Source organism: Burkholderia sp. SCN-KJ (genome assembly GCF_024656005.1).
In the GTDB taxonomy this organism is placed as follows: domain Bacteria; phylum Pseudomonadota; class Gammaproteobacteria; order Burkholderiales; family Burkholderiaceae; genus Burkholderia.
Genome location: NZ_JANKOG010000038.1, coordinates 1 through 45,150 on the forward strand (window position 1 = coordinate 1; position 45,150 = coordinate 45,150).

Consider the following 45,150-nt stretch of genomic DNA (forward strand, 5'->3'; position numbering starts at 1 on the left):
AACCGGCCAGGACGTGCCGAACGGGCAAGGCGGGATTCTCGTCGTCAAGCGTCCGTGGCCGGCGATGATCCGCACGATCTGGGGCGACCCGGAGCGCTTCAGGAAGAGTTACTACCCGGAAGAACTCGGCGGCACGCTCTATCTCGCCGGCGACGGCACGGTGCGCGACAAGGACACCGGCTACTTCACGATCATGGGCCGCATCGACGACGTGCTGAACGTGTCGGGCCACCGGCTCGGCACGATGGAGATCGAGTCGGCGCTGGTCTCGCACGAGCTGGTTGCGGAAGCGGCGGTGGTCGGCCGCCCGGACGACACGACCGGCGAGGCGGTGGTCGCGTTCGTGGTGCTGAAGCGTTCGCGTCCGGAAGGCGAGGAAGCGGCGGCACTCGCGAAGGCGCTGCGCGACTGGGTCGGCAAGCAGATCGGGCCGATCGCGAAACCGAAGGACATCCGCTTCGGCGACAACCTGCCGAAGACGCGCTCGGGCAAGATCATGCGGCGTCTCCTGCGCTCGCTCGCGAAGGGCGAGGCGATCACGCAGGACACGTCCACGCTCGAGAATCCGGCGATCCTCGAGCAGCTCGCCGAAGTGCGCTGATCGCGCCTGTTGCGCACGTTGCGCGTACGGGCCCCTGCGCGGCAATCCCGATTGCCCGCGCAGGGGCTTTTTGCTAAATAACGGCATGACCGTTCCGCACCGTCCGGCGCCTGTCGCGCCGCCGCCCGTTCCCGAGCCGCTCGCGCGTGCCCATGCGCGCTATTGGCGCTTCAACGTCGCATTGATCCTGGTGCTGATGGCGATCGGCTTCACGGTGTCGTTCGTCGTGCCGTTTTTCGCGCCCGCACTCGCGGGCATTCGCTTCGCCGGTTTCAGCCTGCCGTTTTATGTCGGCGCGCAGGGCGCGATTCTCGTGTATCTCGTGCTGATCGTCGTCTACATCGGCTTGATGCAACGCGCGGACCGCATGTTGCGGCGCGCGTACGACGAACATGCCGCGCACGCGGGCAATGCGCATCATGCTCGCTGATCCATGCTGACGCATCGATTGATTCGCGCGTACGCGCTTTACACACTCGGCTTCCTCGGGTTCGTGCTGCTGCTGTGGCGGATCGAGCGCGCGACCGGTTCCGGCGTGTGGATCGGCTATGTGTTCCTGTTCGTGCCGATTGCCGTGTATGCGGTGATCGGGCTGCTGTCGCGCACGTCCGATCTCGTCGAATACTACGTGGCCGGGCGGCGCGTGCCATCCGCGTTCAACGGGATGGCGACGGCGGCCGACTGGCTGTCGGCGGCGTCGTTCATCGGCCTTGCCGGCTCGCTCTACGCAACCGGCTACGATGCGCTCGCGTACGTGATGGGGTGGACCGGCGGGTTCTGCCTCGTTGCGTTCCTGCTTGCGCCGTACGTGCGCAAGCTCGCGCGCTACACGATTCCCGATTTCCTCGGCACGCGTTTTTCGAGCACCGCCGTGCGCGCGCTCGCGGCCGGCGCGGCGATCCTCTGCTCGTTCGTCTATCTGGTCGCGCAGATCCAGGGGATCGGGCTGATCGCGACGCGCTTCATCGGCGTCGATTTCGCGATCGGGATCTTCTGCGGGCTCGCGGGCATTCTCGTGTGTTCGTTTCTCGGCGGAATGCGCGCGGTCACGTGGACGCAGGTCGCGCAGTACATCATCCTGATCAGCGCGATCCTGATTCCCGTGTCGCTGATCGCGATGAAGAACGGGATCGGGCCGGTGCCGCAGTTCAATTACGGCAAGCTGATGGAACGTGTTGCGGCGCGCGAGGCGCAGCTGCGCGACGCGGCCGAGGAGCAGCAGGTGCGCGATGCGTATCGCCGGCAGGCGGCGGCCGTGCAGGCGCAGCTCGATCGCTTGCCCGCATCGTATGCGGACGCACGCCGGCAACTCGTCGACCAGCTCGCGGACCTGCGGCGCCACAACGGGCCGCTGCGCGAGATCAACCAGCGCGAGCGCGAGCTGGCGGACTTTCCGCGCGACCCGACGGCGGCGCGCGTGACCTGGACCCAGGCGCGCGACGACCTGCTGGCACGCGCCGAGCCGCCCGTGCCGATGCACGAGCCGTTTCCCGCGGCGAACGACGACGACCGCAAGCCGCGCGAGCGGAATTTCCTTGCGCTGTTGCTGTGCCTGTCGCTCGGCACCGCGAGCCTGCCGCACATCCTCACGCGCTACAACACGACGACGTCGGTCGCATCCGCGCGGCGCTCGGTCGGCTGGACGCTGTTCTTCATCGCGCTGTTCTACCTGAGCGTGCCGGTGCTCGCGGTGATGATCAAGTACGAGATCCTGACCAACCTCGTCGGGCGGCCGACTGCTGAATTGCCCGCGTGGGTCACGCAGTGGCATCACTTCGAGCCGGACCTGATCAGCGTCGTCGAGGTGGTTCGCGACGGCATCGTGCACTGGTCCGAGATCCAGATGCAGCCGGACATGGTCGTGCTCGCCGCGCCGGAGATCGCGGGGCTGCCGTATGTCGTGTCGGGGTTGATCGCGGCCGGTGCGCTGGCTGCTGCGCTGTCGACCGCGGACGGGTTGCTGCTGACGATCGCGAATGCGCTGTCGCACGACGTCTATTACTGCATGGTCGCGCCGGATGCGTCGAGCCAGCGGCGCGTGACGATCTCGAAGGTCTTGCTGCTCGGTGTCGCGCTGTTCGCGTCGTATGTCGCGTCGCTCAATACCGGGAAGATCCTGTTTCTGGTCGGGGCGGCGTTTTCGCTCGCTGCGTCGAGTTTCTTTCCGGTGCTCGTGCTTGGGGTGTTCTGGAAGCGGACGACGACGCGCGGTGCGATCGCCGGGATGGTGACGGGGCTCGCGGTGTGCGTGTACTACATCGTGTCGACTTATCCGTACTTCACGCAGCTCACCGGATTCGCCGGGCAGACATGGTTCGGGATCGAGCCGATCAGTTCAGGCGTGTTCGGCGTGCCGGCGGGGTTCGCGGTGGCGATCGCGGTCAGCCTGCTCGATCGGCAGCCGGATGAGTATACGCGGGCGTTGGTAGATTACATTCGGCATCCGTGAGGGGGGCATCTCGGTGCACCGACAGCGAAGGCGCTTGATTTCCTGGGCATTCAAGCGGCGTCATGTTTTTGCCTGCGATCGAAGACAAGCAACGCAGAGATCCAGCGATGATCGCTTCACGTCGTGCGAACAACACTTGTGGAGCCGGTCACGTGAGACTCGAAATCAGGTGACAGCCGCACGTCGCGCGATGGCCGTGCCGCGCGATCGGGGTGCCTCCGTCCATCATCGATGAATCGCCTTCCTCAATGATGTTGGGCGAGACGTCGGGATGCTGCGGGCACGATACGCGGTCGCCCTTGCGGGCGACGTAGCGGCCAGCGAAACGCATGGTCGTGGAGCCCGTTTCGACTTTGCCGCCGTGGTCGGTGTCGTCGCCGATGCGAATCAGATTCATCATGGTCGAAGGGGGGGGCGCCAAAAGGTCATCAGTAGTGCCTCGACTTGCCATGGGATTTTGATGGCATATATTTTCCCTTTTTAAATGAGTAAAGGGTGCTCTTCGGTTCTCCGCCGATTTCAGAATTCACGTCAATATCCCGGAATCCATTCCTGGTGCGCCGGCGAACTTCTATGGCATAACCTCCGGTGCTCAGGATTACCTTCCCGTGCGATTCATCCACAATCCAAATCGGACCAACGGCTGCTCCCCAGCCGCAAGCGTTGGATGTTGTTAGAAAGTATGTGCGGATCGGGAGTGAGGTTAGCGAAATCTCTTTCCCGGTAAGCTTGCAGCCCAAGTTTTTGAATGGTGAAAACGATGTGTCTTTTGAAACGGCTGAAACTGCTTTCCCGCGAACGTCGCTCAGTCCCTTGTCTTCAATGGTGAAATCGACACCCTTGGAAAAAGCGTTGGCACTGCAAGCCAAGAAGATCGGGATAATAAATCTCAAGAAGCGCATGGCACTTCGGCCGTCGAAAAGCATCGTGTTTGAGCCGGTTTCGACCTTGCCGCCGTGATCGGTGTTGTCACCGATGCGGATGAGATCCATCATTTGGTGGTTTCGCTAACAGCCGGTTGCAGCCGGTCAGTGTCAAGGCTGCTGGATCGCAGTCGGCTACTTCTTACCCAGCCGCGAACGGGGCTGGTCTTCTTCGAGTTTTGGTAAGCGACAAACGTGAATCCATGATAACTAGTGTACGCGTCGACGGATTCTCCAGTCAAAATAAAAACTCCTGGCGTTTTGCACGCGTAATCTGGTGCTGAATAGAACTGAAGGCGACCGCTTCCAATGACTGCCATCCCGCTTTTCGATTGAGGTATGTCAACAGCAAGCTTCGAGGCTTGATTATTGAATTCGTTGCAGATCGAAGCTGCCTTCGATGGCTTGCGGATACAATCTGAAATGAATTTTCGGTACTTTTCCGCATTAACCTTCAGTGTGTCTGGATGCTCGGGGTCTCGTGTCACATCCAACGCCTTCATCGAATTTGTATCCAAATTGATCCAGCCAATGGACACTTGCTTGTCGAGATTGTCGGGGCTGTCCGCAGCGACATATAGTCGGACGCTATAGACTCCATCGGACACATCCTCAATATCAGCTTGGATGTCCTTCTTGTTCATCGCAACGTGCTCAAGTGGAGGTACGACCAGCTCTCTTAATTCGCTTCTGCAGATATCAGCTGAGGCACGGCCGCCACATGAAATAATCAGGAGGAGAGTGAGTGTTACGATTTTGTCAACGATTCTCATGCTGGGTCATTGAAATGAATTTACGATTCGCGGTGTTATGGATTCGAGTGTTTTTCTGTAAATCGATTGTGCATTTGCGTCGGTTGAAAACCATCGTGCGTAATTTCCATTATAGTGCACGATGTACTTGGCCTTGAATTCCATGCCGACGCGCACTGACGAAACTGCGACGAACACTTTCTTTTTATTCGTAACTTGCGCATTTCCGCCTACGCCGCTGAGGCCGGCACCTTCAAAGGCTGCCCATGTTCCAATTGGCGGTTCGCTGTAAAAATCGGGAGTCCATCCGTAGTACGGTGCTGGGCCATGCACTTCCATGCCGCCTGTTCCGCATCGGCGATATTGGCTCGATTGGAAGTGCCTCGTTTCCGTCCGATACATACGCTCAACCGTCTCGGCGATAGTACGTCCATACTTGTCGAAAATGTATTTTAGTGCGTCCCTAGCGTCTTCTTCCGTGAAGTGATTTTCGCCAGTGACAGGCTTGGCGATGAAATTGCCGACAATCCCGATCGGATGGAAGTGCCACGGAATGGGCTCCTTCGGGAACCCCTCCACACCGGTGACCTGCTCCCACCATTGCAATTTTCCGATCCGCTCGATTTCGGTCTTCCACAGCCAGAGCAGCTTCTTCATCAGCGGAGACAACGCCTCCCACTTGCCCAGGCCGCCGCCCCATTCGCTCTCGCCCCGTACGACGAGGTGGGAGAGGGCTTCCGCCGTCCACGGGGTTTCCTGCGCGTGCTTCAGTTCCTGGGCGGTTACTTTCCCGTCGTGGTTCGCGTCGATCGCCTTTTCGAGTTTCGCGATGAGCGGGCTGCTGTTGACCGTCGCTGCGCTCGTCTCGAATTCGCTCTTGTCTTCGTCGACCAGGAACTGCTCGGCGACGTAGATGTAACGCTTGAGCATGTCGAGCGGCGTGATGCTGCTGTTGTCGATCAGCGCGAAGCCCGGCCAGTCCCACGGCCCGCACATGCGCACGAGCGGATGATCTTGTTCGCACACCCATCCGTCACGCGTGCCGCCGTCCCTGGTGCCGATCGTCACGTAATACCAGCGACGCCCTTGGTCGTCCTGCGCGATGTTCTTGTCCAGATCGACGGTGCGAAACACGGCGCGGAAATCCGCTCCCGGGCCTTTCGCACTCGAAAAGCTCAGCGGGAAGTCCTTCCAGGCGGGCACGATCGTGGTGAGGGTCGTATTGGCGAGGCTTCCGTCGACCCATACAGGCGTACCGGTGTCGTAGAAAACCGGCTTCGTGCGACGATTGCCGTGTCCAGGGGCGGCCGTCTTCGGTTGTACCTTCACCCACTTTCCCTTTGCGTCGGCGGCGACCGGTACGAGCTTGGTGCCCGGTTGCAGCTTGTGAGCGGGTTCCGGCAAATGGGTAACCAGCTGCGCTCCGGGCGAGATTTCCAGGAACGCTTTGGACGCCGGCAGATGCTTTGCGCGATCACGGCTCTTCTGGATGAACGATTCGAGCTCGGGGCCTGCGAATACTTCGAGGTGCAGCAGCGACCGGTTCGGTTTCGGCGGCAGCAGCTTCGCATCCGGGTAGCGCAGATAGTGGCCGAGCCGGCCGATCACGTCGCCGCCCTTCACCCTGTACGGTTGCTTCAGCACGACGACCGCGTCTAGCGGCTTCGGGTCGACGATCGGATCGAGTTCCCCGAGGAAGACGTATCCGTACGGCGCGTGCGGCGACGCCGGCGCGCCGACGACCGCCGCGGCTGGCGTGCCCGACTTGATGGACTTGATTTTCGCCCAGCCTGGTTTCGCTTGTGCCCGTTCGTCGGTGTCCGATATGGTCAACTCCGACCCCCGCGGCAGAATGCCGATGATCTTGCCGTTCGGCAGATCGCGGATGCGGATGCCCGTGATCGGGGGCGGGAGCGGCGTCGCATCCTTGTCGCTTTCTTCCGGTTCCGGCAGTTTCTTGAAATCGCTCTGGATGAATTCCCCGAGCACGTCGCGGTTGATCGTCTTGCGCAGTGACGATACCGGCACTTTCGGCCGCGGAGCGTTCTGCTTGTCGTTTGCCTTGTTGCCGACGACATAGTAGCGATCGCCCTCCCAATACCGCATCGGTCCGATGTTCGGCCCGGACCGGCCTACAGGTGCGACTTTCGCCTGTTCAGCCTCAGACTGGTATGTGTTCCAGTCCATCGTATGCATGTACAGGCTGAAGAACGTCAGCGTTTCGTCCGGTGCCGGCTTGCTCGCAGTCGCGTTCTTGGTCGCCGACGGAGCGGGCGGCGTGGGCGTGGTCGATGATGTCGCCGTCTGCATTGAGGAATCCTTTGCCGCGTTCGCCTTCGGCGGTGGGGGCACAGGTGGCAACTGCAATCGATGACGGATCAACACGAAACCCGTCGAGTACAACGCGTGTCGGCCGTCCTGATAGCGCTGCTCCGGATACTTGCTGTCCAGCCGGTACGCGACGACGTCACCGTCGGCGATCGCGCGGATCCCGTCGCCTTGCTTCAATCGCGCCGCCGTGTTCTGGTCGAAGTGGATGCCGCCGTGCCACATGCCGTTCGCGCCCAACGGATAGAACCCGTCCTCGGCGGCTGCCAATGCCTTCATATAGGTCATCGGGTTGGCCGGGTCATCCTTGCCGACCGGCGTGAACGGAAAAGCCCAGTTCAGCGGTGTGCTCGGAGGAGACGCCGGCTGGGCTGGCGCGATGGGCTTCGGGGTAGGGTGGCTATTGCTCATGATTCCCGGAATCTCTCGGTTCTCGTTTTTCTTGCTGCTCGGGTGGTGGCCGGTGCGGCGTTAGCCGGAGAAGAGCGAGCCGCGGCCGCCATCGGTCGACACCGGCGTTGTCTGCAACGGATCGCGAAGCGTTCTGCTCGCACCCCCCGGTTTGTCCCAGCTTCCGCATTTTTCGAGGATCTGCCCGGTCGTCACGTTCTCGATCAGCCCGCCCTTGATGCGGATATACGAGCCACCCGCGCCGATCCACACTTCCTCCGCGGCCGTCAGAATCAGACGTCCGTCCGCGCTTTCGATCTTCACGTCCTGCAGGCCGACCAGCGAAACGGCGCCGCTCTGTGCCTGAATGTCTACCGGCCCCTTTGCGGCGAAAATCTTGATGCCGAGGTTCTGCGCGAACAGGCTGATCTTGTCCAGCACACTGGCCAGCAACGCCTTGCCGGCCGCCAGGTTGATGTTCCTGCCTGCCACGACGTTCGCGTGCTGGTTTGCCGTGACATGCACCGATTGCTGCGTCGACGCGGCGATCCCTTCAGGACTGGATAGCAGCATCACCGGCTTCGCAAAACCATTCGCGTTGCCGGTGCCGCCGCCAGCCGTGCGGCCACCGCCGGTCGCGCCAGCGACCGTGCGCTGCGTCGCGTCTGTGAACGACTTCAGCGCGGCCTGGCCGTCCTGCAGGCTTTCGGCGCGGTTCGTTTCGCTGGCCCTCGACGCGGTTTCGAACACGGCTTCCGCGCCGGCGAGCGGCTCGGTTGCGGCCGTTACGTTCAGCGGCTGCGCGGTGGCCGGCTGCGTCGACACATACAGGCCTTGCTCGGCGCGCACCGCGCCGTACGCGCCGGATTTCAGGTCGAACCCGTTGCCGAGGAACGTGCCGCGCGTGTTGTCGCTCTGCTCGATCAGATAGCCCAAATGCAGATGAGAGCTGTAGCTCGACGAGTAAAGGTGGACCCGGTTCTGACCGCTCGCGTCATCCATGACGAGCTGGTTGAATCCGTCGCCACCATATTCGCGGGAGCGGAAGCCGGACAGCAGGCCGTGGGTATGCCATACCGGCATCGTTGCGCCACCATGCAATCGCGAGATGATGACCGGCCGGTCGCAATCGCCGTTCACGAAGCCCAGGAGCACCTGATCATCCTTGCGCAACGGAAAATAACCGCCGCGCCTTGCGCCTGCGTCCGGCATCGCCGCCCGAATCCACGACGTCGACTTCGTATTGCGATCGTTCCGGCTGTTCGATGTCCGCACCCGCACACGGTTGCCGTCGTCCGTGACGATTTCCTCGTTGCTGTCGGTTACGACGATCGCCGTCTGCAAGTGCATCTCCGGCTTCTGATGCTCGAACGGGCTGCGAAAGGGTGTCTTGCGGCGCTGCGCTTCGATCTCGACGTGAAAGAATCCGACGCCGCCATCGCGGTGGCTCACGGTCGTACCGGCTCCGGCGGACTGGGCCTGTTCGATTTCGCTGCGCAGGCTGCGCGGGAATCGCGTGAGCGCATCCATTCCCGGCACGTTGTTCTGAATCAGCCAGTCGCTCGCGATGATCGACAACTCGCGCTCGTCCGCTGGCAGCGCATCGAACAGAGGATGCCCGGATACCCTGAACCAGTAGCCGGGCAGCGCGTAGCGCGGACTGCCGATCGCGAAATAGCGCTTCGCACGCGAAGCCCATTCTTCGGTTCGAATGCGGGCCTGTTGTTGTCCGACATCGGATTTGGCCCAGGCCTGCGAGCCCGTATACAGATAGTCTTCGCCTTGACCGGGCAAATCATCCAGATCCGCCGCCGGCGTGCTGACCTGTTTGTCGAGGTCCGGCCGCTTGTAGTCGGCCGTTCCGAGCGTGAGTGTTGCGCTCTGGACGTCCTGCTGTTCGCTCAACTGGGTGAGCCCGTCGAAATCCTCGTCGGTGCCCGCATGGCTGAACTTCATCTCCGCATTCGGCAGCGAAGGCCCGAAATACAGGTCGTCCATCATGATGACCTCGTGCGACTTGCCGTCCTGCGCGAAATCGAAGCGCGGAAACACACCGACCTCCTCCAGGCTCCGATGCACGAAATTCCAGTCGGTTTCCCACTGCACGCGGTGCGAATACGAGCGCATCGCCGTGCGCAGTTCGTGACCATAGTTGCCGGAAGCTTGCGGATGCTTGCCGAATACGTCGGTGAGAATCTGCCAGCCGCTGGCTTCCTGCCAGTCGCGCCGATCGCTGCCGAGTTTCAAAAAGCTCAACCAGGAGGAGAACTGGAGCTGGAAATACGAGACGGCCCCGTCGTTTCCGACGCGACGGGCGCGTTGCACGTAGCCGTGGATCGGCAGATAGCGGCCGCCCGTCTGGCGGATCCAGAGCGTGACAGGTTGCAGCATCAGGGCGTTGAGCTTGATTTTGTCGCCCGCGACGGACGATGCGTCGACGGTTACCTCGAAATTGCGGCCGAGCCGCGCGTTGATCTTGACGTACAGCGGCACGAGCCAGTCGTCGCCGAGCGGCGTGTCAAGTTTGATGATGCGATCGAACTGCGCGTAGCCGCCGCGCAGCACCTTCAGCAAGACTTCCCGGCCCATTCGTCACCCCGGTTCATGGAAAACGCGCCCGACCATCACCGAATATCGGAACATCGGAGCTGCGTAATTGCGGTAACTTTATCTTTTGGAATAAACGGCGATATATTCGAGTGTTCTATTTAAATTGGTGTCGCACCATGGAAAATGGGAGGTGACGATCCCCGCGCTTGATTGCACAAAAAATCATACCGAAGTCAGTTCGATGCGGTAACTGTGTGGCAACGATCCTTAAAGATTTTCTCAATGCTGCTTCCGGCATCTTTTTGAGAAGATTCGATGCTTATCGAGATGCGTCTGGCTTCAATAAGAAAACTACGACTGTACGAAACCTCGGATCAGCGTTTTTCGGCGCGTGCACTATGTTTTGCGGATTTGGTTAGTACACGTCTGCTAGCTTCATCGACTGTCAGCGATCCCGTGATAAGTGAATACTCTGAATCAACGAAGTTCACAAATCGTTACGGAAAGTTGGGCGGCGATTGAGATTCTGGCAACCCATCGTGGTTATGCGCGAGCTGTTGCTTTCGATTGGGACGAAATTGAAGGGGGCAGTGAAATTTGCAGGACCGTACGTCCATTGGTTTGATAGAGCGACGCCATTTTGTTTCGTGCAATACATACGCGCATATATGGCGAATCTATCGGACGGCTAGACGAATAAGGAGAATGCTGTCGAACCCGATGGATACCGACAGCACGTCTTCGAAGCGACGGGCGATCGGCAACCACACGCTGTCGGTCTGGTACGCCGTGACGAAAACGTCGATGTCGGGTCGACGCTCTAACGCCTCCAGGGGGCGCGCCGGCGTGACAGGGGCACGGAACAACCGCGCGGCGACTGGCCCGTTGCCAGGATCGGTCGCGGAAGCAGGGAAGAGGGCGGCCAACGCGATTTGATTCCACGTCGCATGTCGCAAAAAAGCCCCGCAAAATCGATCGATCTTGCGGGGCCTTTTCATTGATTCTGGCGGAGAGAGGGGGATTCGAACCCCCGATAGGCGATTAACCTATACACGCTTTCCAGGCGTGCGACTTAAACCACTCATCCATCTCTCCGGAAGAACGAGAGTATAGCAAACTCTGGCGGCCTCCCGCCACTCCGTTCGACGATCGGCCGGAACCGGCCCCAAAACCTTCCAGCGACGCTCGCACGACGTGCATTCGGTGCGGGTGTGGAGGGCGGCCGGGGAGACGTGGCTGAACCGGGTCAGCGGGTCGTTGCTGCCGATGCTCGCGGGGTATGTCTCGTTGTTTCGAAAAAGCGCGAACTGACGCGATCGCGTATCGAGCCGTGCCGCCAGTCGCGCCGGTGCCCGCACGCACGGCGGCGCGACTCTGCTATCTTCCCGGGCATCTCACCGCTTTCCCGCCTCTCCATGACCGACCGCATCGTCGCCGCATTCGATTTCGACGGCACCATCACGACCACCGACAGCTTCCGTCATTTCGTCCGCTACGCGGTCGGCACGCCGCGTTTCGCATGGGCCGGGCTGCGCGCGCTGCCGTGGATCGTCGCGATGAAGGCGGGCCTCCTGTCGCGCGGCGACGCGAAGGCGAAGTTCGCATGGTTTGCGTTCGGGCCGATCCGCGAGGACGCGCTCGACGCGCTCGCGCGCCGCTTCGTCGATGGTTATCTGCCGAACCTCGTGCGTCCGGACATGCTGGAACGGGTGCGCGAGCATCAGGCGCGCGGGCATGAAGTCGTGCTGGTCAGCGCGTCTCCGTCGCTGTATCTGGAGAAGTGGGCGAAGACGGTCGGCATCGGCACGGTGCTCGCGACGCGCCTCGCGTTCGAGCGCGGCACGTTTACCGGGCGGCTGAACGGCGAGAACTGCTGGGGGCCGCAGAAGGTCGTGCGCTTGCGCGGCTGGTGGGGAAATCAGCCGCCCGCGAAGCTGTTCGCGTACGGCGACAGCCGCGGCGACAAGGAAATGGCCGAACTCGCGAACCGGGCATGGATCCGCGGGCAGGGACCGATGCCGGCGATCGGCGCTGAAGGACTGACCAGCTGACCGACTGACGGGACCCGCGCCGCGAGCCGCGCCGCCTGCCCGCCGTTACGCGTCGGCCCGCTGCACGCCGCGCGCACCGCGAATCGGACGATACGCGCCCCAGCGATTGGCGCGCCTGAACGTGCCGACATCGTTGAACCGCACGCCGACTTCACGCAGCGCCGCATGCGCGGTGCGCGCGGTCAACTGCCGGATGTAGAACGGATCGCGCACCACGAAGTGATGGATCGCGTGTGTGCTGCCGAAGTTGAAGCAGAACAGCTGGAACGGCAGCATCCACCACGGGTTCAGCACCTGGGTCTGCTGGATCACGTTGCGCGAATCGATGTCGCCGAAGTAATGCATGTTCGAGCTGACGAAGTTGATGCAGAAGCTGCGCACGAAGTTCGGCCCGAGCCACACGACCGCGAGGAAATCGACGACGCTCATCACGCGCTCGACGACGGCCGGCACGGTCACCGCATGGCCGAACGCATGCAGCGCGAACAGGCCGGCGTGATACACGATGAACGCGTGCCACAGCGCGTAGTACGCGTGACCGACCGGCATGTAGGACGATACCTGCTCGACGCGCAATTGCGCGCGCTCGGCCGCATCCTGCACCGGCTGCGCGGCCACGTACTGCTTGACCTTGCGGCGCATCGCATCCGGCCGCAGCACGACGGCGAGCATGCCGTCCGCGATCATCAGCAGCCGCTTCACGCCCCAGCGTTCGCCGTTGGTGATGCCGAATTCCTCGAGATCCGATTCGCCGCCCGATACCTTGTGGTGATGCAGGTGCATGCGCCGGCGCGTCCACGGGTTGATCGTGCCCGGCCGCGTGAGCCAGCACAGCGCCATCATCAGGTGATAGGCCCATGGCGTCTTCTTGAAGTACATCAGGTGGATCAGGTCGTGCTCGAGTTCGTGGATCAGCGACGTGACGAACGCGGCGAGCGGCAACGCGACGTACCACGCGATCGCGCCGCGCGCATACAGCCACGCAATCGCGAGCATCGCGCCCACCGACACGGCCATCACGGTCGCGCCGACGAGGTTCTGGTTGTCGAGCAGCGGAAAGCGCGCGCGGATCGCGTCGCTCGCGGCGTTGACCTCGCGGCGGACATACGCGACCTTGTCGGCGTCGTGGCGAAAGACGGTTCGTGCGGGTTGGCTCATCGACCGGAATCCGTGCGGAAAGAGTGGGGCGCAATGCCGATGTGACAAGCATAGGCGCGCCCCGGAGCACACGCGAGGGCCGCCGGTGCCAATGATGGTGTCATTTCGGGTCACGGTGGCCGGTGCACGGGCGTGCGATGCCGCATCGGGCGGCTAGAATGCCGCTGCGGTGTCATTACGGGCCAGCAGCGCTACAATCCGCCGAAATCGCTCCGGAGTCCGCCGCATGGCCCTGTCCGCCCCGGATGCCGCGCGCCAGCTGAACAAGGCGACGGTATCGTCCGCGTATGCGCTGTTCATGCTGATGCTCGCCGAGGAGCGCGGCATCGATGGCGGCCGGATTCTCGCCGGCTCGGGCGTCGAGCGCGAGCGGCTCGCGCAGCCCGACGCGCGCATCACGCCGCTGCAGCAGGCGGCGATCGTGTTCAACCTGCTCGAGGCGACGGACGATCCGTCGATCGCGATCGAGATCGGCCTGCGCAGCAGCCTCACGAAATCCGGGCTGATCGGCTTCGGGCTGATGAGTTGCGCAACGCTCGGCGAGGCGATCGCGCTCGGCATCCGCTACCTGCCGACGCGCGTGCCGTTCTTTTCGGTGCGGCTCGCTGAGCTCGACGGGATCGTCGACATCGACGTGCTCGAGGCGTTTCCGCTCGGCCGGTTGCGCCAGTTCGCGGTGGAAAACTTCCTGGTCGAGACGGCGATCCTGTTCAACTCGCTGCTCGATCCCGCGCCGGGGCGCACGCTGCAGTCGCGCGCGGAGCTGCATTTCGAGTGGCCCGAGCCGCCGTGGTTCGAGCGCTATCGCGCGCGGCTGCCGCGCTGTCATTTCGACGCGAGCGCGAACCGCATCCGCTGCGACGCCGCGCTGCTCGACGAGCCGATCGGCACCGCGAACGCGCAGACCGCGCAGATGATCGTCCAGCAATGCGAGGCCGAACTCGCGCGGCTCGGCTATGCGGAAAGCATCGTCGAGCGCGTGCGCAACCTGCTGATCTGCGGCGAGACCGGTTATCCGTCGGTGGACGAAATCGCACGCGAACTGCATGTGTCGGCGCGCACGCTCAAACGCAAGCTCGCGGAATTCGGTGCGACCTATTCGGCGCTGCTCGACGAGATCCGGCTGCGCGATGCGCTCCGGTTGCTCGAGGGCACGCGCCTGCCGGTCGACGAGATCGCGGCGCGGGTCGGCTATACCGACCGCGCGAATTTCACGCGTGCGTTCAAGCGCTGGACCGGCGTCGCGCCGAGCGAGCGGCGCTGACGGCGCGCCGGGCGGCGCGGGCCGGTGCCGGTCGTGCGCCCGGCGTCGATCAAGCAATCATTCGATCCATCGGTCGATGGACCCGTCAGACAATCGCCACCCAGTTCGCCCCGCGGCCGCCCGGCACGCGGGCGTGCAACGCCAGCGTGCCGTCGTCCGGCGCGATCGCGTACACCGACACGTATTCCGACTGCTCGCCGCACGCGACGAGCCAGCGTCCCGACGGATCGATCGCGAAGCCGCGCGGCTGCGTTTCGGTGGCCGTCGCGTGTACGGGGTCGAAGGCGCCGTCCGCATCGCGGCGATAGCAGAGCAACTGGCTCGACGTGCGTTCGCTCACATACGCGAAGCGCTCGTCGGGCGTCAGGTGGAGATCGGCAGCCCACACGGCGGGCCCGGTCGGCGCGGGCGGGCGCGCATGGCCTTGCGCGAGGCCGGCGACGGCCGGGTGGCGCGCGCTGACCCGTGCGTCGCCGAGGCGGCCGCTGTCGGCGTCGCGTGCGAAGGTCGCGAGCGTGGCCTGGAATTCGCTGACCGCGACCAGCATCCGGCCGTCGCGCGCGAAGCGCAGGTGGCGCGGCCCGAAGCCGCCCGGCACACGCGTTTCGCCGTGCTCGACCATACGCAGGCCGCCGGCATCCTCGATCAGCGCGAACGTGAAGATCCGGTCCGAGCCGAGCGAGCTCACGTACGCGAAGCGGTTGTCCGGCGACACGACGACCGCATGCGCGTTCGCGATACCGTGCGCGACCTGCAGCGGCGCGCCGTCGCCGTCGCGCACGCGCGCGGCGTCGTAGAGGCTCAGCGAATGGCCGCCGTACGACGCGCCGAGCAGCCAGCGGCCGCTGCGGTCGAGCGACAGGTAGGCGAGGCTCGCGTCGATCGCGGTCGCGCCGATGCGGGCGAGCGCGCCGGTCGCCGCCGCGACGCGGAACGCGACGATCGTCGGCTGCTCGCCGCGCGTCGCGACGTACAGCCGCGCGCGGTCGGGCTGCACGGCGACCGGCATCGCGAGGTCGCCGGCCGGGTAGCGGGCGAGCGGCGCGAGCGTGCCGTCGGACGTGAGCGAGAACGTGGCGAGGTCGCCGTCGACGGCATTCGAGACGACGACGGTCAGGCGGTCAGTGTTCGGCATGGCGGAGCATTGCGGTGTGCGTGAAGGACTCGTTGGCCGGCTGGCCGCGCGGCGGATCGCTGCGCCGGTGCGTACGCGCGAACGGCGCGGCGACCGTGGCGACTAGGAACGCGATCGCGAGCGCATCCCGGCCGCCCGCGATCGAACCCGTATGTTGCTTCAGATAGCCGAAGGCCGTCGGCAGCGGTCGATATCGTTCGCGATGAACATGATCGGCACGAGCGGCAGCACGTGCCATTTCACTTTCGAGACGGCGGATGCGAGCGGGTAGCGGCCGGGCAGGGCGGGCGAGGTCAAGGGAGTCTCCGGGCGGGCGGCGAACGGGGCAGCGGCCTGCGTTCGCTTCGGGTGGGGATCTAAGTAGTATGTTGTCATATGACATATTACGCCTGAGATCCGGATATGACGTCGCGAGTTTACCCGGAATATAGTCAAATATTGGGAAATGTCAGGAGGTTGTCGCCGTGCACAATCACGTCTGATGACGGATGATATGAACGGACAGAGGCTCGGCGTGCCGCTCGGATCTGCCCTGCGGCGCACTTCTCCCCGGCAATCTGCCGGCTTCGTGCGCGGCCCGCTATGCCATCGACACGACGCTGTTCAGCAGCATCTTCACGAGCACGGCCTGCCGTGTCGCCCCCGTCTTCGCGAAGATTCCGCGCAGATGCGCACGGGCGGTGTTCTTCGTGATGCCGGTCGCGGCGGCCGCTTCGTCGAGCGTCAGGCCGTCGACGAGCAGCAGCGCGATCTCGGTTTCCATCGGCGTGAGGCGAAACAGCCGGTGCAGCATGTCGCGCGAGGTCTGCGGCGACGACGCCGGATCGCGGACGAACACCGCGACGGCCGGCCGGTGCTGGCGATCCTCCGCGCCGTGAAAGGGCGCGAGCGGGCGCAGCAGCACGTTCAACGGCATCGCGCCGCCGGGGCGCGACAGCGTGGTGGCCTCGATGCGTGCGAGCGCGCCCGCACGGAAATGCTCGAGCGCGGCCTGCAGCGCCTTCTGCAGCCGGCGCTCGTCGAGCGGGCACGACGCATGGAGCCGCTCCTGGCGCAGGCACAGGCCGTCCTGCTGCTCGAACAGCCGCTCGGCGATGCGGTTGTGCTTGATCACGCGGCCGTCCTCGTCGAGGATCGCGGTGCCGACGTCGAGCCGGTCGACCGTGCCCGCGTATAGCGCGCGTTCGGCGTCGAGCACGTCGAGCGCCGCGTGCAGCTCGACCGCGCGCTGCAGGTGCGGCAGCAGCGTCGCGACCTGCGCGCGTTCGGCTGCGTCGAAGTCGCGCGCATGATGCGGGCGGCTCACGAAGAATGCGCACTGGACGCCGCGCTCGCCGCGCAGGTTCGCGCCGAGGATGAAGCGCAGGTCGAGCGGCTGCAGGTATTGCCGGTAGAAATCGTGCGCGCACCAGCGCGTCGCGCCGAACAGCGTGTCGGCCGTGAATACCTGGCCGGGCGGGTGGTCGAGAAACGGGCACAGCGCGTAGAACTCTTCGCTGTACGACGGTTCGCCGGGCAGCAGCGGGCCGTGGGTCGATGCGTTGATGATGAGCCCGCGCCGCGTGCCGCGCGGGCTGCGCAGCACGAGCGTCGTGAAGCTCGCGTCGAGCCGCACGCGCATCGCTTCGAGAAAGCCCGCCCAAGGCGTCGTCTCGGACGGGCCCTGATAGACGAGCCCGAGCCACGCGCTGAGTTCGCGGGCCGTCCATGCCGCGTCGTCGAAGCTGTCGTGTGCGGCCGTGTCGCCGGGCGCCAGCGCGATCCGCATGCTCGTGTTCTCCTGGGTCGGGGTGAATGCTCCCGAGCCAGCATACCGACCGGCCAGCCGCCCGCGTCATCCGAACGGAGTAGACGACGCGGGCCGTGCCGGTGCGACGCAGCATGCGTCGCCCCGGCGCCGCTTACGCGGTTCGCTCGCGCAGCAGGTACGCGACGATCCGTTCCGCCGCGGCCTCCGGCGACTCGGCCACCGTATCGATGCGCAGTTCCGGCTGCGCCGGCGGCTCGTACGGCGAGTCGATGCCCGTGAAGTGCTTCAGTTCGCCCTTGCGCGCCTTCTTGTACAGACCCTTCGGATCGCGTTCCTCGGCGACCGCGAGCGGCGTATCGACGAACACTTCGACGAACTCGTCGGGACGAACCAGCGCGCGCGCCATGTCGCGTTCCGCGCGGAACGGCGAGATGAACGACACGAGCGTGATGAGCCCGGCATCGAGCATCAGCCGCGCGACTTCGGCCACGCGCCGGATGTTCTCCACGCGATCGGCCTCGGTGAAGCCGAGATCGCGGTTCAGGCCGTGCCGCACGTTGTCGCCGTCGAGCAGGTACGTGTGCTTGCCGAGCGCATGCAGGCGCCGCTCGACGAGGTTCGCGATCGTCGACTTGCCCGCGCCCGACAGCCCGGTCAGCCATACGATGCGCGGCGTCTGCGCTTTCTGCACCGCGCGCGCGTCGCGGTCGACGTCGACGGCCTGCCAGTGCACGTTGTGCGCGCGGCGCAGCGCGAAGTGCAGCATCCCGGCGCCGACCGTGTCGTTGGTGAAGCGGTCGATCACGATGAAGCCGCCGGTGTGGCGATTCAGGTCGTACGGATCGAACGCGACGGGCCGGTCGAAGCTCAGGTTGCACACGCCGATCTCGTTCAGCGCGAGCGTGCGCGCGGCGAGATGCTCGCGCGTGTTCACGTCGATCTTGTACTTCGGCGTCGCGCAGGTCGCGCCGACCGTCTGCGTGCCGAGCTTCACGAGATACGGCCGGCCCGGCAGCAGCGGCTCGTCGTGCATCCACACGAGCGTCGCCTCGAACTGGTCGGCGACTTCCGGCGGCGCGTCGGCGCGCGCGAGCATGTCGCCGCGGCTCACGTCGATCTCGTCGGCGAGCGTGAGCGTCACCGCTTCGCCGGCGCGCGCGACATCGACTTCGCCGGCCGGCGTGATCACCGACGCAACGCGGCTCTCCTTGCCGGACGGCAGCACGCGCACGCGTTCGCCGACGCGCACTTCGCCCGACGCGATACTGCCGGCATAACCGCGGAAGTTCAGGTGCGGACGGTTGACCCATTGCACGGGCAGCCGGAACGGTTCGTCGCGCGTCACGCGCTCGACGAGCGGCAGCGTGTCGAGATGCCGCATCAGCGGCGGGCCCGCGTACCATGGCATCCGCGCGCTCGATGCGATCACGTTGTCGCCGCGCAGCGCGGACATCGGAATGCTGACGATCTTCTCGAAGCCGAGTTCGGCCGCGAACGCGCGATAGTCGGCATCGATACGCTCGAACACGGCGCGATCGTAGTCGACCAGGTCCATCTTGTTGATCGCGAGCACGACGCGCTTGATGCCGATCAGCGCGACGAGATGGCTGTGGCGGCGTGTTTGCGTGAGCACGCCCTTGCGCGCATCGATCAGGATCACCGCGAGATCGGCGGTCGACGCGCCGGTGATCATGTTGCGCGTGTACTGCTCGTGGCCTGGGGTGTCGGCGACGATGAACTTGCGTCGCGCGGTCGCGAAGAAGCGGTATGCGACGTCGATCGTGATGCCCTGTTCGCGCTCGGCCGACAGGCCGTCGACGAGCAGCGCGAAATCGAGGTCGCCGCCTTGCGTGCCGACCTTCTTCGAATCGGCTTCGAGCTGGGTCAACTGGTCGTCGAACAGCATGTTCGATTCGTAGAGCAGGCGGCCGATCAGCGTGCTCTTGCCGTCGTCGACGCTGCCGCACGTGATGAAGCGCAGCAGGTCCTTCGTTTGCGCATCGTCGGCGTGGATGTCGGGCGTCGTGTGCGCAAGTGCCCCGGGCGCGGTGAGTACGTGTGCCATCAGAAATATCCCTCCTGTTTCTTCTTTTCCATCGAACCGGCCGAATCGCTGTCGATCAGCCGTCCCTGGCGCTCGGACGTGCGCGTGTCGCGCATCTCCTGCAGGATGGCGTCGAGCGAGCTCGCGTCGCTGTCGATCGCGCCCGTCAGCGGATAGCAGCCGAGCGTGCGAAAGCGCACCTTGCGCATCTGCGGCACTTCGCCGTCGCGCAGCGGCAGGCGTTCGTCGTCGACCATGATCAGCGCGCCGTCGCGCTCGACCACCGGCCGCTCCTTCGCGTAGTAGAGCGGCACGATCGGAATGTCGTGCAGCCGGATGTACTGCCAGATGTCGAGCTCGGTCCAGTTGGAAATCGGGAACACGCGCAGGCTTTCGCCGCGGCGCTTGCGCGCGTTGTACAGCGACCAGAGCTCGGGGCGCTGGCGCTTCGGATCCCAGCGGTGCTGCTCCGAACGCAGCGACACGATGCGCTCCTTCGCGCGCGATTTCTCCTCGTCGCGGCGCGCGCCGCCGAACGCGGCGTCGAAACCGTAGTGGTCGAGCGCCTGCTTGAGCCCCTGCGTCTTCCACACGTCGGTGTGCACGGCCGAGCCGTGCGTGAACGGATTGATGTCGTTCGCGACGCCGTCGGGGTTCACGTGCACGCGCAGGTCGAGGCCGAGGCGCGCGGCCGTCTCGTCGCGAAACGCGATCATCTCGCGGAACTTCCACGTCGTATCGACGTGCAGCAGCGGAAAGGGCGGCTTCGCCGGGTAGAAGGCCTTCATCGCGAGATGCAGCATGACCGAGCTGTCCTTGCCGATCGAATAGAGCATCACCGGGTTTTCGCTTTCCGCGACCACCTCGCGCATGATGTGGATGCTTTCGGCCTCCAGTCGCTCCAAGTGGGTCAACATCGTTCGTCTCCTTGTTGCATGCCGGCGCCGCGCGACATGTGCGGCGTTTCGTGCATGACGCCAACGGTATCGAGCGAGGGCGGTGCCGTTCTTCGTCCGGGTGGACTAACACGCGGCGCGGCGGGCAGCGGATCTTTCCTTAGTCCACCCGGACGAAGTGGCACGCGAGGCGCTCGCTTAAGGTGAGCGCTCGACCATCGGCGGAGACGACACATGACGGACGACACACGCGCCACGCAATTGCTTTCGGGCCAGACCTGGGCCGATTTCTGCGACACCCTGAAACGCAGCGGCGAGCAGATCCTGCGCGCCGAGGCGCCGGACGATCCGCTCACGCGTGCGGAAGGGTTCCGCTACCTGAGCCGGCTGATGCGCATCGCGCTCGAAATGCACGTCGAGTTCGCGGACGGCGCGTGGCCCGGCTTCTTCTCGCCGTCGCACGAGACCGCGAAGATCGGCGCCGACAATCCGGACAACCTGTACCAGTACGCGCGCCTCGACGGCCGCTGCGAATATCGTGTGACGGGGCGGCGCGGCACGGTCGCATACCTGAGCTTCGGCACGCAGAAGGGCGGCTACGAGACGGACGGCAAGATGCTGCAGACCGGGTTTCTCGACGCGAAGCAGCTCGAGCTCGCGCCGGACGGCAGCTTCGAGATCGTGCTGAGCGAAACGCCGCGCGCGGGCAACTGGGTGCGCATGGAGCCGGGCACGAACGCGCTGCTGGTGCGCCAGACCTTCCTCGACCGGCGCGCGGAGACGGCCGCGCAACTGAAGATCGAACGCATCGGCGCGCACGATCGCCCGGCGCCGCTCGATCCGCTCGTGCTGCAGGGCGGCCTCACGCGCGCCGCGCAGTTCGTCGAGCAGACGGCGAAGCTGTTCGCCGACTGGGCCGCGAGCTACGGCTCGCACGTGAACGCGCTGCCGCCTGCGGACCAGGCGCTGTGCCAGTCGGTCGGCGGCGATCCGAACATCTACTACTACCACTCGTGCTGGTCGCTCGCCGACGACGAGGCGCTCGTGATCGATGTCGACACGGTGCCCGACTGCGATTTCTGGAACGTGCAGCTCAACAACTACTGGATGGAGTCGCTCGACTACCGGCACTTCGACATCTGCGTGAACAAGCACAGCGCGCGGCTCAATGCCGACGGCGGCGTGACGGTGGTGGTCGCCGCGTCGCGGCCGGGCGGCGCGAACTGGCTCGATACGGCCGGGCATCGCACCGGCACGATCTGCTGGCGCTGGGTCGGCGCCGCGCAGCCGGTGCATCCGCGCACGCGCGTCGTCAAGCTCGCCGCGCTGAAGGAGGCCGCATGAACGCGCCGCTCGACCCGATCCGCACCCAGCTCGACGCCGACGCGCTGATCGCCGAGGCCGTGTCGCGCACGGGCGGCCTCACCGCGTTCGGCGACGGCCCGTATCGCGAGGCGCTCGACGTGATGTGCGCGTCGCTGATCGACGAAGCGAAGCTGTCGGCGCGCGGCGTGGCGATGATGCGCGAGAAGCTCGTCGGCCAGCTCGTGAACCGGCTCGTTATCGAGGATTACTTCGGCCGTCATCCGGAGATCGCCGACATCGAGATCGACGATCCGCTCGTGATCGTCGGGCTGCCGCGCACCGGCACGACGCTGCTGCAGCGGCTGCTCGCGGTCGATCCGCGCTTTTATTCGGCCGCGTGGTGGGAAACGCGCTATCCGGCGCCGCTCGCCGGCGAGACGCTCGACGCGCCCAGCGTGCGCATCGCGCGCGCGCAGGCCGAGGTCGCGACGATGATCGACTGCATTCCGCAGATCCTCGCGATCCATCCGCTCGACGCGATGCTCGCCGACGAGGAGTTCATGCTGATGGAGCATTCGTTCGTGTGCGCGATGGATTCGTACGCGAACGTGCCGGGCTATACGGCGTGGCTCGCGAAGCAGGACCTGACGCCGGTCTATACGTACCTGAAGCGGATGCTGCAGTTCCTGCAGTGGCAGAAGGCGCAACGCGGCGTCGCAGCGGCCGCGCGCTGGCTGCTGAAGACGCCGCAGCATCTGCATGCGCTCGACGTGCTGTGCCGCGTGTTTCCGCGGGCACAGGTCGTGCTCACGCATCGCGACCCGGCGCAGACGATTCCGTCGATGGCGAGCATGGCGCACACGCTGTGGCAGATGTATGCGGACGATCCGGATCCGCGCACGGTCGGCGCGCAGTGGAACGCCGGCATGGCGCGCGCGATCGGCGCGGCGATGGCGGCGCGCGACGCGCTGCCGGCCGAGCGGTTTCTCGACGTGCGGTTCGAGGACACGGTGTCGGATCCGCTCGGCGTGGCCGAAGCCGTGTACCGCTTCGCGGGGATGTCGCTGGACGAGCCGCAGCGCGCGGCGATGACGGCCTGGATGGCGCGCAACGGCCGCGACAAGCGCGCCGCGCACGATTACTCGATCGCGCGCTTCGGCTTCACCGATGCGCAACTGGCGCATGACTTCGCCGCGTATCGCGCGCGGCACCTGCGGGCGGCCGGCTGACGGCGCGCCCGCGAGACGAACCATAACCAGGAGACAACCCATGTTGCTGAAGGACAAGATCGTCGTGATTTCAGGGATCGGGCCGGGGCTCGGTGTGAAGCTCGCCGTCGAGGCGGCACGCGAGGGTGCGCGCGGCGTGGTCGTCGCGGCACGCACGATGGAAAAGCTCGACGACGCGGAAGCACGGATCCGCGCACTCGGCGTCGCGTGCGACGTGCTGAAGGTACGCACCGACATCGCGGAGCGCGCGCAGTGCCGGCAGCTCGCGACGCAGGCGGTCGAGCGCTTCGGCCGGATCGACGCGCTCGTGAACAGCGCGTTCGCGCACGGCACGTTCCCGGAGCCGGTCGAGGAAGCCGATCTCGACGGCTGGCGCGCGGTGTTCGACACCAACGTGTTCGGCACGATGACGCTCACGCAGGAAATCGTCCCGCACATGAAGCGGCAGAAGCGCGGCGCGATCGTGATGATCAACTCGCAGGCGACCCGCAAGCCGTTTGCAGGAGAATCGGGCTACGCTGTATCGAAGGGCGCGCTCGCGGTTGCGGCAAAATACCTGGCGCGCGAGCTCGGCGTGCACGGGATCCGCGCGAACAGCATCCACATGGGCTGGATGTGGGGCGTGCCGACGCAGACGTATTTCCGGCAGGCGGCCGCCGAGTACGGCACGACGGAGGAGGCGATCATCGCGCCGATCGCATCGAACATCGCGCTCGCGAAGCTGCCGACCGACGACGACTGCGCGCGCGCGGCGCTGTTCCTCGCGTCGGATTACGCGAACGCGGTGACCGGCGCGACGCTCGACGCGAACGGCGGCGATTTCATGCCCTGAGGACGGAGCAACGGATCATGCAGGAACGACAACAGGAACAGGGGCGCCACTTCTTCGCGTTCAACGGCGACGCGGATGGCCTGTGCGCGCTGCAGCAACTGCGGCTCGCGGAGGGCGAACGCGGCACGCTCGTGACCGGCGTGAAGCGCGACATCAGGCTGCTCGAGCGCATCGACGCGCGGGCCGGCGACCGCGTGACCGTGCTCGACGTGTCGCACGACCAGAACCGCGACGCATGCGCGCGGCTGCTGCGCGACGGCGCCGCGGTTCGCTACTTCGACCATCACTTCGCGGGCGAGCTGCCCGGCGATCCGCGTTTCGACGCGTATATCGACACGGCCGCCGACGTCTGCACGAGCGCGCTCGTGAACCGCCATCTCGGCGGCCGGCATGTGCGCTGGGCGATCGTCGCGGCGTTCGGCGACGAACTGCCGGCGCTCGGCGACGCGCTCGCGCGCGAATACGGGATCGACGCAGCCGAACGCGGCACGCTGGCCGAACTCGGGCTCTACCTGAACTACAACGCCTACGGCGAATGCGTCGGCGACCTGCATTTCGATCCGGCCGTGCTGGCCGACGCGATGCTGCCATGCGTCGATCCGCTCGACTTCGTGCGCGACACGCCGGTGTTCGCCGCGCTGCGCGACGGCTATCGCGACGACATGGCGCTCGCGGGCGCACTCGCGCCGCTGCGCGACGTGCCGGGCGCGACACTGATCAGGATGCCGGATCATCCGTGGGCGCGGCGCGCGACGGGGATGCTCGCAAACGAGCGGATGCGCAATGCGCCGCATGCGGCGCTCGCGGTGCTGTCGCCGCGCGCACAGGGCGGGTTCGTGGTCAGCGTGCGCGTGCCCGACGGCCGGGCGCTCGGCGCGGACGAATTCTGCCGCGGCTTCCCGACCGGCGGCGGGCGCAAGCGCGCAGGCGGCATCAACCATCTGCCGGAAACCGAGTTCGACGCGTTCGCCGCGCGCTTCGAAGCGGCGTTCCGTCTCGACTGACCCGAGGGCCTGCGACACGCGCGCCGTGCAACGATGCCACGGCGCGCGCGTCGTGCGACGTGTCGGTGTTCAGCCGGTCGCGTTCGCAAGCATGGCCGGCACGTTGTGGCCGTAGCAGCGTTCCTCGACGCGCTCGGCGATGCGCCAGCCTTGCGCGGTGCGCACGAACCGGTCGACGTACCACAGCCCGAGAAACATCACCTGCGTGCCGCCGTCCGGCAGCGCGACTTCCATCGGATTGAAACAGATCGTGCGGCCGCGCGCGGTGTCGCCGTCGAGCGTGATCGACAGGTTGCCGACCAGGTGCTGGTACTGCGGGAACTGCGGCAGTACGGTGCGCAGCCACGCCTTGACGTCCGGATACGTGCCGGCGATGCCGCCCATCGCGCGATAGTCGATCGTCGCGTCGGGCGTGAACACCGCATCGAGCGCGTCGAAGTCGCGCGCGTCGATCGCGCTCGAATATGCGACGATCAGTTCGCGGATGTCGTGATGATCTGAGAGGGTCTGCAGGTCGGGCATCGGTTGCGCTCCGTCACGCGCTTTTGCGTCGGCGGGCCGCATGCAGCGCTTCCGCGCGCTGCTTCACGTCGCGCGCGCACTGGTCGAACCCCTGTTTCACCCAGCCGCCGTGCTCGCGCATGATCGTTTCCGCGTTGAGGCCGAGGAACTGGTCGGTCGTGAAGTAGCGGCAGCGTTCGGCGCCGTCGGCTTCGACGTACTGGTCGCGGCGCGCGGCGTCCTTGTTGGCGTCGGTCGGGCGCTGCTCCCACGACAGCAGGCGCTCGGGCTCGCAAGCGACGAGGATTTCGTTGACGGGAATCACCGTCTCCGTGCCGGGAATGCGCACCTGCATATGCACGAAGTCGCCGATCCGGCCGGTCGTCTCGAGGCCGACGCAGAACGTGTTCCATTCGCCGTAGCGCGGGAAGTCGGTCAGCACTTCCCAGACGACGGCAGCGGGGGCGTCGATCGCGACGGTGATCGAGGTGACGAGATTGGCTGGTTTGGTCATGGCGGGTATCGAAGGAGAGTGAGGGAGCGGAGGGGATCGCGGCTGCGCCCGCACGGGCCGGCACGCGCCGCGACAGCCGGAACGGGCCGCGCCGGCGCCGGCGGGCATGGCGGACGCGCCGTGCAATGCATGGGGCCGACCGGCGGCCGGCGCGCGTCGCACATCGCGGCGAACCCGACATCGAGCGTAGGCCGGTGCGTACGGCGAAGAATCGTCGGAACGGACTAAGGCGTTTCACCGGGCCGGCGATCCGGTATCGGCGTCGGTACGCGACGCACGCGCGGGGTACGCCGTGGGGTTCGAACGTCGACATCGCGCGAACCTGCCGCGACAATACCGGTCACGCTTCAGTTTCCTGCCCGAGGTGCCCGTGCCAGCGAAGTCGTCCATTGCTCCTGCCATCGTGTGGTTCCGCGACGATCTGCGCGTGACCGACCAGCCCGCGCTGACGCGCGCAGTCGCGTCGGGCCGGCCGCTCGTATGCGTGTACGTCGACGACACGGGCGAAGGCGCGGGGCGCGCGCTCGGCGGGGCGGCGCGCTGGTGGCTGCATGGGTCGCTCGCCGGACTCGATGCGGCGCTCGCGCGTCATGGTGGCCGCCTGCTGCTGTTGCGCGGCGATGCGCCGCGCGAGATCGAACGCGTCGCGCAGGACACGGGCGCGGCAGCGGTGTACTGGAACCGCCGCTACGCGCAGCCGCAGCGCGATGCCGATGCGGCGTTGAAGGCGTCGCTGAAGGCGCGCGGCCTCGAGGTCGAGAGCAGCAACGGCAGCCTGCTGAACGAACCGTGGGACGTGCTGACGGGCGCCGGCACGCCGTTCCAGGTGTTCACTGCGTACTGGCGTGCGGTGCGGCGCGATCGCACGGTGGCGGCGCCGCTGCCGGAGCCTGAGCGGATCGCGTTTCATCCGTGGCCGGCCGGCGTGCGCGAACGCGCGCTGACGCTCGACGCGCTCGCGTTGCGTCCGCACGCGCCGGACTGGGCGGGCGGCCTGCGCGACGCGTGGCCGGCACCCGACGAAGCCGGCGCGCAGGCGCGGCTCGACGCGTTTTCCGTCGAGTCGCTGGCCGGCTATGCCGATACGCGCGACCGGCCCGACCGGTCGGCGACGAGCCGGCTGTCACCGTGCCTGCGCTTCGGCAACGTGTCGCCGCGGCAGGTGTGGCATGCGGTGCAGGGCGCGGCACAGGCGGGCGGTGCGGCCTGCGCGGCCGGCGCCGAGAAGTTCCTGAGCGAACTCGGCTGGCGCGAATTCAGCCACGTGCTGCTGTATGACTTCCCGGCGCTCGCGACCGACAACTTCCGCGCGCAGTTCGACGCGATGCCGTGGCGCGACGATCCTGCCGCGCTGCGCGCGTGGCAGCGCGGGCTGACCGGCTATCCGCTCGTCGATGCGGGGATGCGCGAGCTGTGGACGACAGGCTGGATGCACAACCGCGTGCGGATGGTCGTTGCGTCGTTTCTCGTCAAGCATCTGCTGATCGACTGGCGGGCCGGCGAGCGCTGGTTCCACGACACGCTCGTCGACGCGGATGCCGCGAACAACCCGGCGAACTGGCAATGGGTGGCCGGCTGCGGCGCCGACGCCGCGCCATATTTCCGCATCTTCAACCCGGTGACGCAGGGCCGGAGATTCGACCCGCAAGGGGCGTACGTGCGCCGCTGGGTGCCGGAACTCGCGGGCCTCGACGCGGTGACGATCCACGCGCCGTGGGAGGCGTCCCCGATGGAGCTTGCGGCGGCCGGCGTGCGGCTCGACGTCGACTATCCGGCGCCGATCGTCGATCACGACGGCGCGCGCCGTCGTGCGCTCGATGCGCTGGCCTCGTTGCCGAAGCGTCGCCAGGCGTGACCGGCCGTCGCTGCGCGCGGCACGGTTCGCCGCGTCAGTCGCAGAACGCCGCGTGCTCGAGCAGCGCGAGCGCGACGCCCGCATCGAAGTAGGCCGCGCCGCACCACGCGACGAACGCGAGCGCGCCGGCGGCCAGCGCGGCACGCATCACGCCCATGCGGCTTTGCCCGGAACCGGCCGCGCGATGCGCGCGTCGTCGATCGGCAGGTGCAGCAGCGCGGCCAGCACGCCGAGCGCGATCGAGCCGATCCACAGCGGCAGGTACGAATGCGTCGCGTCGTACACGAGCGCGCCGAGCCAGACGCCGAAGAAGCTGCCGAGCTGGTGCCCGAAGAACACGAAGCCGAACAGCGTCGCGATGTAGCGCACGCCGAACACCTGCGAGACCACGCCGTTGGTCAGCGGCACCGTGCCGAGCCACGTGAAGCCCATCACGGCCGCGAACACGTAGACGCTCGCGGGCGACAACGGCGCTGCAACGAACGCGGCCATTGCCAGCGCGCGCACGAGGTACAGCACGGACAGCACGTACTTGCGCCGCAGCAGGCCGCCGAGATGGCCGCATGCGTAGGTGCCGGCCACGTTGGTCAGCGCGATCAGCGCGAGCGCGACGCTCGCGTGGCGCGCCGGCAGGCCGTGATCGAGCAGGTAGGCGGGCAGGTGGGTCGCGATGAACGCGAGCTGGAACCCGCACGCGAAGAATCCCGCGTTCAGCAGCCAGAAGCCGCGATGCGCGAACGCTTCGCGCACCGCCGCGCCGATCGACTGGTCGGGGTCGTCCGCGCGGCTCGCGGCCTGCGCGGGCCGGTCGCGCACCAGCACGGCGAGCGGCGCGAGCAGCGCGGCGACGACGGCGAGCGCGACGAAGGCATGCTGCCAGCCGATGCCGCCGATCAGCACCTGCGCGACCGGCACCATGCAGAACTGGCCGAGCCCGCCGATCGCGCCGGCGACGCCGAGCGCCCAGCCGCGCCGGTCGGGCGGAAACAGGCGGCTCAGCGCGCCGTAGATCGACGCGAAGGCCGACCCCGACAGCGCGACGCCGATCACGAACCCCGCGCCGGCCGTGAACACACCGGCCGACGCGGCGAACGCCATCGTGACGAGCCCGGCCGCGTACAGCAGCATGCCGGCGACGATCACGCGCACCGACCCGAAGCGGTCGGCGATCATGCCGGTGAACGGTTGCGCGATGCCCCAGATCAGGTTCTGCAGCGCGAGCGCGAGGCCGAACGCTTCGCGCGACCAGCCGTGGTCGAGCGTGACGGGGGCGAGGAACAGTCCCTGCACGTGGCGGATGCCGAGCGCGGCGCCCATGATCAGGCCGCCCGCGAGCACCGGCAGCCAGCGGCGCCGGGCGTCTTGTTCGATCGGGGTCATGCGTGTCTCCGGATGGATGCGTGCGGCGCGGCAGCCGCGTTCGATCCGATTAGACGATCCGGTGCCGGGGCGCTCAAGCGATCATTCGGTCGCGTTCGCATGCGTGCGGGGAATGCGATGCGGTTCGGACACGATGTCGGCGACGCGGGCTGTACACGCCGGATGCGTGAAGCCGCTGCGCCGCATGCAGCCGGCGTGACAGGCGGCCGATAGCGGGGGCGGGGCGTCAGTGCAGCGCTCATGTACGTGCGCAAGGCCGCGCCGGCGCCGGCTCGATGCGGGATTTCGCTCGCGGCTCGCGGCTACCGCTGCGCCACGTCGTACGCCCGCATCGCGGCGTCGCACTCGGCCGCTTCCGCGAGGATCCAGTCGCGCACGTCGGCGACTTCGCGTCGCGGCGCCGGATCGTGCCGGAACAGCCAGTAGCCGTACGCATCCGACAACGCCTGCGAGTGCGGGCCGAGCACCGCGAGCCGGCCATCGGCGAGCATCGGGGCGACGAGCGCGAGCCTGCCGAGCGCGACGCCCTGGCCCGCGATCGCGGCGTGGATGACCTGGTCGTACTGGTTGAAGCGCAGCACGCCTTTCGGGCGCGCGTCGCCGAGCCCGGCCGCGTGCAGGTGCGCACGCCACTGCAGCCGGGTTTGCGGCGGCCCGTCGAATTCGAGCAGCACGTGCTCGGCGATCGCCGCCGCGTCGGTGACGGGCCGGGCGGCCAGCGCGGGGTGCGCGACCGGCACGACGATCTCGTCGAACAGGTGCAGCGCGCCGGCCGGCGCGCGCTCGCGCGGGCAGTAGCGGATCCCGAGGTCGATGCCTTCCGCGCGCAAATCGAGTACCTTGTCGTTCGCGGCCACGCGCAAGTCGATGTCGGGCAGGCGCGCCTGCAGGCGCCCGAGTCTGGGCAGCAGCCACAGCGCGGTGACGCCGATGCTCGCGGTGATCGTGACGGGTTGCCGCTCGCGTGCGGCGGCGAGCGACGCGACGGTGTCCTGCAGGCTGAGCAGCGCCGCATCGGCGGCGCGGAACAGCCGCTCGCCTTCCGGCGTGAACGCGATCTTGCGATAGCCGCGCTGCAGTAGCGCGACGCCGAGATGCGCCTCGAGCGCGTGCACCTGGCGGCTGACCGCCGACTGCGTGACGCACAGGTCCTGCGCGGCGAGCGTGATGCTCATGCGGCGGCCGACGGCGACGAAGCCGCGCACGAGGTCCAGCGACGGGAGACGGACGAGCGGCGTTGACATGCGTAGGGCTCATGCGAACGGAGCAGCAAGATTGGTTGAGAACGTCCGGCGCGTCAAGTTCAATGGAGGCTGGCCGATCGGGCGGGCGCCGGGCAGGCGGCGCCGCACAGGAGACACGATGACGATTTCGAACGAAGCAGGCGGGGCTGCGTGCGCGGCGGATCAGGCAGCGGGGCGCCCGGCGGGTGCGTTGCCGCCGGAGGCCGTGACGCTGACCGCGGCCGACGGTTACGTGCTGCGCGGTTACGTGTGGCGCCACCGCGGCGGCACCGTGCGGCCGGTGACGGTCGTCAATTGCGCGACGTCGGTGCGCTGCGACTACTACTTCCGTTTCGCGGCCTGGCTGTTCGCGCAGGGGCGCGACGTGCTCGTGTACGACTATCGCGGCATCGGCGGCTCGCGCCCCGCGCGGCTCGCGAAGCTGCGCGCGAACTGGCTCGACTGGGGGCGGCTCGATTGCGAGGCCGCCTTGCAGTACGCGCGCGACGCTTTTCCGGGCCAGCCGCTCGACGTCGTCGCGCACAGCATCGGCGGCTGCGTGCTCGGGCTCGCGGCGTCGAACGCGTACGTGCGTCACGTGGTGACGGTGGGCGCGCAGTATGCGTACTGGCGCGACTATCGGCCGGAAGAGCGGCGGCGCATGTGGTGGAAATGGCACGTCGCGATGCCGGCGCTCGCGGCTGTGTTCGGCTACGTGCCCGCGAAGCGGCTCGGCTGGATGGAAGACACGCCGCGCGGCGTCGCGCTGTCGTGGGTGCGCGCGCAACCGCGCTTCGAGGACGCCTTCACGCACGGCCTGCTCGCCGAACCCGCGGCGAGCCGCGCCGCGCTGCCGGCCCGCTTCGCGCGGCTGCCGGCGTCGATGCTCGCGATCGGCCTCGACGACGACGGGTTCGGCACGGTCGACGCGATCGAACGGCTGGTCGGCTACTACACGGGCAGCGACGTCACGCACCTGCGGATCGCGCCGCGCGACATCGGCGTCGACGCGATCGGCCACTTCGCGTTCTTCCACAGCCGCTTCACCGGCACGCTGTGGCCCGTCGCGCTGTCCTGGCTGCAACACGGCGCGCTGCCGGCCGATGCGCCGGGCCGCGTCCACGCGCGCCATCCGGCGCAGCGTGCGCGGCTGGCGGGAAGCGGCGTGCCGGGTGCCGTCGCGCACGGGTGAACGCGCACGCGCGCGCAGCCCGGCCATCGCGTCGATGAGACGGTTGGACCGGCTGTCGCTGCCGACGATCGCGGTCGCGATGCGTCGGCCTCCGTCCCGTGCGATCGATTAACATCGAACGTTTCGTTCGCCTGGCTGCCGCGTGCCGATGTCCATTCCACCCGATTCCGAGATTGCCGACGACCTGTCCCGCGCGTGGCGCGTGCACCTGCTCGACGTGCCGCCTGCCGCGTCGCGTGCCGGCGTGCAGGTCGCGCGCGTCGATTTCGACTGGCGCATGCCGCTCGCATCGCCCGCCTACGCGGCACTGAGCGACGCGGAGCGGGCGCGTGCCGGGCGCTATCTGCGGCACGAGGATGCAGTGCGCAGTGCCGCGACGCGCGCCGCGCTGCGCGACGTGCTCGGTGCGGCGCTCGGCATCGCGCCGAAGGACGTCGCGATCGTCGTCGACGCATCGGGACGGCCGTCGCTGGATCCCGCGCATCGCGCGTCGCTCGATTTCAACGTGTCGCACGCGGGCGATCACGCGCTCATCGCGTGGGCGGCGACGGGGCGCGTCGGCGTCGATATTGAAAGCTGCAACCGCACGACCGACTGGCGTGCGCTGACGCGCGAAGTGTGCGCGGCCGCCGAGGCTGCGTATCTCGACGGCCTGCCGCTCGCCGCCGGCGCGGACGCGTTCATGCGCGTGTGGGCCGCGAAGGAGGCGCTGCTGAAGGCGCTCGGCACCGGCATCGTCGGCGGGCTGCGCGCGTTCGCGGTCGTGCCGCCGCGCGATGCGGCGACGCCCGCGACGACGATCGTCGAGCCGGCCGCGCCCGCCGCCGGTGTGGCCGCGTTCGACGCGGGCTGGCTCGACGCGGCGCCCGGCTACGCGGCGTGCGTCGCGTGGGCGCGCTGACCCCGTTGCAGCGCGCGACGCTCATTCGAGCGGTACGTCGTTGGGCGCCGCGTAGCGCGCCTTGATCACGTCGCTCATCGGGAACTCGAACGCAAGCCCCTTCGGCGGCACCGGCTTCATGAACCACTTGTCGTACAGCGCGTTGATCTCGCCGCTCTTCATCAGCTGCACGAGCACGCCGTCGACGAGCGCCTTGAACTGCGGATCGTCCTTGCGCAGCATGAACCCGTACGCTTCCGACGATTGCGGCGTGCCGACGATCGTCCAGTCGGACGGCTTCGCCGCGAGCTGGCGCACGCCGGCGAGCAGCACGTCGTCCATCATGTACGCGGCCGCGCGGCCTGATTCGAGCGTGAGGCGTCCTTCGCCGTAGTCCTTCGCGCTGATGATCTGCATGTTCATCTTCTTTTCCTCGTTCATCTTGCGCAGCAGGCGTTCGGACGTCGTGCCCTGGTTCGTCACGACCGTCTTGCCGGCGAGATCGGGGAAGTCGCGGATGCCCGAGTTCGTGCGCGTGAGCAGGCGCGTCGTCGCGACGAAGAAGGTGGTCGAGAACGCGACCTGCGCGTGACGCGCGGCGAGGTTGGTGGTCACCCCGCATTCGAGATCGACGGTGCCGTTCTGCACGAGCGGGATGCGGTTCTGCGACGTGACCGGGATGAAGCGCACCTGCAGGTCGGGCTTGCCGGTGCGCGCCTTCACGGCGGCGATCACGCGGTCGCACAGGTCCTGCGAGAAGCCGATCACCTTGCCGCTCGCGTCGACATAGGAAAACGGCACCGACGTCTCGCGATGGCCGATCGAGATCAGCCCGCTTTGCCGCACCTTCTCGAGCGTGCCGGACAGCGGTTCCGCGGCGAGCGATGCGCCGCACGCGAGCGCGCATGCGGCGACGAGCAGGCAGCGGCCGAGGAGGGTGGTCAACCGGGGCGGGATGGTCATGGCGGATCTCCGTGGGCGGATCGTAGGGAAGCGTCGATTCGTATGTTGCCAAAGACAAAATAATTGCAACATATGTTAATTGCGAGGCCTGTCGGGCCGCTCCGGCGCGCCGCGCCGGACATCAGGGAAACTCCCGAGTCGGAATTATGAAAAACGGGTTGTCTAGACAAGTCGCGATGGCTACACTGCAATCCATCCCGAACTTGTCTAGACAGGATTGCTCACATGATTACGTTGACCCCCGGCCACCTGACCCTTCCGCAACTGCGCAAGATCGCTCGCGAATCCGTGCAGCTCAAGCTCGACCCGGCGAGCTTCGCGAAGATCGACGCGGGCGCGAAGGCCGTCGCCGACATCGCGGCGAAGGGCGAGCCGGCATACGGCATCAACACGGGTTTCGGCCGCCTGGCCAGCACGCACATCCCGCACGACCAGCTCGAGCTGCTGCAGAAGAACCTGGTGCTGTCGCATGCGGTCGGCGTGGGCGAGCCGATGGCGCGCTCGTCGGTGCGTCTCCTGATGGCACTGAAGCTGTCGAGCCTCGGCCGCGGCCACTCGGGCATCCGCCGCGAAGTGATGGACGCGCTGATCACGCTGTTCAACGCCGACGTGCTGCCGCTGATCCCGGTGAAGGGCTCGGTCGGCGCATCGGGCGACCTGGCACCCCTCGCGCACATGTCGGCCGTGCTGCTGGGCGTCGGTGAAGTGTTCATCCGCGGCGAGCGCGCCAGCGCGCTGGACGGTCTGCGCGTCGCGGGCCTCGCGCCGCTGACGCTGCAGGCGAAGGAAGGCCTGGCGCTGCTGAACGGCACGCAGGCGTCGACCGCGCTGGCGCTCGACAACATGTTCGCGATCGAAGACCTGTACCGCACCGCGCTGGTCGCGGGCGCGCTGTCGGTCGACGCGGCAGCCGGCTCGGTGAAGCCGTTCGACGCCCGCATCCACGAACTGCGCGGCCATCAAGGCCAGATCGACGCGGCCGCGTCGTACCGCGACCTGCTCGAAGGCTCGCCGATCAACCAGTCGCACCGCGACTGCGACAAGGTGCAGGATCCGTACAGCCTGCGCTGCCAGCCGCAGGTGATGGGCGCGTGCCTGGACCAGATGCGCCATGCAGCCGACGTGCTGCTGGTCGAAGCGAACGCCGTGTCGGACAACCCGCTGATCTTCCCGGATACCGGCGAAGTGCTGTCGGGAGGCAACTTCCACGCTGAACCCGTCGCATTCGCGGCCGACAACCTCGCGCTCGCCGCATCGGAAATCGGCGCGCTGGCCGAGCGCCGCATCGCGCTGCTGATCGACGCGACGCTGTCGGGCCTGCCCCCGTTCCTCGTGAAGGACGGCGGCGTGAACTCGGGCTTCATGATCGCCCACGTGACGGCGGCCGCGCTGGCATCGGAAAACAAGACGCTCGCGCACCCGGCGTCGGTCGACTCGCTGCCGACCTCGGCGAACCAGGAAGACCACGTGTCGATGGCGACGTTCGCCGCGCGCAAGCTCGCCGACATCGCGGACAACACGAAGCACATCCTCGCGATCGAACTGCTGGCCGCCGCCCAGGGCGTCGACCTGCGCGCGCCGTACCACACGAGCCCGAAGCTTGCGCCGGTGATGGAAACGATCCGCGGCAAGGTTGCGCACTACGAGCTCGACCACTACTTCGCACCGGACATCGCGGTGATCGCGAAGCTCGTTGGCGAGCGCGCGTTCGCGAAGGTCGCGCCGTTCTCGTTCGCATCGGAACAGTAAGCCCATGAGCGCGCCGGTCTACCAGGAGATCAAGGATTTCATCCTGGGCCGCATTCACGCCGGCGAGTGGGCGGAGGGCGACCAGGTGCCCTCCGAGAACGAACTGGCCCGCGAGTTCAAGGTCGCGCGCATGACCGTCAACCGCGCGTTGCGCGAGTTGACGGCCGAGCAGGTGCTGACGCGCATGAAGGGCGCCGGCACCTACGTCGCGCGGCCGAAGTACGAGTCGACGCTCGTCGCGATCCGCAGCATCTCGGAAGAGGTCGACGCGCGTGGGCATGCGTACCGCGCCAGCGTACTCGGCCTCGAGACGATCCGCGCCGACGAGGCGCTCGCCGACGAGATGCAGATGGCCGTGCGCGCGAAGCTGTTTTATTCGCAGGTGTTGCACTTCGAGAATGACGAACCCGTCCAGCTCGAGGAACGGTGGGTGAATCCGGCGGTCGCGCCGGATTATGCCGAGCAGGATTTTACGAACACGACGCCGAACCTGTACCTGATGCGCGCGGCCCCGCTGCAGCGCGTCGAATACCGGATCGAAGCGGCGGCTCCGGTGCCCGAGCGGCGCGAGCAGCTGCGGATGGACGACGTCGAGCCGTGTCTGGTTTTACATCGGCGCACCTGGTCGCAGGGCGTCGTCGCCTCGGTGGCGAATCTGTGGCACCCCGGCAGCCGTTATCGCTTCACCGGGCATTTCTGATTCCTATTTGATCTTCATTTTCCTTCGGGAGCAGTCGTCATGAACCATCCGAAACACATCGATCCCCGTCTCGATCCGACCCGCACGATCCGCGCGCCGCGCGGCAGCGAGAAGGTCTGCAAGACCTGGCTGGCCGAAGCGGCCTACCGGATGATCCAGAACAACCTGGATCCGGAAGTCGCCGAGCATCCGCACGCGCTCGTCGTGTACGGCGGCATCGGCCGCGCGGCGCGCAACTGGGAATGCTACGACCAGATCCTCGCGTCGCTGAAGGATCTCGAAGAGAACGAGACGCTGCTGATCCAGTCGGGCAAGCCGGTCGGTGTGTTCCGCACGCACAAGGATGCGCCGCGCGTGCTGCTCGCGAACTCGAACCTGGTGCCGCACTGGGCGACCTGGGATCACTTCCACGAGCTCGACCGCAAGGGCCTGATGATGTACGGCCAGATGACGGCCGGCAGCTGGATCTACATCGGCAGCCAGGGCATCGTGCAGGGCACCTATGAAACCTTCTTCTCGGTCGCGAACCAGCACTTCAACGGCGATCCGTCGGGCCGCTGGATCCTGACGGGCGGCCTCGGCGGCATGGGCGGCGCGCAGCCGCTCGCCGCGACGATGGCCGGCTTCTCGATGATCGCGGTCGAATGCGACGAGACGCGCATCGACTTCCGCCTGAAGACGCGCTACGTCGACAAGAAGGCGACGACGCTCGACGAAGCGCTCGGCATGATCGACGAAGCGAAGCGCACCGGCAAGCCGGTGTCGGTCGGCCTGCTCGGCAACGCGGCCGACGTGTTCGCGGAGCTCGTGACGCGCGGCATCACGCCGGACTGCGTGACCGACCAGACGAGCGCGCACGACCCGATCAACGGCTACCTGCCGCAAGGCTGGACCGTCGCGCAATGGCGCGAAGCGCAGAAGGTCGATCCGCAGAGCATCGTGAAGGTCGCGAAGCAGTCGATGGCCGTGCAGGTGCGCGCGATGCTGACGCTGCAGGAGCGCGGCGCCGCCACGCTCGACTACGGCAACAACATCCGCCAGATGGCGCTGGAAATGGGAGTCGAGAACGCATTCGACTTCCCGGGCTTCGTGCCGGCCTATATCCGCCCGCTGTTCTGCGAAGGCAAGGGCCCGTTCCGCTGGGTCGCGCTGTCGGGCGATCCGGAAGACATCTACAAGACCGACCAGAAGGTGAAGGAGCTGATCCCCGACGATCCGCACCTGCACAACTGGCTCGACATGGCACGTGAGCGCATCGCGTTCCAGGGCCTGCCGGCACGGATCTGCTGGGTCGGCGTGAAGGATCGCTATCGCCTCGGCCAGGCGTTCAACGAGATGGTGAAGAACGGCGAACTGAAGGCCCCGATCGTGATCGGCCGCGACCACCTCGACACCGGTTCGGTCGCGAGCCCGAACCGCGAGACGGAATCGATGAAGGACGGTTCGGACGCCGTCAGCGACTGGCCGCTGCTGAACGCCCTGCTGAACACCGCAGGCGGCGCATCGTGGGTGTCGCTGCACCATGGCGGCGGCGTCGGCATGGGCTTCTCGCAGCACTCGGGCGTCGTGATCGTCGCCGACGGTACCGCCGAAGCGCACGAGCGTCTCGGCCGCGTGCTGCTGAACGATCCGGCGACGGGCGTGATGCGCCATGCGGATGCCGGCTACGAACTCGCGCAGCAGACGGCCCGCGAAGCCGGCCTGAAGCTGCCGATGCTCGGCCGCTGAGCATGACGGCGCTCGACCAGGCGCCGGTGAACGCGACGATGATCCGCGCGGCGGATCTCGTCGCGTCGCCGTGGAAGAACGGCGGCGGCGTGACGCGCGAGATCGGTGCGTTTCCTCCTGGCGCCGCGCTCGATGCGTTCGCGTGGCGCGTGAGCGTCGCGGACGTCGGCGCGGCCGGTCCGTTCTCGCGTTTCGACGGGATCGACCGCACGCTCGTGCTGCTGTCCGGCGCGGGCATGACGCTCGCCGAAGAAGGGGGCGCGCGCCACGTACTCGACGCGCCGCTCGCCCGGGCGGACTTCGCCGGCGAAACGGCGATCGACGCGACGCTGCACGACGGCGCGACGCGCGACTTCAACCTGATGACGCGCCGTTCGGCCGCGCGCGGGACGCTCGACGTGTGGCCCGAAGGCACGCACCGCGCCGAGCGCGCCGATACCGTCCTGCTGTTCTGCGCGACGGGCGCGGTCGGCGTCGAGATCGACGGCGCGCACTACGCACTGCAGGAAATGGACACGCTGCGGCTCGACGGGCCGCAGCGTGCGTTTGACGTCGTCGTGAGCGGAGGCGGCGCGCTGCTCGCCGTGTCGCTCGCCGTCGGCGAACGAGACTGAACGCATGAAACCGACTGTCTGGCATCACCTGAGGCTGTGTCCGCACGGCCATCCCGACGAAACGATCGACGACGCGGCGATCGCGGTCGACGAAACCGGCACGATCGTGTGGCTCGGCGCGTTGTCCGCGCTGCCGCACGGTTATGCGCACTGGCAGCGGGAAGACCTGCACGGCGCGTGGGTGACGCCGGGCCTCGTCGACTGCCATACGCACCTCGTGTACGGCGGCACGCGGGCCGACGAATTCGCGCAGCGCCTCGCCGGCGTCAGCTACGAGGAGATCGCGCGGCAGGGCGGCGGGATCGTGTCGACGGTGCGCGCGACGCGCGCGGCCGACGAGACGACGCTGTTCGTGCAGGCCGCCGCGCGCCTGCAGCCGCTGCTCGCCGACGGCGTGACGGCGATCGAGATCAAGTCGGGCTACGGGCTCGACCTCGCGAGCGAGCGCAAGATGCTGCGCGTCGCGCGCCAGCTCGGCGAGCGCTTCCCGGTCACGGTCTACACCACGTTCCTCGGCGCGCACGCGCTGCCGCCGGAATATACGGGCCGTGCGGATGAATACATCGACGAAGTGTGCAACCGGATGCTGCCGGCGCTCGCCGATGAAGGCCTCATCGACGCGGTCGACGTGTTCTGCGAGCGCATCGGCTTTTCGCTCGCGCAGACCGAGCGCGTGTTCGAGGCCGCGACGCGGCGCGGGCTGCCGGTGAAGCTGCACGCGGAGCAGTTGTCGAACGCGGGCGGCACCGCGCTTGCCGCGCGTTATCGCGCGCTGTCCGCCGACCACCTCGAATTTCTCGACGAAGCCGGCATCGAGGCGATGAAGGCGGCCGGCACGGTCGCCGTGCTGCTGCCCGGCGCGTATTACTTCATTCGCGAAACGCAATTGCCGCCGATCGAGCTGCTGCGCAAGCATGGCGTGCCGATCGCGCTCGCGACCGATCACAACCCCGGCACCTCGCCGCTCGAATCGCTGCTGCTGACGCTGAACATGGGCTGCACGCTGTTCCGCATGACGGTGCCCGAGGTGCTGCAGGGCGTGACGCGCCATGCGGCGGCGGCGCTCGGCCGCGCGGATCGTCACGGTGCGCTCGAGATCGGCCGCCAGGCCGATTTCGCGGTCTGGTCGGTCGGCTCGCTGTCGGAGCTTGCTTACTGGATCGGCCGGCCGCTGTGCGAGCAGGTCGTGCGCGGCGGCGCGACGGTGTTTCGCCGGATGAACGGCTAGTTTTTGCGGGGGACCGGACGACGCGCCGAAGCGTCGGCCCGGTCGATCGCCACGGGGCGGAAGCGGGCGCTGAAGCGCCGGCTCCTGCCAACCGGGGCATGGGACCGGACCGGCGCTTCAGCGCGCCGAATCCGGTCAACAAGGACTCACGATGACCGACTCTATGTTGTTCGCGGACCATGCTCGGCTGCCCGATGGCTGGCGCCGCAACGTGCTGCTGCGCTGGGACGCGGCCGGCACGCTGACCGACGTGACGCCCGACACCGACGCGCCGGCCGGCGTCGCGCGCGCGGCCGGGCCCGTGCTGCCCGGCATGCCGAACCTGCATTCGCACGCGTTCCAGCGCGCGATGGCGGGGCTCACCGAATATCGCGCGAATCCCGCCGACAGCTTCTGGAGCTGGCGCGACCTGATGTACCGCTTCGCGCTGAAGATCACGCCCGACGCGCTCGCGGCGATTGCGCGCTGGCTGTACGTCGAGATGCTGAAGTGCGGCTACACGTCGGTGTGCGAATTCCACTACGTGCATCATGCGCAGGATGGCTCGCGCTATCCGCAGATCGCGGAACTCGGTGCGCGCGTGGTCGATGCCGCGCGCTCGGCCGGCATCGGCATCACGATGCTGCCCGTGTCATACCAGTTCGCCGGCTTCGGCAACAAGCCGCCGCGCGACGACCAGCGCCGCTTCATCAACACGCCGGACGGCCTGCTCGAGCTGCTCGACGCGATGCGCCGCGTCGCGCCCGAGCACGGCGGCCTGCGCTACGGCGTCGCGCCGCACTCGCTGCGCGCGGTGTCCGAGAACGGCTTGCGCGTGCTGCTCGAAGGCCTTCCCGACGACGCGCCGGTGCATATCCATATCGCCGAACAGACGGCCGAAGTCGACGATTGCGTGCGCGCCTACGGCGCACGTCCCGTGCAATGGCTGCTCGATCGTTTCGACGTCGATGCGCGCTGGTGCCTCGTGCACGCGACGCACGTCGATGCGGCCGAAACGGCCGCGCTCGCGAAACGTCGCGCGGTGGCCGGCCTGTGCCTGACCACCGAGGCGAACCTCGGCGACGGCGTGTTCCCGGCGCTCGACTATCTCGCGCAGGGCGGCGTGATCGGCGTCGGCTCGGACAGCCATGCGTCGGTCGACTGGCGCTCGGAACTGCGCCTGCTCGAATACGGGCAGCGGCTCGTGCATCGCGCGCGCAACGTGCTCGCGAGCGACACGCAGGCGCATGTCGCCGACCGGCTGTTCGACGCGTCGCTCGCGGGCGGCGCGCAGGCGAGCGGGCGGCACATCGGCGCGCTGCGTGAAGGCTGCCGCGCCGACTGGCTCGTGCTCGATCCCGATCATCCGGCGATCGCGGAGCACGACAGCGCGTCCTGGCTGTCGGGCACGGTGTTCGCCGAGCACGGCGATACGCCGGTGCTCGACGTCTACACCGGCGGCGAGCGCGTCGTGAGCGGCCGCCGCCATCGCGACGAAGCCGCTGCTTATGCCGACTACCGCGCCGCGCTGGCGCAACTGCTGCGCTGAATGCGCGGCCCCCGGCGCACGCCGCGCGCGTGCGCCGGCCGACTTTTACGGTGATGCGACATGACTGAACAACCGGCTGTATTCACGCTGAAGCAGGGCACGCTGCCGCTGCTGATCTCGATTCCGCACGCAGGCACCCACATCCCCGACGACATCGCCGCGACGATGACGCCCGACGCGCGCTTCGTCGACGATTGCGACTGGCACCTCGAGCGCCTGTACGGCTTCGCGGCGACGCTCGGCGCGTCGATCCTCGTGCCGTCGCACGCGCGCTACGTCGTCGACCTGAACCGTCCGCCCGACAACGAGAACCTGTATCCGGGGCAGGACACGACCGGGCTCGTGCCGGTCGACACGTTCGACAAGGCGCCGCTGTATCCGGCGGGCGCGCTGCCCGGCAACGACGAGATCATGCGCCGTCGCGACCGCTACTGGCGCCCGTATCACGACGCGCTGCAAGGCGAGATCGCGCGCCTGAAGCGCGAGCACGGCCGCGTGCTCGTGTGGGAAGCGCATTCGATCCGCTCGCACGTGCCGCGCTTCTTCGAGGGCCGCCTGCCGGACTTCAACTTCGGCACGTCGAGCGGCGCGAGCGCCGCACCGGGCCTTGCCGAGGCGCTGGCCGCATGCGTGAGCGCGCACGGCGGTTATACGGCCGTCGCGAACGGGCGTTTCAAGGGCGGCTACATCACGCGTCACTACGGCGTGCCCGCGACCGGCGTCGAAGCCGTGCAGCTGGAGCTGTCGCAGATCACCTACATGGAAGAGACGCGTCCGTATGCGTACGACGAAGCGCGCGCCGCGCGGATCGTGCCGCTGCTGCAGACGCTCGTCGAAACCGCGCTCGCGCATCGCTGATCCGTCGGCGCGCGCGCTGCGTGCGGCGGCACGGCGCGATGTCGCGCCACGGCCTGCCGGCGGGCCGTGCGCGCATTGATGCATCGCACAAAACGGCATCGACCCGAGTGGTCGATGCCGTTTTTTTTCGTCTGATTGATGTCGGGATCGGTACCTGAAAATTTGACGCAATTTTTGGTTGATATAAGCTGAATGTCAGGAAGTCGTCACGCGCGCCCCGGCCGCGACGGCGTCGATCAGCGCCGCACCGCGCCGGAATCCGTTGCGAGATACCTTGCCGACGTGTCGTCGCGCGGCATTGCCGCCCCCGCTTCATCGCGACACGTGTCCTGCCTTCATCAGTCAGTCGAGTACGATCGTGAAAGCCGCCAGCCCTTCGATACACCGGACCCGAAGTCCGTCGGCGGGCGCGCCGCCTCAGGCCGGGCCGATCCGGCATGCTGATCGCGGCACGCGCGCCGCCCCCATACGCGAGCCCCGCTTCTTCGCTGTGCCCCATCGCGGCCTGCGCCGCTTCAATGTCGTGACCGCGCACGTGTTCAGCGCGGTGCAGTGCGACGGCAGCGCTTCATTGTTGCCCTAGCGTCCTTTTCCGCTTTTGCATCGGATCGCACCGCCCGTTGCCGCACCGTCCGAGCGGCACGATCGCGCGTGGACGCGTGCAGCGCCATCGCGGGCGGCCATCGTCCTGCGCATCCGCACGCATCGCGCATTTATCGCGGAGGCGATCATGCGACCGTGCCCGCTCGTAGCCGTCACCGCCGATCGCGTCATGCGCGGCGCCCATCCGAACCACACGGCCGGGGAGAAGTATCTCGTCGCGCTGGTCGACGGTGCCGGCGCGCTGGCGTTCGTGCTGCCCGCGCTGGGGGCGCGGCAGCCGGTCGACGCGATCGTCGCGGCGATCGACGGGCTGCTGCTGACCGGCAGCTATTCGAACGTCGAGCCGCATCACTACGGCGGCCCGGCGAGCGCGCCCGATACCCTGCACGATCCCGCGCGCGATGCGACCGCGCTGCCGCTGATCCGCGCGGCGATCGATGCGGGCGTGCCGGTGCTCGCGATCTGCCGCGGCATGCAGGAGCTGAACGTCGCGTATGGCGGCACCTTGCATCAGCGACTGCATGCGAGCGCGGGCTTCCACGATCATCGCGAGCGCGACGGCGATCCGCTCGAGCGGCAGTACGGCCCCGCGCACCGCGTGCAGCTCGCGCCGGGCGGGCTGCTGCAACGGGTCGCGCACGGCGCGCACGACGCGATGGTCAATTCATTGCACGACCAGGGCATCGCGCGGCTCGGCGCGGGCCTCGCGGTCGAGGCGAGCGCGCCCGACGGGCTGATCGAGGCCGTGAGCGTGCGCGGCGCGCGTGCGTTCGCGCTCGGCGTGCAGTGGCATCCCGAATGGCGCCACGCGGAGCAACCGCTGTCGCGCGACATCTTCGCGGCATTCGGCGCGGCGTGCCGCGCGCGCATGACACACCGCATTCATGCGGCCGGCGGCACCATGCCGTCGCCGGCTGCATCCGACATCGACTGAACGAGGCCGATCATGCAACCCGAACTGAGCGAATTCCTGCGCCAGCACCGCATCACCGAAGTCGAGGCGATCATTCCCGACATGGCCGGCATCGCGCGCGGCAAGATCATTCCGCGCAACAAATTCGAGTCCGGCGAATCGATGCGCCTGCCGCAGGCCGTGATGGTGCAGACCGTCACCGGCGACTATCCGGAGGACGGCACGCTGACCGGCGTGACCGATCCCGACATGGTGTGCGTGCCCGATCCATCGACGATCTGCCTGATTCCGTGGGCCGTCGATCCGACTGCGCAGGTGATCCACGATTGCGTGCATTTCGACGGCTCGCCGGTCGAGATCTCGCCGCGCTACGTGCTGCGCCGCGTGCTCGACCTGTACAAGGAGAAGGGCTGGAAGCCCGTGGTCGCGCCCGAGCTCGAGTTCTATCTGGTCGACATGAACGCCGACCCCGACCTGCCGTTGCGTCCGCCGGTCGGGCGCACGGGGCGTGCGGAAACCGGCCGTCAGTCGTATTCGATCGAGGCGGTCAACGAGTTCGATCCGCTGTTCGAGGACATCTACGAATACTGCGAGATGCAGGGCCTCGACATCGAGACGCTGATCCACGAGGTCGGCGCCGCGCAGATGGAGATCAACTTCGTGCACGGCGACGCACTGTCGCTCGCCGACCAGGTGTTCCTGTTCAAGCGCACGGTGCGCGAGGCGGCGCTGCGCCACAACATGTATGCGACGTTCATGGCCAAGCCGATGGAAAACGAGCCGGGCTCCGCGATGCATATCCACCAGAGCCTCGCCGATGTGCACACCGGCCGCAACCTGTTCGCCGACGACGGCGGCGTCGTGTCGCCGATGTTCCAAAGCTATCTTGCGGGCCTGCAGAAATATACGCCTGCGCTGATGCCGATCTTCGCACCGTACATCAACTCGTATCGCCGCCTGTCGCGCTTCATGGCCGCGCCGATCAACGTGCAGTGGGGCTACGACAACCGTACGGTCGGCTTTCGCATCCCGCAGTCGACGCCGGTCGCGCGGCGCATCGAGAACCGGATTCCGGGCGTCGACTGCAACCCGTACCTCGCGTTCGCGGCGACGCTCGCCGCCGGCTATCTCGGTCTCACGCAGCAGCTCGCGCCGACCGAACCGATCGCGTCCGACGGCTACGACCTGCCGTACCAGCTGCCGCGCAACCTCGAGGAAGGCATCTCGCTGATGGCCGCGTGCACACCGCTCGCCGGCATTCTCGGCGACAAGTTCGTGAAGGCGTACCTGGCGCTGAAGGAAACCGAATATGAAGCGTTCTTCCGCGTGATCAGTTCGTGGGAACGCCGCCATCTGCTGCTGCACGTGTGAGCGTGCGCACGACCGCATCAAGGAACGACGGAGGAAACATGACGTACCGTAACGAACCCGCGTGGATCCAGCCCGCCGCGTCTGCGGCCCGCACGACGCAGGCACGCTCGACCGCCGAATACCGCGCGCTCGACGCCGCGCACCACATCCACCCGTTCTCGGACATGGGCGCACTCAATCGCGCGGGCAGCCGCGTGATCGTGAAGGCCGACGGCGTCTATCTGTGGGACTCGGACGGCAACAAGGTCATCGACGGGATGGCCGGCCTTTGGTGCGTGAACGTCGGCTACGGCCGCAAGGAACTCGCCGATGCCGCATATCGCCAGCTCCAGGAACTGCCGTTCTACAACACGTTCTTCAAGACGACGCACCCGCCGGTGATCGAACTGTCGGCGATGCTCGCCGAAGTGACGCCCGCGGGCTTCAACCACTTCTTCTATTGCAACAGCGGCTCGGAAGGCAACGATACCGTGCTGCGCCTCGTGCACCAGTACTGGCGCGTGCAGGGCAAGCCGCAGAAGAAATACGTGATCTCGCGCAGGAACGGCTATCACGGCTCGACGATCGCCGGCGGCACGCTCGGCGGGATGGGCTACATGCACGAGCAGATGCCGTCGAAGGTCGAGAACATCGTGCACATCGACCAGCCGTATTTCTTCGGCGAAGCGCAAGCCGGCGAGACGCCCGAA

37 protein-coding genes, 1 tRNA gene and 4 pseudogenes are annotated in these 45,150 nt (G+C 67.2%); 22 read left to right on the forward strand and 20 right to left on the reverse strand.

Annotated elements, in window-relative coordinates:
- From NQV17_RS34650 to NQV17_RS34660, 3 genes and pseudogenes are all read left to right on the forward strand, one after another.
- Positions 1–601: pseudogene (locus NQV17_RS34650) on the forward strand (AMP-binding protein); the annotation flags it as partial.
- An 85-nt stretch (positions 602–686) separates the two neighbouring features.
- Positions 687–1,031: a DUF4212 domain-containing protein gene (locus NQV17_RS34655; protein WP_257775692.1), complete on the forward strand. Its 345-nt coding sequence runs from the start codon at positions 687–689 to the stop codon at positions 1,029–1,031.
- A gap of 3 nt (positions 1,032–1,034) precedes the next feature.
- Positions 1,035–3,050: a sodium:solute symporter family protein gene (locus NQV17_RS34660; protein WP_257775693.1), complete on the forward strand. Its 2,016-nt coding sequence runs from the start codon at positions 1,035–1,037 to the stop codon at positions 3,048–3,050.
- Between the two features lie 148 nt (positions 3,051–3,198).
- Here NQV17_RS34660 and NQV17_RS34665 read toward each other — a convergent pair whose 3' ends face one another.
- The 7 genes and pseudogenes from NQV17_RS34665 to NQV17_RS34695 all read right to left on the reverse strand — a co-directional run bounded on the left by NQV17_RS34665 (position 3,199) and on the right by NQV17_RS34695 (position 11,088).
- Positions 3,199–3,450, reverse strand: a complete 252-nt coding sequence (locus NQV17_RS34665) for a PAAR domain-containing protein (RefSeq protein ID WP_257775721.1) — start codon at positions 3,448–3,450, stop codon at positions 3,199–3,201.
- Between the two features lie 501 nt (positions 3,451–3,951).
- A pseudogene (locus NQV17_RS34670) lies at positions 3,952–4,045 on the reverse strand (PAAR domain-containing protein); the annotation flags it as partial.
- Complete coding sequence (locus NQV17_RS34675; protein WP_235879282.1) at positions 4,042–4,617, reverse strand: hypothetical protein; 576 nt, start codon at positions 4,615–4,617, stop codon at positions 4,042–4,044. The gene NQV17_RS34675 and the pseudogene NQV17_RS34670, both read right to left, overlap by 4 nt.
- A gap of 135 nt (positions 4,618–4,752) precedes the next feature.
- Positions 4,753–7,464: a hypothetical protein gene (locus NQV17_RS34680; protein WP_257775694.1), complete on the reverse strand. Its 2,712-nt coding sequence runs from the start codon at positions 7,462–7,464 to the stop codon at positions 4,753–4,755.
- Positions 7,465–7,524: 60 nt separating this feature from the next.
- Positions 7,525–10,032, reverse strand: a complete 2,508-nt coding sequence (locus tag NQV17_RS34685; RefSeq protein ID WP_257775695.1) for a type VI secretion system Vgr family protein — start codon at positions 10,030–10,032, stop codon at positions 7,525–7,527.
- 638 nt (positions 10,033–10,670) lie between these two features.
- A complete protein-coding gene (locus NQV17_RS34690; RefSeq protein ID WP_257775696.1) occupies positions 10,671–10,991 on the reverse strand; it encodes a hypothetical protein in 321 nt (106 codons plus the stop codon).
- 6 nt (positions 10,992–10,997) lie between these two features.
- Positions 10,998–11,088 (reverse strand) — tRNA-Ser (locus tag NQV17_RS34695).
- Positions 11,089–11,408: 320 nt separating this feature from the next.
- On the opposite strand from NQV17_RS34695, the gene NQV17_RS34700 reads away from it, so the two are divergent.
- Positions 11,409–12,044: an HAD family hydrolase gene (locus tag NQV17_RS34700; RefSeq protein WP_257775697.1), complete on the forward strand. Its 636-nt coding sequence runs from the start codon at positions 11,409–11,411 to the stop codon at positions 12,042–12,044.
- Between the two features lie 45 nt (positions 12,045–12,089).
- Here NQV17_RS34700 and NQV17_RS34705 read toward each other — a convergent pair whose 3' ends face one another.
- Positions 12,090–13,202 carry a fatty acid desaturase gene (locus tag NQV17_RS34705; RefSeq protein ID WP_257775698.1) on the reverse strand — a complete coding sequence of 371 codons (1,113 nt, stop codon included), beginning with the start codon at positions 13,200–13,202 and terminating at the stop codon, positions 12,090–12,092.
- Positions 13,203–13,428: 226 nt separating this feature from the next.
- Here NQV17_RS34705 and NQV17_RS34710 point away from each other — a divergent pair, with 226 nt between their 5' ends.
- Positions 13,429–14,466, forward strand: a complete 1,038-nt coding sequence (locus NQV17_RS34710; protein WP_257775699.1) for an AraC family transcriptional regulator — start codon at positions 13,429–13,431, stop codon at positions 14,464–14,466.
- 85 nt (positions 14,467–14,551) lie between these two features.
- Here the strand turns inward: NQV17_RS34710 and NQV17_RS34715 are convergent, their stop codons facing one another.
- The 6 genes and pseudogenes from NQV17_RS34715 to cysD all read right to left on the reverse strand — a co-directional run.
- Positions 14,552–15,601 carry a lactonase family protein gene (locus NQV17_RS34715; RefSeq protein ID WP_257775700.1) on the reverse strand — a complete coding sequence of 350 codons (1,050 nt, stop codon included), beginning with the start codon at positions 15,599–15,601 and terminating at the stop codon, positions 14,552–14,554.
- Positions 15,588–15,782: pseudogene (locus NQV17_RS34720) on the reverse strand (MFS transporter); the annotation flags it as partial. The pseudogene NQV17_RS34720 and the gene NQV17_RS34715, both read right to left, overlap by 14 nt.
- A complete protein-coding gene (locus NQV17_RS34725; protein ID WP_257775722.1) occupies positions 15,761–15,898 on the reverse strand; it encodes a hypothetical protein in 138 nt (45 codons plus the stop codon). The gene NQV17_RS34725 and the pseudogene NQV17_RS34720, both read right to left, overlap by 22 nt.
- A gap of 283 nt (positions 15,899–16,181) precedes the next feature.
- A complete protein-coding gene (locus tag NQV17_RS34730) occupies positions 16,182–17,369 on the reverse strand; it encodes a helix-turn-helix transcriptional regulator (RefSeq protein ID WP_257775701.1) in 1,188 nt (395 codons plus the stop codon).
- Positions 17,370–17,502: 133 nt separating this feature from the next.
- Positions 17,503–19,416, reverse strand: a complete 1,914-nt coding sequence (gene cysN, locus NQV17_RS34735) for a sulfate adenylyltransferase subunit CysN (RefSeq protein WP_257775702.1) — start codon at positions 19,414–19,416, stop codon at positions 17,503–17,505.
- A pseudogene (cysD, locus tag NQV17_RS34740) lies at positions 19,416–20,336 on the reverse strand (sulfate adenylyltransferase subunit CysD); the annotation flags it as partial. The gene cysN and the pseudogene cysD, both read right to left, overlap by 1 nt.
- A 189-nt stretch (positions 20,337–20,525) precedes the next feature.
- Between cysD and NQV17_RS34745 the strand changes: the two are divergent.
- From NQV17_RS34745 to NQV17_RS34760, 4 genes are read left to right on the forward strand one after another with little or no spacing between them, the layout of a single operon-like run.
- Positions 20,526–21,635, forward strand: a complete 1,110-nt coding sequence (locus NQV17_RS34745) for a DUF1214 domain-containing protein (RefSeq protein WP_257775703.1) — start codon at positions 20,526–20,528, stop codon at positions 21,633–21,635.
- Positions 21,632–22,825 (forward strand): sulfotransferase, encoded by a 1,194-nt coding sequence (locus tag NQV17_RS34750; protein WP_257775704.1) that lies wholly within the window; start codon positions 21,632–21,634, stop codon positions 22,823–22,825. The genes NQV17_RS34745 and NQV17_RS34750 overlap by 4 nt, the downstream gene beginning before the upstream one ends.
- Positions 22,826–22,865: 40 nt before the next feature.
- Positions 22,866–23,657, forward strand: a complete 792-nt coding sequence (locus NQV17_RS34755; RefSeq protein ID WP_257775705.1) for an SDR family oxidoreductase — start codon at positions 22,866–22,868, stop codon at positions 23,655–23,657.
- 17 nt (positions 23,658–23,674) lie between these two features.
- Positions 23,675–24,661, forward strand: coding sequence for an acetyltransferase (locus NQV17_RS34760; protein WP_257775706.1), 987 nt, complete (start codon positions 23,675–23,677; stop codon positions 24,659–24,661).
- Between the two features lie 69 nt (positions 24,662–24,730).
- On the opposite strand, the gene NQV17_RS34765 is transcribed toward NQV17_RS34760, so the two are convergent.
- Positions 24,731–25,183 carry a nuclear transport factor 2 family protein gene (locus tag NQV17_RS34765; RefSeq protein ID WP_257775707.1) on the reverse strand — a complete coding sequence of 151 codons (453 nt, stop codon included), beginning with the start codon at positions 25,181–25,183 and terminating at the stop codon, positions 24,731–24,733.
- A 13-nt stretch (positions 25,184–25,196) separates the two neighbouring features.
- On the reverse strand, positions 25,197–25,676 hold the full coding sequence (locus tag NQV17_RS34770; protein ID WP_257775708.1) for an SRPBCC domain-containing protein: 480 nt from the start codon (positions 25,674–25,676) through the stop codon (positions 25,197–25,199).
- Positions 25,677–26,046: 370 nt separating this feature from the next.
- Between NQV17_RS34770 and NQV17_RS34775 the strand changes: the two genes are divergently transcribed.
- Positions 26,047–27,531 (forward strand): deoxyribodipyrimidine photo-lyase, encoded by a 1,485-nt coding sequence (locus NQV17_RS34775; protein ID WP_257775709.1) that lies wholly within the window; start codon positions 26,047–26,049, stop codon positions 27,529–27,531.
- Positions 27,532–27,565: 34 nt separating this feature from the next.
- On the opposite strand, the gene NQV17_RS34780 is transcribed toward NQV17_RS34775, so the two are convergent.
- The 3 genes from NQV17_RS34780 to NQV17_RS34790 all read right to left on the reverse strand — a co-directional run bounded on the left by NQV17_RS34780 (position 27,566) and on the right by NQV17_RS34790 (position 30,155).
- Complete coding sequence (locus NQV17_RS34780) at positions 27,566–27,688, reverse strand: hypothetical protein (protein WP_257775710.1); 123 nt, start codon at positions 27,686–27,688, stop codon at positions 27,566–27,568.
- The gene (locus NQV17_RS34785) at positions 27,679–28,911 is read right to left on the reverse strand and encodes an MFS transporter (protein WP_257775711.1); all 1,233 of its coding nucleotides are present in this window, start codon (positions 28,909–28,911) and stop codon (positions 27,679–27,681) included. Before NQV17_RS34785 ends, NQV17_RS34780 begins: the two co-directional genes overlap by 10 nt.
- A gap of 302 nt (positions 28,912–29,213) precedes the next feature.
- Positions 29,214–30,155 (reverse strand): LysR substrate-binding domain-containing protein, encoded by a 942-nt coding sequence (locus tag NQV17_RS34790; protein ID WP_124489547.1) that lies wholly within the window; start codon positions 30,153–30,155, stop codon positions 29,214–29,216.
- Positions 30,156–30,273: 118 nt separating this feature from the next.
- On the opposite strand from NQV17_RS34790, the gene NQV17_RS34795 reads away from it, so the two are divergent.
- Positions 30,274–31,326: an alpha/beta fold hydrolase gene (locus NQV17_RS34795; RefSeq protein WP_257775712.1), complete on the forward strand. Its 1,053-nt coding sequence runs from the start codon at positions 30,274–30,276 to the stop codon at positions 31,324–31,326.
- Positions 31,327–31,474: 148 nt separating this feature from the next.
- On the forward strand, positions 31,475–32,227 hold the full coding sequence (locus tag NQV17_RS34800; RefSeq protein ID WP_257775713.1) for a 4'-phosphopantetheinyl transferase superfamily protein: 753 nt from the start codon (positions 31,475–31,477) through the stop codon (positions 32,225–32,227).
- A gap of 21 nt (positions 32,228–32,248) precedes the next feature.
- Here the strand turns inward: NQV17_RS34800 and NQV17_RS34805 are convergent, their stop codons facing one another.
- Entirely contained in the window at positions 32,249–33,169 is a 921-nt protein-coding gene (locus NQV17_RS34805; protein ID WP_257775714.1) for a glutamate/aspartate ABC transporter substrate-binding protein, read from the reverse strand.
- A 225-nt stretch (positions 33,170–33,394) separates the two neighbouring features.
- Between NQV17_RS34805 and hutH the strand changes: the two genes are divergently transcribed.
- The 10 genes from hutH to NQV17_RS34855 form a co-directional block, all read left to right on the forward strand.
- On the forward strand, positions 33,395–34,918 hold the full coding sequence (gene hutH / locus NQV17_RS34810) for a histidine ammonia-lyase (protein WP_124894109.1): 1,524 nt from the start codon (positions 33,395–33,397) through the stop codon (positions 34,916–34,918).
- A gap of 4 nt (positions 34,919–34,922) precedes the next feature.
- The gene (gene hutC / locus NQV17_RS34815) at positions 34,923–35,618 is read left to right on the forward strand and encodes a histidine utilization repressor (protein ID WP_257775715.1); all 696 of its coding nucleotides are present in this window, start codon (positions 34,923–34,925) and stop codon (positions 35,616–35,618) included.
- A 39-nt stretch (positions 35,619–35,657) separates the two neighbouring features.
- On the forward strand, positions 35,658–37,346 hold the full coding sequence (gene hutU / locus NQV17_RS34820; protein WP_044847653.1) for a urocanate hydratase: 1,689 nt from the start codon (positions 35,658–35,660) through the stop codon (positions 37,344–37,346).
- A gap of 2 nt (positions 37,347–37,348) precedes the next feature.
- Positions 37,349–37,960, forward strand: a complete 612-nt coding sequence (locus NQV17_RS34825) for a HutD family protein (RefSeq protein WP_257775716.1) — start codon at positions 37,349–37,351, stop codon at positions 37,958–37,960.
- 4 nt (positions 37,961–37,964) lie between these two features.
- Complete coding sequence (gene hutI / locus NQV17_RS34830) at positions 37,965–39,188, forward strand: imidazolonepropionase (protein WP_257775717.1); 1,224 nt, start codon at positions 37,965–37,967, stop codon at positions 39,186–39,188.
- 151 nt (positions 39,189–39,339) lie between these two features.
- Complete coding sequence (locus NQV17_RS34835) at positions 39,340–40,716, forward strand: formimidoylglutamate deiminase (protein WP_257775718.1); 1,377 nt, start codon at positions 39,340–39,342, stop codon at positions 40,714–40,716.
- Between the two features lie 60 nt (positions 40,717–40,776).
- On the forward strand, positions 40,777–41,574 hold the full coding sequence (hutG, locus tag NQV17_RS34840) for an N-formylglutamate deformylase (RefSeq protein ID WP_124489555.1): 798 nt from the start codon (positions 40,777–40,779) through the stop codon (positions 41,572–41,574).
- Between the two features lie 730 nt (positions 41,575–42,304).
- On the forward strand, positions 42,305–43,111 hold the full coding sequence (locus NQV17_RS34845) for a gamma-glutamyl-gamma-aminobutyrate hydrolase family protein (protein ID WP_257775719.1): 807 nt from the start codon (positions 42,305–42,307) through the stop codon (positions 43,109–43,111).
- Positions 43,112–43,123: 12 nt separating this feature from the next.
- Positions 43,124–44,461, forward strand: coding sequence for a glutamine synthetase family protein (locus NQV17_RS34850; protein ID WP_044847659.1), 1,338 nt, complete (start codon positions 43,124–43,126; stop codon positions 44,459–44,461).
- Between the two features lie 38 nt (positions 44,462–44,499).
- Positions 44,500–45,150 (forward strand): aminotransferase class III-fold pyridoxal phosphate-dependent enzyme (locus tag NQV17_RS34855; protein WP_257775720.1); only part of this gene is annotated, 651 nt, incomplete at its 3' end.

Coding starts and splice junctions, on each gene's coding strand:
- NQV17_RS34780 (WP_257775710.1), bottom strand. CDS start 27,688: ATGGGCGTGATGCGTGCCGCGCTGGCCGCCGGCGCGCTCGCGTTCGTC.
- NQV17_RS34700 (WP_257775697.1), top strand. CDS start 11,409: ATGACCGACCGCATCGTCGCCGCATTCGATTTCGACGGCACCATCACG.
- NQV17_RS34680 (WP_257775694.1), bottom strand. CDS start 7,464: ATGAGCAATAGCCACCCTACCCCGAAGCCCATCGCGCCAGCCCAGCCG.
- NQV17_RS34755 (WP_257775705.1), top strand. CDS start 22,866: ATGTTGCTGAAGGACAAGATCGTCGTGATTTCAGGGATCGGGCCGGGG.
- NQV17_RS34850 (WP_044847659.1), top strand. CDS start 43,124: ATGCAACCCGAACTGAGCGAATTCCTGCGCCAGCACCGCATCACCGAA.
- NQV17_RS34795 (WP_257775712.1), top strand. CDS start 30,274: ATGACGATTTCGAACGAAGCAGGCGGGGCTGCGTGCGCGGCGGATCAG.
- NQV17_RS34710 (WP_257775699.1), top strand. CDS start 13,429: ATGGCCCTGTCCGCCCCGGATGCCGCGCGCCAGCTGAACAAGGCGACG.
- NQV17_RS34790 (WP_124489547.1), bottom strand. CDS start 30,155: ATGTCAACGCCGCTCGTCCGTCTCCCGTCGCTGGACCTCGTGCGCGGC.
- NQV17_RS34800 (WP_257775713.1), top strand. CDS start 31,475: ATGTCCATTCCACCCGATTCCGAGATTGCCGACGACCTGTCCCGCGCG.
- NQV17_RS34660 (WP_257775693.1), top strand. CDS start 1,035: ATGCTGACGCATCGATTGATTCGCGCGTACGCGCTTTACACACTCGGC.
- NQV17_RS34685 (WP_257775695.1), bottom strand. CDS start 10,032: ATGGGCCGGGAAGTCTTGCTGAAGGTGCTGCGCGGCGGCTACGCGCAG.
- NQV17_RS34665 (WP_257775721.1), bottom strand. CDS start 3,450: ATGATGAATCTGATTCGCATCGGCGACGACACCGACCACGGCGGCAAA.
- NQV17_RS34845 (WP_257775719.1), top strand. CDS start 42,305: ATGCGACCGTGCCCGCTCGTAGCCGTCACCGCCGATCGCGTCATGCGC.
- NQV17_RS34835 (WP_257775718.1), top strand. CDS start 39,340: ATGACCGACTCTATGTTGTTCGCGGACCATGCTCGGCTGCCCGATGGC.
- hutI (WP_257775717.1), top strand. CDS start 37,965: ATGAAACCGACTGTCTGGCATCACCTGAGGCTGTGTCCGCACGGCCAT.
- hutH (WP_124894109.1), top strand. CDS start 33,395: ATGATTACGTTGACCCCCGGCCACCTGACCCTTCCGCAACTGCGCAAG.
- NQV17_RS34825 (WP_257775716.1), top strand. CDS start 37,349: ATGACGGCGCTCGACCAGGCGCCGGTGAACGCGACGATGATCCGCGCG.
- NQV17_RS34760 (WP_257775706.1), top strand. CDS start 23,675: ATGCAGGAACGACAACAGGAACAGGGGCGCCACTTCTTCGCGTTCAAC.
- NQV17_RS34730 (WP_257775701.1), bottom strand. CDS start 17,369: ATGCGGATCGCGCTGGCGCCCGGCGACACGGCCGCACACGACAGCTTC.
- NQV17_RS34655 (WP_257775692.1), top strand. CDS start 687: ATGACCGTTCCGCACCGTCCGGCGCCTGTCGCGCCGCCGCCCGTTCCC.
- NQV17_RS34690 (WP_257775696.1), bottom strand. CDS start 10,991: ATGAAAAGGCCCCGCAAGATCGATCGATTTTGCGGGGCTTTTTTGCGA.
- NQV17_RS34770 (WP_257775708.1), bottom strand. CDS start 25,676: ATGACCAAACCAGCCAATCTCGTCACCTCGATCACCGTCGCGATCGAC.
- NQV17_RS34785 (WP_257775711.1), bottom strand. CDS start 28,911: ATGACCCCGATCGAACAAGACGCCCGGCGCCGCTGGCTGCCGGTGCTC.
- NQV17_RS34805 (WP_257775714.1), bottom strand. CDS start 33,169: ATGACCATCCCGCCCCGGTTGACCACCCTCCTCGGCCGCTGCCTGCTC.
- hutC (WP_257775715.1), top strand. CDS start 34,923: ATGAGCGCGCCGGTCTACCAGGAGATCAAGGATTTCATCCTGGGCCGC.
- NQV17_RS34705 (WP_257775698.1), bottom strand. CDS start 13,202: ATGAGCCAACCCGCACGAACCGTCTTTCGCCACGACGCCGACAAGGTC.
- hutU (WP_044847653.1), top strand. CDS start 35,658: ATGAACCATCCGAAACACATCGATCCCCGTCTCGATCCGACCCGCACG.
- cysN (WP_257775702.1), bottom strand. CDS start 19,416: ATGGCACACGTACTCACCGCGCCCGGGGCACTTGCGCACACGACGCCC.
- hutG (WP_124489555.1), top strand. CDS start 40,777: ATGACTGAACAACCGGCTGTATTCACGCTGAAGCAGGGCACGCTGCCG.
- NQV17_RS34750 (WP_257775704.1), top strand. CDS start 21,632: ATGAACGCGCCGCTCGACCCGATCCGCACCCAGCTCGACGCCGACGCG.
- NQV17_RS34745 (WP_257775703.1), top strand. CDS start 20,526: ATGACGGACGACACACGCGCCACGCAATTGCTTTCGGGCCAGACCTGG.
- NQV17_RS34765 (WP_257775707.1), bottom strand. CDS start 25,183: ATGCCCGACCTGCAGACCCTCTCAGATCATCACGACATCCGCGAACTG.
- NQV17_RS34675 (WP_235879282.1), bottom strand. CDS start 4,617: ATGAACAAGAAGGACATCCAAGCTGATATTGAGGATGTGTCCGATGGA.
- NQV17_RS34715 (WP_257775700.1), bottom strand. CDS start 15,601: ATGCCGAACACTGACCGCCTGACCGTCGTCGTCTCGAATGCCGTCGAC.